Source organism: Serratia oryzae, assembly GCF_001976145.1.
GTDB classification, from domain to species: Bacteria; Pseudomonadota; Gammaproteobacteria; order Enterobacterales; family Enterobacteriaceae; genus Chania; species Chania oryzae.
The window spans coordinates 24,316-81,986 of sequence record NZ_MOXD01000011.1 but is presented as its reverse complement, the minus strand read 5'-3'; the positions used below and the strand labels follow the sequence as shown (position 1 = coordinate 81,986).

Sequence of the window (57,671 nt, the reverse complement as noted above, 5' to 3'; positions counted from 1 at the left end):
TACCACCAGTTCCAGGCTTGGGATCTGCCGCAGCAGCTCCAGCGTGTAGGCAGTCCACCCCATCTTTTCCATATGGCACGGCGTATGGTAAGCCACGCGCAGCGGTGTGTGCTTCAGCGGTAACCGACGACCTTGGCTGAGCAGGCGATAAAGGTAGCGCGTTGCCAGTTCCACCCGCTCGCGCACCGCCGAGGTATCGACCTCCAGCAGATGCGGATATTCATCGCGCAGGGTAAAGGTGCAGCTCGAAGAGGTGGCTACCACCGGAATACCGCGTTCCAGCACCGCATCACGCAAGGATTCGGCGTTCACCTTGGCCTGTTTCTTGGCCTGTTCCATAAAGCCATTAGCGATCAGCGGTACGCCGCAGCATTTCTCGCGCTTCAGCAGTTGCACGCCAATCTCCATGGCGTTGAAAACCTTGATCAGATCTTTGCCAAGCTGCGGGTGGTTGTAATTAACAAAGCAACCGTGGAAAAACGCCACCTGTTCACTATAACGCTGCTGCTGTTGCGCCTGTTGACGATACCAACGGCGGAAGGTGCCGAAAGAGTATTTTGGCAGTTCGCGCCGATGATCGATCTTCAGCGCCTTATCCAGCAGCATTCGCACCGGTTTCAGCCCGGTGGTGGCATTGACGATCGGCGCAAACGGCGTCGACAGCGAGCCCATGATATCGGTATGGCTGAGAATGGCGTCACGCAGCGTCGGCTTTTTCTGGCTAAAATTGGCTCGGGCGCGCTGGATAATGTCACCGATTTTCACGTCGGATGGGCACGCCACTTCGCAACGTTTGCAGTTGGTGCAATATTTAAGCGCTTCATCATACAGCGCCGGATCCTTCAGCCGCAGGCGCTCACCGTCCGGCCCGGCCTGCTTCGGCCCCGGATAGAGCGGGTTGACCTTGGCCACCGGGCAATAGGTGGTACACACCGTGCATTTAATGCAGCTCTCAAAGCTGTTGTCTTTTAACAGGCTCATGCCGAAACCTCCTGCATAGCAATCTGTTGCGCCACGTGCAGCGCCCCCACCAGCGACACCCCGGCTCCACAGCCTTGCTGCAGCGGATCGTAACCGCCGACCACGGCACCGATGGCGTACAGATTGACGATCGCCTGCCCTTGCTTCAGCGCGCGCAGGCTGGCATCGGTCTGCACGCCAAATTGCAGGTAAGGCTGCGGCGCGAACAAATCGCGGCGGCTCCAGTCTTCACGCTGCGGTTGACTATACACGTCGAGGCCAAACACCGGCTCACGGATACCATCAAATTCCGCGACCAACCCATTGCTGAAGAAACTGCCGCTGGCCAACACTACCTGCTGCGCGCGCAGCGGAATATCGGTATGGTTACGGGTATACAGGCCGCTGATACGTTGCCCGTCAAAATCCGCCCGCAGCACGGTATCCCCCGGCATAAACACCCCGCCCAACTGCTGCAAACGCTGGCGCAACGCCTGGTGCAGCCGCATACCGAGCACTGAAGGGGGCAACGTCGGCAACAGGAATACCGGTTTACCGAGCGCCTCACGCAACGCAGCCAGCGGCTGATCGCTTTCCAGCCCGAGGCAAGCTGGCAAGAAAACGGCTTCTGCCTCACCCGCCTGGCGTCGTATCTCTTCCGTCAGCACCGCCAGGTTCTCTGGCACGTCCAGCACGCGGGCAATATTCACCGCACGAAATTCGCTAGGGTTATTACGCAACCGATCCAGCAGCGGTAAATGCAGCGAAGCGACCTTGGCCATCACGCCTTGTTCCTCCGCTAACGAACTGGCCGCCATCTGCGGTTGAAAATCCAGGAAACCTTCGATGCCCAGCACCGCAAGCTTGCGCCACGGCAAAACGCCGCCAAGCTCAGTGGTCGGAATAGCCTGCGGGCTGAGCCAGGTGGCACGGCGCGTGCCGAGCGGCGTAACGCGCAGATGATTATGCTCGCTGCTGCCCTGCATCTGCATGCCACAACGCGCCAGCAACTGCACCGTTTCTGCTGCCAGCGTAGCGACACGTGCTGCACCCAGTAGGCTGTAAGGGTGTTGCGGAGCCTGCTGGGCTAGCGCCGGTAAGGCCGCCAGCGGTGACTCCACCGCCGTGCCATCGGGCAGTTGCGCCAGCAGATCGAGCGAGCCGGAAGAAAAATAGAGCGCGCTCTGGCCAGAACTGACCACTGCGCAACGCTTGCCCTGCTCGGCCAAACGGATGGCACAGCTCAGCCCGGCCAGCCCGCCGCCAATCACCACTACATCAAATTGCATCATCCGCCTCCTGCTGCTGGTCACCGCGCGCATCAAGCCCGCACAACCCCTGGTAAACCCAACTGGTGAACTCACTGGCCCGCAGCGCATCACCCCAGGCGATCGGGCGCACGCCCTTCCAGCGTTCATTCAGAAAGTGAGAAAGCTGTGCGATGGATTGCTGCGGCGTGGTGACGTTAAAGTGCGAGAGTAACCCGGCGGCGCGGCAGGCACACAGCTCGCCTTGGCAGGTGCCCATGCCAACGCGGGTGCGACGACGCAAATCGACCAGGTTATTAACGGTCAGGGAATTTACCGCATAGCGCACTTCACCGGCGGTCACCGCCTCACACTCACACACCAGGCTATTGTCCAGCCGATCGCCGGCCGGCACCAGGCTGGCACGATCGCCGTGGCGATAGATTGCCGATCCCCGAATGCTCGCTGGCAGCGACACCACGCTGCGCACCGTTTCTTCCGCCGACTGACGGGAGCCCGGCAACGCCACTTCAGCCGTCGTACAAGGCGTGTTGATCCCCAGTTTGGCGCACACCTTGTCGGTCGCCCATTCCGCCATCAGCCGGTAAGTCATCAGCTTGCCGCCGGTAATGGTGATGAAGCCTTCCAGCCCGTCACGTTCTGCGTGATCGAGCAACACAATGCCGCGGCTAACGTTACGCCCGGAAGGATCGTCATCACGCGCCACCAGCGGCCGTACGCCGGCATAGGCACGCAGAATGCGGGTGTGCGCAAGAGTGGGGGCAAGCAGCGAACCCTCACGGATCAGCACGTCCACTTCCTGCGGGGTGACGACCATATCGTCGATCTGGTCATAATCAATGCGGGTCGAAGTCGTGCCAATCAGCGAGATGGTATCTCCTGGCACCAGAATATCGGCATCTGCCGGTTTACGGCAGCGGTTAATCACCATGTTGTTAATACGATGGCCAAGGATCAACAACGCCCCTTTAGCCGGGAACATGCGTACTCGCAGATCGGCATATTCCGCAATCTGTTGCCCCCAAATCCCGGCGGCATTCACCACCACCTGCGCATGAATATCGTATTGTTGAGCGCTTTTATGGTCGAAAACGCGCACGCCGGTGATGCGATCGTTTGCACGCAGCAAACCGCTCACCTGATGGTAGGTGAGCACCTGCGCACCGTGCTCACGCGCATCCAACATATTGGCGGCGGTCAGCCGGAACGGATCGACGGTGCCGTCCGGCACCCGCACGGCACCGATCAGCGCAGGATTGGCTGCGGGTTCTAAGCGCAGTGCCTGTTGGGGGTCGATCGCTTCGGCATTAATTCCAGCATCCAGGCAGGCAGTAATAAACTGTTGCTGATACGCCAACGAATCCTGCGGCAGGGTAATAAACAGGCCATCGCTAGGTTCAATGCAATGGTGGGCAATGCGTTTCAGTATGCGGTTTTCTTCAATACACTCGCGGGCCGATTCACCGTCGGTTACCGCATAGCGCGCTCCGCTGTGCAACAGCCCATGATTGCGGCCGGTCGCTCCGGTGGCAATGTCATGCCGCTCCAGCAAAATGCAGCGCAACCCGCGCCGTGCGCAGTCACGGGCAATCCCTGCACCGGTGGCACCGCCGCCAATAATGATCACATCCGTTTCTGTTACTGGTGAGTTATTGCTCATCACGCCCCCTGAGCCCGTGGTTATCCTCCTATTGATGCACACTTACTAAGGATTTTGTTTGATAAGGAACAATAACGAACAAATATCGAAAATAAAATGTCCTTAAAAACCCATGATTGTGATCATGATCACGTGACTCCTGTGTTTTCTCATTTCAAAATGTTAACTAATCGCGCAGAATTCGCCGTCGTTTCATAAAAATGTAACAAATGCGCCATCCATCACAAAGGCACACACGCGTTTTGACTAGGATGACGCTCGTTATGGAACAATTTGACAACACTGATTTCTGCTACGCCCAAAATAATTCGAGTTGCCTGTAGGCAGCAAGTGCTGGCCAGCAAAGTGAGCCACCCAAGGGCTCATAAGCCCCACGAACTTACTCAAGATCGTTACTAGGGCAAGTGATAAATCTGCTTGGCAGATTTGAACGCTACTTGCCGCGGCCCCGAAGGGGCAAGGCCCATTATGAGCCGAGTAATGCAGCCAACACGCAAGCAACTTGAAGTATGACGGGTATATTTGTTCGATCATCTTCAGGACATCCGTTTCCTGCTGATGCAATAACTGATAAAGCCATCGGAGGCGCTCATGTTGAGTATTTTTAAGCCAGCCGCACACATTTCCCGTGTGCCGGTCGACAAGGTAGACCCGCTCTACCGTAAGCTGCGCTGGCAAATTTTTATGGGGATCTTCTTCGGTTACGCCGCCTACTATCTGGTGCGTAAAAACTTCACCCTGGCGATGCCGTATCTGATCGATCAGGGTTTCAGCCGTGGTGACCTGGGCTTTGCGCTATCAGGGATCTCTATCGCTTATGGCTTCTCCAAATTCATCATGGGTTCGGTTTCCGACCGTTCCAACCCGCGCGTCTTCCTGCCTGCGGGCCTGATCCTCGCGGCAGCAGTGATGCTGTTTATGGGCTTTGTGCCTTGGGCCACCTCCAGTATTGCAGTGATGTTTGTGCTGCTGTTCCTGTGCGGCTGGTTCCAGGGTATGGGTTGGCCGCCGTGTGGCCGTACTATGGTGCATTGGTGGTCGCAGAAAGAGCGCGGCGGCATCGTTTCGGTGTGGAACTGTGCGCATAACGTGGGGGGGGGTCTGCCACCGCTGCTGTTCCTGTTAGGCATGGCGTGGTTCAACGACTGGAAAGCCGCGCTGTATATGCCGGCCTTCGGGGCAATCCTGGTGGCGCTGATCGCCTTCGCTCTGATGCGTGATACCCCACAATCTGTTGGCCTGCCACCGATTGAAGAATACAAAAACGATTACCCAGACGACTACAGCGATAAAGCAGAAGAAGAGCTGACCGCCAAGCAGATCTTCATGCAGTACGTTTTCCCTAACAAACTGCTGTGGTATATCGCCATCGCCAACGTTTTCGTCTATCTGCTGCGTTACGGCATCCTGGACTGGTCACCAACCTACCTGAAAGAAGTCAAACACTTCGCGCTGGATAAATCGTCCTGGGCCTACTTCCTGTACGAATACGCCGGTATCCCTGGCACCCTGCTGTGTGGTTGGATGTCGGATAAGGTGTTCAAAGGCAACCGTGGTGCCACCGGGGTGTTCTTTATGACGCTGGTCACCATCGCCACCATCGTTTACTGGCTGAACCCGGTGGGCAATCCAGGCATTGATATGGCCTGTATGATCATTATCGGCTTCCTGATTTACGGCCCGGTCATGCTGATCGGCCTGCACGCACTGGAACTGGCACCGAAAAAAGCAGCGGGTACAGCGGCGGGCTTCACCGGCCTGTTCGGCTACCTGGGTGGCTCCGTCGCCGCCAGCGCCATTGTCGGTTACACCGTTGACTATTTCGGTTGGGACGGCGGCTTTATGGTGATGATCGGCGGCAGCATCGGCGCAGTTATTCTGTTGTTGCTGACCATGATCAGCGAAAAGAAACATCACGCTGACATCGCAGCCAAGCGCGGCTAACGATCACAATACTTTTGCATAATTTAAAGGCCGCTCTCTGCATAATGCCGGTCAGTTAAGGCTAACCAGTTCCCTCTCCTCTCCCTTGGGGATAGGGTTAGGGTGAGGGGATGAACACCGCACTACAAGCCCCTCTCCCCGGCCCTCTCCCACGGGGAGAGGGGGCGACTCCTCTAGCCATTGCGCATGATTATGCAGTTTTGCGTTTAACTGACCGGCATTACGCTCTCTGCGGTCTTTTTACTTACCTCTGCCTATAAAATGGAGATTACAGAATGCGGACTCAAATCAAAGCTCTGCTAACAGGGATCATTCTCGCCACTTCAATGCTCAGCGTTGCGCAGGCTGAGGATAAACTGGTCATCGCCCACCGCGGTGCCAGCGGCTACCTGCCGGAACACACGCTGCCAGCCAAAGCGATGGCCTACGCCCAAGGCGCGGACTATCTGGAACAGGACGTGGTGATGACCAAGGACGACAAACTGATCGTTTTGCACGATCACTTCCTTGATCGCGTGACCGACGTGGCGAAGAAGTTCCCCGATCGCCACCGTAAAGATGGCCGCTATTACGCCATTGATTTCACCCTGCCCGAGATCCAGTCGCTAAAATTCACCGAAGAGTTTTTGGTCAAGGACGGTGTCCAGCAGCAGAAATTCCCTAACCGTTTCCCCATGTGGAAATCTGACTTCCGTATCCACACGCTGCAGGATGAGATTGAGATGATTCAGGGGATGAATCACTCAACCGGCAAGGATGTTGGCATCTATGTAGAAACCAAGGCTCCTTGGTTCCACAAAATCGAAGGCAAAGATATCTCCAAAGCCGTGCTGGAAGTGCTGAAATCCTACGGTTACACCAAAAAAGACGACAAAGCTTACCTGCAGAGCTTTGATGCGCCGGATTTAGAGCGGGTGAAGAAAGAGCTGCTGCCCGCGATGAACATGGACATCAAACTGGTGCAGTTGATCACCAATACCGGCGATCAGAAAGTCAGCGAAACGATGGTGATCCACCCGGATGGCAGCCTGACGCCGTACAGCTACGACTGGATGTATGAACCCGGTGCGGCTGCCAAGCTGGCTAAATATGCCGATGGCATTGGCCCGTGGTATCCCATGATTGTGAAAAGCACCTCAACCCCAGGCCACATTGAGCTGACGACCTTGGCGAAAGAGGCTAAGCAACAGGGCCTGCAGATCCACCCTTACACCTTCCGTGCCGATCCAGGCCAGGTTCCTGCCTACGCTAAGGATTTCAACGATATGCTGAAAATTTTCTACATTGATGCAGACGTTGACGGCCTGTTCACCGACTTCCCGGACAAAGGCGTACAGTTCCTGCAGCAGCATAAGTTGCATAAATAAGCGCGACTCAGCCCCTCCCGCTCGGGTGGGGCTTTCCAGCACCTCTGCCAGTAGCAGCTCCCCTGAACCTTGAAAGACATCAGGTATGATGGAAGGATAGGGATAATAGTCGCTAATGGGGGGAGGGTTCATGGAACGCTCGGTATTATTGCAACATCTTAAAACGTCATGCTATGCCTTATCGGCTATCGTGCTCACCGGCTGGGTCACCGATGCACTGAATGAAGGGCTGATTTTCAAGATGGTGCTGCGTTTTTTCCGCCCGGATGATGTTGAACGCTATTCCCATCCGTTCAATGATTTGGTCAGCTTTTTCATCTGGTTTATCCCGTTAATTTTTACGACGCTGTTACTGTTATTTGCTTCGGTAATGACATTACATCATGTCAAAAAGCCGCACCTTTACCGGATCGCCAAAAGAAAACCGCTACTCTACTGCCCGCAGGTGGTGGGCTCCCCTCTGCTGGAGCACCTGCCCCTATTTTTGCAAACTTACCGTGCGGCGGAAAAATTATCACTGCTGATCCCGGAAGCGTTGCAGCAGGAATATAAAAATACGCTGGCGAGTATGATGGGGAGCAGAAATTATGATATCTATCTGCTCAAAGAAAACGACGATCTGCAAAAGATAACGCTCGAGATGGAGCAATGGATAAAAAAAACGCTGAAAAATCAGCAGCCCGACAACCCTACGCCACTGTTCTTTGATATTACCTATGCCTCAGCGGCTCACAGCAGTGCTGCCTTATTTTGCAGCCTGGATCAGGATATGGAACTCATTCAGGCGACGCCTGAAGGCACCTTATATTCCTATGATCTGGTCTGCAAAGTTCAGGAATAAACGCTGTTACCATTGGCCATGCAGCCGGGCACGGAACGAAGGTGCCAGCAGGTAATCCATGCACCAACGGCCAACTTTGCCCATGCCATCAGAACGGGCCGCCAAAAAGATCTGCGTGGCGTGTTTATGTTCCTGCATCGGTTTTTTGACTAACGAACCGCCGTTCAACAACGGCAAAGCCAGATGGTGCGGCACATAACCAATGCCCACATTGCGCTGGATAAGCTCAATGGCGGTGGCAAAATCAGGCACAAACATCGGTTTTTGCCCCTCCAGTAACCAGGCCTGCTGCGGCACAAAGTTGACCGCGGTGTCGCGGATGCACAGCGCCGGATAGTGCCGCAGCTCGTTGTTGTGTAACGGCAATACCTGGGTCGCCAACGGATGCTCTGGCCCGACGACGAAATCCCATTCCAGGTGGCCTATCGACTCGCTGATAATCCCCTCGGTGCTGGGCACCGCATGCGGAGCACCAATCACCAGATTGGCTCTTTTGCCGTATAGCGCATCCCAGCAGCCGTTATACACTTCGGTATCAATGGTCAGCCGGGTAGAGGGAAACATTGCTTCAAAATCGCAGACAAACTCCACAATCGCTGAACGAGGGATGATGTTGTTCACCGCGATCGTCAGTTCCTGCTCCACACCGCTGTGGATCAAGGCCGTGTTGCGCTGTAGCGCATCCAAATCATTAAGAATGGTTTTGCTGTGTTCGACGAAATACTCGCCCGCTGGGGTGAGTTCAATATAGCGGCCTTTGCGCAGAAAGAGCTCAACGCCAAAGCTCTCCTCAAGCTTTTTCACCGTATAGCTGATCGCGGAAGGGACTTTGTTCAGGTGTTCGGCAGCGGTAGTAATGCTCTGGTATTTGGCAACCAGATGGATGACCCGCAATGTTTCGTCGGAGATAAACATAATGATTCCCTGAGGCTGCCTGAGAGGAGACTGCCAGCTTACATGCTGGCAGCATATTCACTATGTTCGATTATACCTGAGTATTATTTTTGCGTACCGATCCGGCTTAACAGCACATAACCCACGCAGGCTACCAGGATCGAGTCCACCGAAGGAATGGTGGTCAGGGTAAACATCCCTTTCACCGTCATAAAACCCACCGCCGAGCCCGCAGCCCAAGCGACAAACGTCAGCAGCTTGATCTGTGGCTCCGCCGCCAGCACGCCTTCCTGATAGCCATTGCGGCGATAGAGGAAGAAGTCGGCGATATAGATACCGGCCACCGGTGGGGTAGCAATGCCAAGGAACAGCAAGAACGGAATAAACCAGCCCATGATGTCCATACTGCCGACAATCGCCGACAGCACGCCAAGCGCCAGAGTGATCTGCCATTTCGGGAAACGGGTTAACAGCGTAGACACCACCAGCGTTCCCTGGAACATATTACCGGCGTTGCCGGTGATGCAGGCAAACACCAACAGCAAGGCCGCCGGTAATACCGAACCGAATGCCGCCATCGCCGCCAGCAGCGATCCCTGCCCGCTCAGTGCGCTAGGCGTCGCCCCCACCCAATACAGCAATGGGTAAGCAATCAGAAAGGTGCTAAATGCGCCGATCAACGCATGCTTGCGGTTATGCACGAAGCTGCCGAAGTCGGGCAAAGTGGCAACCAGTACAATGATCGTCCCCACCACGGTAGAAACCGCCACCCCGGTATCCATACTGCCCACGCTTTGTACCAGTTCAACCTGGCCGTTCATCGCCACATACAGGATGTAGCACAGCACCAGTGCGATAATCGGCACCGCGATCTGCGCCACTTTACCCAGCACGGCAAAGCCAAACGCGGTAGATGCGACAAAAATACAGCACCCAATCGCCACCAGCAGCGGCGTTGGCAGATCCATGCCACGCTGCGCCAGCAGATCGTGCACCGAATGGCCGAACATGTTGGCGGTTACCGCAATCCAACCAAACAGGCTGATCGCCATCAGAATGTTAATGGCCACCGCACCGCGTTCACCGAAGGGATACTTCACAATGCCGTAGGTCGGCAGACGCGCTTTTTCACCCACGCTGATGGTGATGGCGGCCAACACCGCCAGAATAATTCCCCCCAATCCCACCACGGTGATCAGCTCTGAACGGGAGAGCTGGTTGCCAAGGCTGGAGGAAGAGAGCAACACCGGGGTAACCGCAATCCCCAGCAAGATCATCGCAATATGGAAGCCGGACGCGGTACTGACGCTTTCATCCGTTTTACGCATTGATTACTCCTATGGAGTCTTGTGTCAGGTGGTCCCGCCAGCGCACATCAGTGCTGCTGGCGGTGTATAACCTGAAGGTTTAGCCACTCATTCGGTGAAGGTTTCACCGGTATACTGGCGCCAGCCGCCGCACTCGGTAATTTCTTTCTGCCCTGCCACCAGCCAAGGCTCTGCCAGCACGCCCAGCACTTCGCTGCCGTCCTGCAGTTTCACCTTGCCGATCGACAGCCCAGCCGGTTCGCTCAGCAACAGCGTCGCGAACGACGCCATCGGCAGTTCCCAGATCTCCAGCGCTACCGAAACGCCGCCTTCCATCACCCGGATCATGCCTGGATGGCGATCGTTAATGCTCCACAGCCGATAATGGGCATCGGTCTGGTCTTCACGAACGAAAACGCCGCCTGCTCCGGTCATGTTGCCGTTCAGTTCCAGGCCGCGCATCAGGGTGCCGTTCACGGCCACCAAAGTAGTCTGACTCATTGTGTTAATTCCTTAATGGTTATGGCTTAATCCAAGTGCCGGTCTGGTGATTCAGGGCTGCCTTAATGGCTTGCGGGCTGGTGATCAGCCCTTGGCCGTTCTTGCCCTGCTGCTGGCTACGGGTGACAAAGCCCAAGATAGCTTCAACTTTCGGCTGCATGCTGCCAGCACCAAATTGCCCCTGTTGCAGTAATTCCTGCGCCTGTTCAATGCTCAACGTATCCAGCCACTGTTGCTGCGGTGTACCAAAATTGATGGCAACCTGTTCAACCCCGGTCGGGATCATCAACAGGTCCGCACCGAGTTGTTCTGCCAGCAATGCCGAAGCAAGATCTTTGTCGATCACCGCTTCCACACCTTGCAGTTGCTGATGCTCATCGCGGATCACCGGGATCCCGCCGCCGCCGCAGGCGATGACGATGCAGCCTTGCGCCAGCAGTTGGCTAATCACATCACGCTCGATGATCTCCAGCGGCGCAGGTGAAGGCACCGTGCGGCGCCAGCCGCGGCCTGCGTCTTCCATGACCGTCCAGCCCAGCGTTTGCTGGCGCGCTAACGCTGTCTCACGATCAAAGAATGCCCCTACCGGCTTGCTCGGATGCTGGAATGCCGCATCATCGGCGCTGACCAGAGTTTGCGTCACCAGAGCGACCACTGGGCGCTGGATCCCACGGCGCTGCAGTTCATTACGCAGCGCCTTCTGGAACATGTAGCCAATCGCGCCTTGAGTATCACCCACCGCATAATCCAGCGGCACCGGCGCCACTTCTTCTGCCGCCAGCTCGGAGCGGCGCAGGATAAACCCGACCTGCGGCCCGTTGCCGTGGGTCAGCACCAGATCCCAACCGGCTTCGATCATCTCAACAACGTGCCCAACGGTTTCCATCACCGCCTGGTACTGATCGGGAATACTGTTTTGCCGATCGTTCTGAATCAACGCGTTACCACCTACGGCAACCACGGCTAAAGGTTTGCTCATGCTTTTTCTCCTGCAGGCAGTGACTGAGCCAATGCCTGGATGGCATCGACGAAACAAGGCATCGGCGCGGTAGTAATACCGGCACCAATCTGCCCGACGCCCGCCTGTTTGTGGGCGATACCGGTATTGATCACCGGCAGGATCTGGCGATCGGCCACTTTACGCGCATCGATCCCCGCCGCAGTCGGCGCAAAGTTAAGCGCAGGCAGGGTGAAGGCCGGGTTAGCACCGACGGTGATCTCCTGCATACGACGGCTGTTATTGGTGGCATCGGCCGGCGTACCGCCGACAAACTTGACGATGGCCGGGGAAGAGGCCATGGCAAAACCGCCCACGCCAGCGGTTTCAGTGATCGCGCTGTCGCCGAGATCGGCTGCCGCATCGTCCACACCATAACCAGGGAAGAACAACCCTTCCACCGCGTTGGCCGGAGCCTGGAACCAGCGATCGCCCGTACCGGACAGGCGGATACCGAAGTTGACGCCGTTACGCGCCATCACGGTGACCATTGAGCTGTAGGGCACATCGGCGGCAGCGTCCATCATCGCTTTACAGGCGGCCATCGACAGGTTGAGGAAGAAGTGATCGTTGCCGGTAATAAAGGCCACCACGCTCTGCAGCGTTGCCACCGGCAGATCGCAGGCCAACAACGCCGGTACCAGACGCTTGATCAGCAACCCGGTCGCCGCAGAGTTACGGTTGTGAACCTCATCCCCCATGTGCAGCGCCTGTGCCATCAGCGGTTTCAGTTCCAACTCGCCAATCTGGCGCACGGCGGCTTTCAATGCCGGTGCCAGTTCTTGCTGCATCCAGCGCAGGCGCTGCAGCACTTCTTCATTGTTGGCACCAAAGCGCAGCACTTTGCCCAGGCCTTCGTTGAAGTTGCTGAACGCACGCTGGCCGTTGGTTTTGTTTTCAATCACCCACAGCGGCATCGACGGGCTGATGATGCCAGCCATTGGCCCAACCGCCTGATGATGATGGCAAGGCTCCAGGTCCACTGCGCCTTCAACGATCAGTTGCTCGGCGGCCTGATGATCCGTAGCCCAGCCTTCAAACAGGATCGCCCCAACGATCGCCCCTTTCACCGGGCCACACATGTCTGGCCAGGCAATCGGCGGGCCGGAATGCAGGATCAGCTTGCGCTGGGCCATGGCAGGAATCGCCTCAGCCGCGCTCATCACGTCAATCAGTACCGGTTGAGCACTCAGGTAGCGTTCGAAGGCGATCTGGTTGGCCTGCTCCACTAGCGGGTGGCGAATCAACTCGGCCAGATCCAGCCCTGCTTGCACGTCGCCCAGGGCAGGGGGTTGCCAGCTCAAGGCAACCACGTCGCCATTGGCCTGTTTCAGGTTATCGGCAAAACCGGTCAGCCCGGCATTCACCACTTTCAGTGGCTGCTGGAATAATGGATTCATGATTTTTCTCCGTTTTTCTCTGCCTGAATGCGGGCAATCTGGCTGGCCCACATGGCCGCCTGGGCATTACAGCCCGCAATCAGTACGCCAGCCTGGCGTAAGGCAGCTATCTGACGTGAACGTTGTTGAGGATCGGTTTCGGTGCCGCAGACATGGGCAATCAGCAACGGCCTGGACTGGCTAGAGTTTTGATTCAACAGGGCCAGCAGTTCGGTTGCCGGCTCGGCAGCCGCGCCATAACCCAGCACCAGATCAAACAGCACCACGGCGGTCTCGGCGTCATTCAACTCAGCCACAATGCGCTGGTTGCGCAGGGTGGGGTCGATCATCGGGTGCGGTCGGCCACGGGTAAAGTCATCATCGCCCATGTCGATCAACGTATGGCCCTGGCTGCGCCAGATATCCGCCAACCTGCTGTTGCCCTTGACCGGCGTATTCGACGCCGCGCTGAACCCTTGCTGTTGGCACAGCAGTTGGCCTTCATAGCAGAAGGTGCCACCGGCAAACACACCGCGAATGTAGCGGCGAGTCGCTGGCAAGCTGGCGCTGGCGTTTTGCAGGATTTGCCGATCTTCCGCTGATATTGTGGTGACCGTGGCCGGTGCTGGTGTGCAGTTCGCCAGCGCCACCGCAAGCCCGGCAGCATCTGCCAGCGTAGCCGCCGCGGTGATCCCAGGACGAGTGACCTCTTCCGGCGCAGCGCCCAGGAAGTTAACTACCACCGGTTTTCCGCAGGCTTGTGCCTGCTCCAGAATACGTTCGGCAACCGGGCGTGCCGGTGGCTTGGAGATCAAAACAATCACCTGCGTTGCCGGATCGGCGGCCAGCGCCTGTAACCCGTGCAGCATGGAGATACCGCCGATCTCTTCATGCAGATCGTGGCCGCCGGTGCCAATCGCCTGAGAAATACCTGCTCCCAGTTGGTCGATGCGGCAGGTCACTTCCTGCACACCCGTGCCCGAAGCGCCAACGATGCCGATTGCACCGGGTTTCACCACGTTGGCAAAGCCCAACGGCAGGCCGTTGATAATCGCGGTGCCGCAATCTGGCCCCATCACCAAGCGATTCTTGCTCTGGGCCAGCAGTTTGATCTGCTTTTCCTGCTCCAGGCTGACGTTATCGCTGAACAGCATCACGTTCATATCCAGATGCAGAGCTTTAATCGCCTCGGCTGCCGCGTAATCACCGGGTACGGAGATCAGCGCCAGATTAATATCGGGCTGTTGCTCGGCGGCCATTTCCAGGCTCACCAATGGCGGTGCCTGTATGCCCCCATTATTGCTTTCTGCAGGCTTGCTGTTCAGGCGTTGATGTGCCAGTTCCAGCGCAGCGGCACAGGCCGCTTCTTCGCCACGTACGGCGATGATCAGATCGTTCGGCCCAGCCTGGCAGCCGTTATCCAAACCGGCATCGCGCAGTTGGCTGAGGTTAGTGGCGGTTCCCATCACCACCGAGGCCTGTTCAATACCAGGAAGTTGGCTGATTTGCGCCGAAATCTGCATCAGCGATACGGAATCCTGATAGAGATTGGCAAAAACTTTATGCATTACACTCATAGCGGTTACCTGTGCGAGATCTGCAAGCCGGTAGACAGCTGGCAGAAGGGTTCCCTGCTGAAAAGGGCTTTCAGCATGTTGAAATTAATCGGTTTATCTGGCTGGGCTCAGAGCGCTGCTTAACGTCCTCAGGCCGTGCAGCAACCCAGCCAAACAATCCACACCGGAAGAAGCACCAAACTGCATCACCTGCTGGGCCGCCGCCTCAATCTGGGGGGCCGTAGCCTCGGTGCCCAACAGCAGCATCAGATCACAGATCGGCTGTGAAACGTGGCCTTCCAACGCACGTGCCAGGTAATGACGGCTGATGTCGTTGGTGCGTGATAGCTGGCTGCTAATGATGCTGCGCAGCGTGGCATCGTGCGTCGCGATGGCCGGGTGTTGCCGCCACGGCCACAGTGCCGTCAGATACCCCAAGAGGTAGTCATCACCGTCCGGCGTCAGCCCGCGCCCGAAGCCGATCAGCGCGCTGACTTCTGCCGTCAGTTGCGCGGGGGTGTCGGTCATTGCCAACGTGACCGCCCGCGCGCCTTGCCCTATACCGGGTAACAGTTGCAGCTCGCTTGCACTCTGGTGCTGTTGGCAATATTGGCCCAGTTGTTGGGCCAACGGGGCGTAATGACGCAGTACACTCTGGAACTGAGGGGCAAACTCTCCCGACAACCACGCCTGCGGGCACCAACGTATGCTGTGACTCAGCACCATGCCCCAGTGCTCACTCTGCAAGGTAGCGTTAGCAAACCGGACGGCTTGCCCTGCCTGCAGGTGATAACGCCAGTCCCAATTACCGGGAGGCGCGATACGGATCGCATCCGGCAGATTCTGGTTATCGCGGCTCAGGATTGAGAGCAGATAACCATCGGGGTGACGCAGGTTCAGCGAACGTTGAAAAGCGCTGTGTACCTGGAGTTGATCCCCTTCCGCCAAGCGGTTGGCAGCCAGGTAGCCCACTGAAAGCACTGGCAAAAACATTGGCTGCCCCATGCCGATCAGCCTTGCAGACCTGCCACAATCGCGGAAGAGTCGCTAACCCAGCCAAAAATAGCGCCCTGCGCTTTGATCATCTCCAAAGCGTACTTCTGGAATTCCGGGAAGTAAGAACCCACGCAGTCCTGCGGAATAATGCACTCGTAGCCACGGTCATTGGCTTCGCGCACGGTGGTATTCACGCAAACCTCGGTGGTGACGCCGCATACGATCAGCGTTTTGATGCCGTGGTTTTGCAGGATCAGATGCAGATCGGTCTGGTAAAACGCGCCTTTACCTGGCTTATCGATCACCGGTTCACCGGCCTGCGGGTACAGTTCAGGAATAATGTCGTGGCCCGCTTCGCCGCGCACCAGAATGCGCCCCATCGGCCCATGCGTACCGATAAAGGTTTGCCCGCCGCGCGTCAGTTTGGCAGGAGGGCAATCGCTCAGATCGGCACGGTGGCCTTCGCGGGTATGGATCACCAACACCCCTTGGCGGCGAGCGGCATCCAGCACTCGTTTGCAAGGCTCAATGGCGCTGCGGACGAAAGAAACATCATTGCCCAGCGCTTCACCAAAGCCGCCCGGCTCAACAAAGTCTCTTTGCATGTCGATCATCACCAGCGCGGTACTGCCGATTTCAAACGGCAGATCAAAAGGTTCGGCGTGGAAAGTTTTCTGTGTCATATGCCATCTCCTGGTTCGTTACGTTTCGGCCTGATGGCCGCAATCTTGGGAGTCAGATCCAAGTATAGATAGTGTAGAGAGGCACAACAGATAAACGATTTCGCGGGCAGCGACGAAAATTTTGCAGCAGGCTAAATACCCGCACAATAAGTGTGAGATAACCAGAGGGCTGGCTTTCAGTTGCAATTAGATTGATGCAGCGGTGAGGTTTGAATCGAAAAAATCGTTGATGGAATGTGAGCTGAGTCGCTGAGGCAGCGAGAGTGGGCGCAGCAGGCTGCGCCCCGGTGCTTTACGACAGGAACATCTTGCGCAGGTAACGTGGCACGGCGTCATCGGCGTTAGAACCGATCACCTCCAGATCCGGCAAGGTATCCTTCAGGCGCTGATGAGCATCGCGCATGATGCAACCCTTGCCCGCCATCGACAGCATTTCCAGATCGTTCATGCCGTCGCCGAAGGCAATACACTCTTTCAACGAATAGCCGATAATCTTGGCCACTTCTTCCAGTGCATGGCCTTTCGACACTCCACCCGCCATCACTTCCAGGCAGGTCGGCAGGGAGAAACTGACGTTGACCCGATCGCCCCAGCGCGCGTTGATGGCATCTTCCAATGGCTGCAGCAAGGCGTGATCGTCGCAGGTGAAATACACCTTGCACACCCCGTCGGTTTCCAGCAGGCCCGGTTCAAATAGCTGATATTTAAAGATCGATTCCTGGAAGAATTTTTCCTGCTCCGGGCTCTCACGGTTCATGAACCAGTCGTCGTTGCGGTAGACGTTGGTCAGGATCTCCTGATTATCATGCATCATGGTGTAGAGATCGTGAGCGATATCTTCGTCCAGATTGTGGCTGAAGATCAGCTCACCTGCGGTGTTGTGCACCCGCGCACCGTTCGAGGTGATCATAAAAGCGCTGATGCCGAGATTATCGCGAATCTGGGAAACGTCGATATGGTGGCGGCCAGTGGCGAAAACAAAGTGTACGCCGCGCTGTGTCAGCAACTGCAGCGTCTCTTTGGCATAGGGCGTCAGGGTATGGTCAGGAGACAGCAGTGTGCCATCTAAATCGGAAGCGACAACGTGATACATAGCGATATGTTCTAACCTCTAATGGTGTTTTCGGCAGCAGCAGCGCCGCCTAAGTGCTGGGCAAAGAAATGCAGGATTGCGTTCAGTGCCTCGGCGCGCATCGCGTCCCGTTCAAACAGGATCTCATGGCGTGCGCCTTTGATAACCCGCGGATTACCCCCTTCACAAGGATGCCCCGCGTCTGACATTGCCTGACAAAAAGCCCAATGAGAACGGTTGTCGACCACCCGATCCTCACCGGCCTGCAATAATAAAATCGGTGTGGTTATTTTAGCTGCCTGAGCAATGATTTGCCGCCCGGCCAGCATACTTTCCCGTACCCAGTGATAGGTTGGCCCCCCCACCTGAAGTTCCGGATAATCGGCATAATAGCGCAAACTACGGTGATAACGCTCGCGGCTGTGGGTCAAGGCATTCACGATGTACGGCAATGGCCGCCACTGCCCGGTGCCAACGGCGTAATAATCACGCAGCATCGGGTGCTTTTCCGCCCAGTTCAGAATACGCTTGGCCATCCAACCCGGCATCGGCAGATAAATACCGAACATCGGGGCGCATAATGCCGCCGCCGTAAAAGCCTGGGGGTCACGTGCCAGGAACTGCGCCAGTATCGCGCCGCCCATCGAGTGCGCCAAGGCCAGATGCTGCTGATAACCGTGCGGTAGCACTTCCTGTTGATAAAACCGGGCAAAATCGTCAACGTAATCGGCGAAGTTTACCACATGCCCACGGTGTGAATCAGCCAGCATACGCCCGGAACGCCCCTGACCACGGTGATCGATAATCATCACGTCATAGCCGCTGTGAAACAGATCGTAAGCCACTTCCGGGTATTTTATATAGCTCTCGATGCGCCCGGGGCTCACCACCACCACCTGCTGGTGCTGCGCTGAGCTGAAACGCACGAAACGGATCGGTACATCGCCCACGCCGAGAAACTCCCCCTCTTCACGCCGCCGCCAGAAATCCAGCAACGGCCCGGTGGCGAAAGCAGAGAACTGTTTTTCGCGGCTAAGCCATTGAGCGGAATTGAAAGTGGATAACGTCATCGAATGCCTTTTCACGGGGTATTTTGCGGTACCAACATACAAGGAATAGTACTATACCCAAAATAATTCGAGTTGCTTGTAGGCGGCAATTCCGAGAGTCGCCAGGAGCATAGATAACTATGTGACTGGTGCGAGCGGATGCAGCCAACACCCAAGCAACTTGAAGTATGAAGGGTATATACCTATGGATTTCGAGTTACAGCTAGGCGGCAAGCGTAGGAATCCCTGGTCACTTACTCGAGTAAGTGACCAGATTGACTACGTGAAGCCAACAACGCTGCAGCTTGAAAGACGACGGGTATAGCGTATTGTGGCACACATTGGCGTATTCAGGGAGCATCGCAATGACCTTAGACTGGTGGTTAACCTATCTGCTGACAACCTTTATCCTTAGCCTCTCCCCCGGTTCAGGGGCGATTAACACCATGAGCACCGGCATCAGCCACGGTTACCGTGGTGCCATGGCGTCGATCGCTGGGTTACAGGTCGGGCTCAGCCTGCATATCGTGCTGGTGGGCATTGGCCTCGGTGCAGTGCTTTCCCAATCGCTGCTGGCGTTTGAACTGCTGAAATGGTTTGGTGCCGCCTATCTGGTGTGGTTAGGCATTCAACAATGGCGCGCCGCCGGAGCGCTGGACTTGCATACCTTGGCGGGCACCATGCCACGCCGCCGCCTGTTTCGCCGTGCGGTCTTGGTGAATCTGACCAACCCGAAAAGCATCGTGTTCCTCGCTGCGCTGTTCCCACAGTTTATCGTGCCCAATCAGCCGCAGGCCGAGCAATACGTGATACTGGGCGTCACCACGGTGGTGGTGGATATCTTTGTGATGATTGGCTACGCCACGCTGGCCACACGCATTGCCAACTGGCTGAAGACCCCGCGCCAGATGCGGCTGCTGAACCGTATTTTTGGCTCACTGTTTATTCTGGTAGCAGGCTTGTTGGCAACGGCCAGAAAGGCCTGAGGATGCAATACTAGGCGTTATTGTCGCAGGCAGGTTGGGCACGGCCAGTGCGCAGGACCCAGAGCGTACACGAGTACGTGAGGACTCCGAGCACTGCCCAGGCTCAAACTGGCAAGTAAAATAGCCTAGCGGGTAAAAATCAGATGCAGGCCAAAACCGGTGAATAACACGCCTGCCACGCCGTCGATCCACTTGGCGAGACGCTGATAGCCCCGGCGCATAGCGGGCAGCGCAAACACCACTGCCACCAGGCTGAACCAGACCAAGGTTTCACCGGTGATCAGTATGAATAAGCCCCAGCGCGCCCCGGCACCGACATCCTCACCGACAAACAGCGAGAACACGCTGCCGAAGTAAATCACCGCCTTCGGGTTGGAAAGATTGGTCAGCAAGCCACGGATGAAGCTGCGGCCAGCCTTCGGTAACACCACTGCCACGTCCTCTGCGGGAGCGGATTGAGCATTCTGCGCGCGGGCGGAACGCAACAGTTGCCAGCCCATCCAGCACAGGTACAGGCCACCGGCCACCATAATGATTTGATGCAGCCAGGCCATTTTCTGCAGGATCAGGTTCAGCCCCAGCAGCGCCACCCCAGCCCAGACCATCACGCCCAGCGAGATCCCGATGACACCCATCATCGCCTCGCGGCGCGAGCGGCTGACGGCGGTCTGCGAAACAAAAAAGAAGTCCGGCCCCGGGCTCATCAGCGCAATCAAGTGCACCATCGCCACGGTCAAAAATAATATCAGCATGATTGTTCGTCCTTATTCGTCGTCATCGTCAAGATGATCGCGGATCATCGCCATAAATGGCGCACCAAAACGCTCCAGTTTACGCTGGCCGACGCCGTTCACGCTCAGCAGTTCGCTGGCCTTGATCGGCATCTGTTCTGCCATCTCCAGCAGCGTGGCATCGTTGAAGACCACGTAGGGGGGGATGTTCTCTTCATCGGCGATCGATTTACGCAGCTTGCGCAACTTGGCAAACAGCTTGCGATCGTAATTGCCGCCGTAGGATTTCTGATTGGCGCTGCTGCGCACCTTCAGGCTCTGAATACGCGGCACCGCCAAGGGAAGTTCCACTTCACCGCGCAGCACCGGGCGCGCGGCCTCGGTCAGTTGCAACGCTGAATACATCGCAATGTTCTGGCTGATAAAACCCAGGTGAATCAACTGGCGCAGCACGCTGGTCCAGTGTTCGGTGGTTTTATCGCGGCCAATGCCGTACACCGGCAGTTTTTCATGACCAAATTCGCGGATGCGCTGGTTATTGGCCCCACGCAATATTTCTACCACATAGCCAATACCGAAGCGTTGCCCGACACGGCCAATCGCCGACAGCGCCTTGCGGGCATCCTCCAGCCCATCGTAACGCTTGGGGGGATCGAGGCAGATATCGCAGTTGCCACAGGATTGCTGTTTGCCTTCGCCAAAGTAGTTCAGCAACACCAGGCGGCGGCAGGTTTGCGCTTCGGCAAACGCGCCCATGGCATTCAGCTTATGGCGTTCGATATCCAGTTGCTGTCCCGCCGGTTTTTCTTCCAAACAGCGGCGCAGCCAGGCCATATCGGCCGGATCGTACAGCAAGATCGCCTCCGCCGGCAGGCCATCACGCCCGGCGCGGCCGGTTTCCTGATAGTAAGATTCGATATTGCGCGGAATATCAAAGTGCACCACAAAACGCACGTTGGGTTTGTTGATGCCCATGCCAAAGGCGACGGTGGCGACCACCACCTGCAGATCGTCACGCTGGAACGCTTCCTGCACCTGGGCACGGCGTTCGTTTTCCAACCCGGCGTGGTAAGCCGCCACGCTCAGCCCACGGCTTTGCAGACGAGCGGTGGTGTCTTCCACCTTGGCGCGGCTGTTGCAGTAAATAATACCGCTCTTACCGCGCTGATCCTGCACAAAACGCCACAGCTGATCGAGCGGTTTGAATTTCTCCACCAGCGTATAACGGATATTCGGGCGATCAAAGCTGCTGATCTGGATCAGCGGATCCTGCAAGGCCAGCAGGCGCACGATGTCATTACGCGTGGCTTCATCGGCCGTGGCCGTCAGCGCCAGCACCGGCATGGCCGGGAAGCGTTGCTTCAACTGGCCCAGGGCACGATATTCCGGGCGGAAATCATGGCCCCACTGGGAAATACAGTGCGCTTCGTCCACTGCCAACAGCGCCGGTGGGCATTGCTCCAGCAGATCGAAGAAGCTGTCCATCATCAAACGCTCGGGGGCGATGTACAGCAGCTTGATCTTGCCGCTGCGGCAACCGGCCATCACCTCCAGTTGCTGTTCGCGCGTTTGCGTCGAGTTGTAGCAGGCGGCAGAAACGCCATAAGCGAGAAGCTGATCGACCTGATCTTTCATCAGCGAGATCAGCGGGGAGACCACCAGCGTCAAGCCATCCATCACCAGCGCCGGGATTTGATAGCACAACGATTTACCCCCGCCGGTCGGCATCACCACCAGGCAGTCCTGCCCGCCGATAGCGGCGTTGATAATCGTTTGTTGGCCCGGACGGAACTGCTGGTAGCCGAAGGTATCGCGCAATACCTGCTCTGCCAGCAACTCTCTGTTTATCACTGCTGCGGTTGACACACACTACCCCATTTTTACGCTACGACGGTGCCTGCAGGGCACCGCTGTCTGAACGGCAAAATTACATAATATCGTTAAGCATGACACCAACGCCAAGCCGTGTCTGCTGGAAGTTGTAATCAATCATCGATTCGCCGTAGCCGCTGAACAACTGGGTATAGAAACGCACGTGGCTGGTGATTGGATAACTCCACCCCAGCTTTGCGCCACCGTACCCGGTGTTCCAGTTGTAGAAACCGTCGACGCTGAATACGCTTTCCCGCCAGGCATAGCCGACTTTCAGACGGTAATAGCCCATGTATTTGGTGATGTCCGGGTTGTCGTCATTACTGTCGCTTTCTGCAAAACGGAACCAGGGTTTAACTTCCACCTGCCAGTCACCGTTTTGCGCCATTAAACGAGCATAGCCACGGTTCCAACTGCGAGAGGTCGGGTCCTCGCGCCCGTTGGATTCATGGTTGATACCCACTTCAATATCACGCAGCGTCCAGCCAGCAAACTGGTAATCCGTTGCCCAACCGAGGAAAATCTGCGGTTCGTAGTTGGTTTCGCGGAAGGGAGCCGATTCTTCATGGTTGGAGAGCTGCCACCAGGAACGTTGGGTATAGGAAGCGCCAAGCAACGAATTCTCACCAAGAATGCCTTTCCAGATAGGGAATGCCAGGCTGATCTGGAATTTCACTTCATCCTTATTGGCATTCTTCGCCCAGCTATATGATTCAATGGCTTCTTTATTGAGATCGCTGGTTTCGGTATAGATCAGATAGTTGGGCTCATAGGCATAGAAGGTGAATGGCCCGTCATAATTTTGCAGCATACCGGAAATGATGCTGCCTCGTACTGGCCCCGCTTGCTTCTTGGCCTCATCAGCCTGCACTACCGTTGGCGCTAACAGCATCGCCATCACAACCCCAGACAGAACGCGCATGATTTTGCTCACTCCAGAAAGATTAGGAAAAGACCTGAAATAAAAACAGGCCATTTTACACACAAAGAATCATTTACCGCACTAGGAATACGCCAACGGGATAAACCTGGAAAGCAACAAAAAATAAGCATAAAATCTACAAATGATTAACCTGGACTGACCAGTTAGCCCAATCACAACAGTCAAGAAGAAAGGAACTATGTCGCATACATTACTCACCCTGGAAGCCGCACGCCAGAAGATAGGCGAGATCTTTGTCTACCATATGCCGTTTAACCGTGAGCTGGGGCTGGAACTGCGCCGCTTCGACGACGACGTTGTCGAACTCACCTTTACCAACCAGCCTAAGCTGGTGGGCAATGCCGCGCAGAATATCCTGCATGGCGGTGTGATTGCCTCTGTTCTAGACGTGGCCGCCGGATTGGTTTGCGTCGGCAGCGTGCTGATGCGCCAGGATCCGCTGATCGAAGAAGAACTGGCCTCACGCCTCTCGCGCATGGGTACCATTGATTTGCGCGTCGACTATCTGCGCCCCGGCCGGGGTGAGCATTTTACGGCTACCGCCAGCGTGCTGCGCAGCGGCAATAAAGTCGCCGTCGCCCGCGTTGAACTGCATAACCATGATGGTTTGCATATCGCCAGTGCTACCGCCACGTATCTGGTGGGATAAGCTAATAACCTACCCCATTAGGGCTATTTCACTTGCCATTTTGGCCCTGGGCAGTGCTCAAAATCCTCACGTACTACGTGTACGCTCCGGTTTCTGCGCGCTGTCCGTGTCCAAACTGGCTGCGCCAATTACGCCTACTGGGATAGGTTCTAAATTGTGTCCCGTAATGACGGGACACAACCTACCCTCTTCAAGTAAAATCATCGCATCTTTTTTTCCCGGTAACTGTCATGGATGCGAAACAAACGCGGCAGGGCATTCTCTTTGCTCTGGCCGCTTATTTTATTTGGGGCATCGCCCCGGCTTATTTCAAACTGATCCAGCAGGTGCCTGCCGACGAGATCCTCACCCATCGCGTGATCTGGTCGTTCTTCTTCATGCTGTTATTGGTGTCACTGGGGCATCACTGGCCACAGGTGCGCGCCGCCTGTCGTAATCGCAAACGGCTGTTGTTATTGGCAGTGACTGCACTGCTGGTGGGGGGTAATTGGCTGCTGTTTATCTGGGCGGTGAATAACCATCATATGCTGGAAGCCAGCCTGGGCTATTTTATCAACCCGCTGGTTAACGTGTTGCTGGGAATGCTGTTTCTGGGTGAGCGTTTCCGCCGCATGCAATGGGTGGCCGTCACGCTGGCATTTACCGGGGTGCTGATCCAGCTATGGCAATTCGGTTCCCTGCCGATCATCGCGCTGGGGTTGGCCTTCAGTTTTGCCTTCTACGGCCTGCTGCGCAAGAAAATTGCGATCGACGCGCAAACCGGCATGCTGATTGAAACCCTGTGGTTGTTACCGCTGGCGGCAATCTACCTGTTCCTGATCGCCGATAGCCCAACCAGCAACCTGAGCGCCAACCCTTGGTCACTGAACCTGCTGCTGGCCGCCGCCGGTGTGGTCACCACGGTGCCGCTGCTGTTCTTTACCGCTGCGGCCACCCGCCTGCGCCTTTCCACGCTCGGGTTCTTTCAATATTTGGGACCTACGCTGATGTTCCTGCTGGCCATCACCTTCTACGATGAAACCATCGGCCAAGACAAGCTGGTGACCTTTGGCTTTATCTGGGCTGCGTTGCTGCTGTTTACGCTGGATGCGCTGTACCAGCAGCGTAAACAGCGTTAACTCAGCGTAGCCAGGCTTACTGCTGGTTTGTGACGCTATTCTGCTCAAGAGCAGGCGATAGGCGAGTAATAAACCGCGCCATCGCCGGGCCAGTGAGCAGGATGGTAAACAAACGCAGCGTCTGTATTGCCATCACAAATGACATATCCACCCGGCTACCAGCGGCAATGATGGCAACGGTATCCAGCCCGCCAGGGCTGGTTGCCAGATAGGCGGTCAGCAGATCGACCGGCAAGAACTGAGTCAGCAGCCAGGCCAGCCCGCCACAAAACAACATCAACCCAAGGATAGACACCACCATTTGCGGCAGCGTGCGCAACGCCAGCAGGAATATCGATTGGGTGAAGCGCAGGCCAACGCTCCAGCCAATCAAGGCATAAGCCAGCGCCAATAACCATTCAGGCACCTGCAACGTCATGGTACCGGTAGCATGAAACGCCGCGCCGACGATCATCGGCAGCATCAGCGAACCGGAAGGAATACGTAAGCGGGGCCCCAACCAAGCGCCACCAACAGCAATCGCCAGGGTGCCGAGAAAATGCCAATCCAGCGGCGGGAACCACACCTGCACGACACTGCCGTGCCCTGCCTCATCCCCCAGACCGATGCGTACCACCATCGCTGCTGCGGTGGCAACAAACAATACGCGCAGATACTGCATAAACGCTACCAGCCGAACATCCGCCCCGTAGTCCCCCGCCATCGCCACCATCGCCGATGCACCACCGGGAGAAGATCCCCAGGCACCGGTCGAACCGGGCAAATTACTGAAGCGCACCAGACACCAGCCCGAAACACCGCTGGCCATCAGCGTCGCAGCCAACACCAACAACACCAGCGGCCAGTCAGCCAACAAAGGGGTAACAATCGAGGGCGAAAGGCTTTGGGCGATCATGCAGCCCAGCACCGCCTGCGAGGCAACAAAGAATGGAACGGGAATGCGCACTGAAGCCCCGAGCAGCCCCATGGCGACACCGACAATCATCGGCCCTAGCAATAATGCGGCGGGAATATGGAATATCTGCAAACCAAAGCCCAGCACCAGCGAAGCCAGTAACAGGATCAGCCATTGGACCAACGGGGGGAAACGCTCCATCAAAACGTATGCCTTACGGACAACCAACTATGGGCGCTATTCTACTCCTATTTAGCCAGCCAAGCAGGGATGAAATAGGCGATTTTAGCTATCAAGGGCCCGAATCAGGCCCCTGCGTTTCACTTACAGCCAGTTCTTACGCTTGAAGTAGAGGTACGGAGCCAAGCCCGCCAGCAGCATCAGAAGAATGGCGCCAGGGTAGCCAAACGACCACTTCAGTTCCGGCATAAATTCAAAGTTCATCCCATAACTCGAGGCCACCAGCGTTGGCGGCAGGAACACCACCGATACCACCGAGAAGATCTTGATGATGCGGCTCTGTTCGATGTTGATGAACCCCATCGCTGCCTGCATCAGGAAGTTCACCTTCTGGAACAGCGATTCGTTATGTGGCAGCAGAGATTCGATGTCGCGCAACACTTCACGCGCCTGTTCCAGTTGACCGGTTGGCAAACGCGCCTTACGCACCAGGAAATTCAACGCCCGCTGGGTATCCATCAAACATAGCCGCACCTTCCAGCCAACGTCCTCCAGTTCTGCTAACGTTGACAGCGCTTCATCATACCCCTCGCCCGGATGGCCTTCCATGATCACGCGGCTGAGTTTTTCCAGATCGCTGTAGACGTTTTCGATCTCATCAGCCAGTTGTTCAATTTTGGTTTCAAACAGATCCAGCAACAGTTCGTAAGCGTTACCCTCCATCATTCTCTGATTACGGGCTCGCATACGGTAAAGCCGGAATGCGGGCAGCTCACGCTCACGCAGGGTATAAAGGCGACCGTCGCGGATAGTAAAGGCCACCGTGGAGTTACCCGCGTGATCTTCGGCATCTTCAAAATAGAAAAAGGAGTGAATATGCAAACCGTCTTCATCTTCAAAGAAACGGGCGGAGGCTTCGATGTCATCCAATTCAGGGCGTGTCGCCAGGCTCTGGCCCAGCTCGGTTTGCACGCGCTCACGCTCGCCTTCCTCCGGCTCAACCAGGTCAACCCACAACGACATGGTCAGATCGTCTGAGTCATCCAACTCCAGACGGGATAAGCGGCTGTTGTCTAATTTAAAAGCGCTTAGCATGTGCCAAAACTCCCCTATAGTGACGGGTAGAGACAACGCGTTGAAGCACAGAGATCGAGAAAGGTGGGAAAATGTATCACCAGTTCGTTCCAGACCATGAAGAGATCCGACTCAGAGCGACACAAAAAGGTCGCCGACAACCACGAAGGGTATCAGCGCGATGGGATAGCCTTAGAAGTTGTACCTGTTGTTGTCCAGGTCATTGAGCCAGTATCTACTGGGTGTGTCCAAGGCATATGTCCTCATTGATAATAGTGCGCGCATGTTACGCCGAGAGGAAAAAGCCTGTCAACACGTTAGACAGTATAATTGCGCAACAATTCATCAGGCTGGCTGAGGTTCTGTAACAACTCGCTAACCGCGGCCAAACGCTGCAGAAAAACACGCGCCGATCTCTGACCGCAACCCGGAAAATTGCTAAGATTAGGGCACAAAACCCTTGCGGAATAACCTTATGAAACAGATTACCGCCCACGACCTGACGACCATGAGCGAACAGGCCGCCAAAGTTCAACGCCTGCGCGCGCACCGCAATTTGCATGAAGAGCTGAGCGATCCGGTGCAACGCTTGGCGATCGCCATGGAGCCGGGTACCTATATCCGTCCACACCGCCACCCGCAAACCTGGGAGTTACTCACCGCGTTGCGCGGCCGTTTCGTAGTGTTGCAGTTCAATGACGACGGCGTCGTTACCCAACGCACCCTGCTGGGCGAAGAAACCAAAGTGCTGGAGATGCCAGCATCGACCTGGCACGCCGTGCTGTCTGTTGACCCAGGTGGCGTAGTGTTCGAAGTGAAACAAGGCCCGTATCGGGCACTGGCAGAAGAAGACTGTATGGCCTGGGCACCGCAGGAGGGGGGTGAAGGTATTGCCGCCGTTATGCGTTGGTATGCTACCGCGAAAGTGGGCGATCGCTTTTAGCCGTCGTTTTTCAAGCCGTAGCGTTGTTGGCTGCACTCGTTATCCCCCATCACTGACTCCAGTAAGCTCCAGGGGATAACGAGCTGGTGGCCTAGCTACAACACATTAAGCCGTTTCCAGCTTGGCGTATGCCGCCACCAGCCATTTGATCCCTTCCCCCTGAAACGCAATCTGCAACCGGCTGTGTTCGCCGCTGCCTTCCAGGTTGACGATCGTACCTTCACCAAACTTCGGATGGCGCACGCGCTGGCCCAGTTTGTAGCCGGTGTCGTTCTCGCCGATCGGCGTTCCCATGCGGCGATGATTCACCGGGCGCGAAACGCTGGCGCGCAGGCGCACTTCCTCCACACACTCCTCCGGGATTTCACCAATAAAGCGCGATGGGCGGTGATACACCTCTTTACCGTACAGGCGGCGGGTTTCCGCGTAGGTCAGCGTCAGTTTCTGCATAGCACGGGTCACACCGACATAAGCCAAGCGACGTTCTTCTTCCAGCCGACCGCCTTCATCCAGCGACATCTGGCTCGGGAACATGCCCTCTTCCATGCCGACGATAAATACCTGGCGGAATTCCAACCCTTTGGCCGAGTGCAGAGTCATCAGTTGCACAGCATCCTGGTAGGCATCCGCCTGGCCTTCGCCCGCCTCCAGCGCGGCATGGGAGAGAAACGCCTGCAATGGCATCAGGTCCTGATCTTCATCCTGATAGCTGTATTGGCGGGTGGCCGTGACCAGTTCTTCCAAGTTTTCGATGCGCGCCTGACCCTTCTCGCCTTTTTCCTGCTCATACATGATGAACAAGCCGGAATCACGGATCACCCGGTCAGTTTGCACATGCAGCGGCATATCCGCAGTTTCGTGCGCCAGTGAATCCACCAGTTCGAGAAAACGCTGCAGCGAAGAGGCTGCGCGGCCCGCCAGCACCTTATCCTGCAACAAGGCGCGCGTTGCCTGCCACAGCGTCAGTTGCCGATCGCGCGCCGTTTGCCGCACTACGTCAAGCGTACGATCGCCAATGCCGCGCGTTGGGGTATTCACCACACGTTCAAAAGCGGCATCGTCATTACGGTTGGCAATCAAGCGCAGGTAGGCCAGCGCGTCTTTAATTTCCTGGCGTTCAAAGAAGCGCATACCGCCATAGATACGGTAAGGCATTGCGGTTTGCAGCAACGCCTCTTCCAGTACGCGCGACTGGGCGTTACTGCGGTAGAGGATCGCACAATCGTTCAGCGCCCCGCCGTTGTCCTGCCAAGACTTGATGCGGTTGACCACAAAGCGCGCTTCGTCCAGCTCATTGAAGGCACAATAGATCGAGATCGGCTCACCTTCAGCCCCTTCGGTCCACAGGTTTTTGCCCAGGCGCCCGTCGTTGTTGGCAATCAGGGTATTAGCCGCTTTCAGGATATTGCTGGTGGAGCGATAGTTCTGCTCCAGGCGCACCGTTGCTGCACCGGGGAAATCTTGCAGAAAACGCTGGATGTTCTCCACCTGGGCACCGCGCCAGCCATAAATTGACTGATCGTCATCGCCCACGATCATCACCTTGGCCTGATCCCCCGCCAGCAGGCGGATCCAGGCATATTGAATCCGGTTGGTATCCTGGAATTCGTCCACCAGAATGTTAGTGAAGCGCTCACGGTAATGATTGAGGATATGCGGCTTGTTCAGCCACAGCTCATGGGCACGCAGCAACAGTTCGGCAAAATCCACCAGCCCCGCCCGATCGCAGGCTTCCTGGTAGGCCTGGTAGATGCGCAGCCAGGTGGCCTCCACCGGATTGCCGTAGCTTTCGATATGCTGTGGGCGTAAACCATCGTCTTTTTTACCGTTGATGTACCACATCGCCTGACGCGGTGCCCATTGCTTCTCGTCAATGTTCAGCGCACGCACGATGCGTTTGATCAACCGCAGTTGGTCTTCGCTGTCGAGGATCTGGAAATCCTGCGGCAGGTTGGCATCCATATGGTGGGCACGCAGCAGGCGGTGCGCCAGCCCGTGGAAGGTGCCGATCCACATGCCGCCCTGGCTGGTACCAATCAAATGCTCAATACGGTGACGCATCTCCGCCGCCGCCTTGTTGGTGAAGGTCACCGCCATAATTGAGTAGGGTGAACAGTTCTCCACCGCCAGCAGCCAGGCGATGCGATGCACCAGCACACGGGTTTTTCCGCTGCCTGCGCCCGCCAGCACCAACAGGTTGCTGCGTGGCGCAGCCACGGCTTCACGTTGTTTATCATTCATGCTGTCGAGCAGATCGGAAACGTCCATAGGCACCATTTAATAGGTAAAGGGAAAGTGTGCGCTCCGCGTGCTTTCCACTGGGGATTTATACAGATTCAAACTGGGATTATACCCGAAATAATTGAAGTTGCAGCAAGGCGGCAAGTGCGTTAATCCTCAGGAACTTACTCAAGTAAGTGACTGAAGTGAGCGCACGTAGCCAACACAGTTGCGGCTTCAAGTATGAAGGGGAGATAACAATGCTGTCAGCGATGCCAACTGAGTGATCTCAATATGTGGCAGCAAACGGCTATCTTCGGCCTGCATCAGGCTGCGCTGGCGATCGTTGATCCAACAGGCTTGCAGGCCCGAGCGCAGTGCGCCAGCCACGTCGGTGGTCAGATCGTCGCCAACGTGCAGGATCTGCCCTGGCGCGACGCCCAGCCTGGCCGCTGCCAAGCGGTACATATCCTGATAGGGCTTGGCACGGCCATCCGGCCCCGAGCGCAGCACAAACTGAAAATACCCATCTAGCCCGCATAGCGCCGGATCGGCATTGCCGTTAGTGATCGCCACCAACGGATAACGCTGCGCCAGAGCCTGCAACGTCATATGGGTCGCTTCCGGTATATCGATCCGGCTACGCCACAGGGCAAAATTCTGCATGGCTGCGTCTGCACCCAGCGCGGCTTCTGCATCGCGCAACCCTTGGCGGCTCAGCGCCAAGTGGACCGCTCGCCAGCGCCATTGAGTGACATCGTGGTAAATCTCTGGATCCTGCTCGCGCAGTTCCTGGCGCAAACGGTGAAAATCTGCCGACTGAAACTGGCTCAAGCCCGGATGGTAGCTCTGCAAAAAGGCCACCGACTGCTGCTCGGTTTGAGTAATTACCGGGCGATTGTCGTATAGCGTATCGTCAAGATCGAAGGTCAGCGCCGCCAGCGGGCGCAGCGGACGGTAAAAGTGCATCAGGATTTCCCCCGTTTTGCTCGTGGATGCGCGGCATCATACACTTTCGCCAGATGTTGAAAGTCGAGGTGGGTATAAATTTGCGTGGTGGTCAGGTTGGCGTGGCCCAATAATTCCTGCACCGCGCGCAGATCGCCGCTCGACTCCAGCATATGGGTAGCAAAAGAGTGGCGCAGCTTGTGCGGGTGAATATGGCTGTTAATGCCCTGCTTGACGCCCCACTCGGCAAAACGCTTCTGCACGTTGCGGGCCGAAATGCGTTTACCTTGGCTAGAGAGGAACATCGCATCGTCGGCCGGTGCAAACAGATCGCGCAGCGCCAGCCAGTGTTGCAACCAAACGATCGCCATACGGCCAAGCGGCAGTTTGCGCTCTTTGCTGCCTTTGCCCATCACCCAGAGTTCACCGGCTGCCAGATCGACATAACGGCAATCCAGCCCCACCAGTTCGGCAAGACGCAGCCCGGCACCGTACATCACCTCCAGCATGGCGCGATCGCGCACCGCCAGCGGATCGTTGAGATCAATGTTCAGCAGTTGATTCATTTCATCAACGTCGATGTTTTTCGGCAGATGGCGACCACTGCGTGGCGTACGGATCCCTTTCGCCGGGTTGGCGCTCAGCACGCCCTGGCTGACCAGCCAATCCAGAAAGCTGCGCAGCGCCGAAAGACGCAACGCCAGGCTAGAAGATTGCAGCCCAGCACGTTTGCTGCGTGCCGCCAGTTGGCGCACTTTTGCCGCATCCAGCATCGGCCATGCACTGACGCCAAGATCGGCCGCCAACGCCATGAGCGCCTGCAGTTGGCGCGCATAGCTGATTTGAGTGAGTGGGCTGAGCTGGCGCTCGACCTTCAGATAACGCAGGAAAGCGTCCACCGGCGGTTGCAGGTTGGCCGCTGAGAGGCTCATACGCGTTCGATCCAGCGTTCCAGCAGTTTCGGCAGCATAAGCGCCAGTTGGCTAAGCATCACCGTACCCATGCCCTGCTGATAATGTTGCGTGTCACGGCTGCTGAAAATCACCATTCCCAGCTCGCCATGTTCCCCCAGCAATGATAGAGCCACCGAACCGACCTGCTTCGCCTGCGGTAACAGCAGCAACAGTTCGGGGCCATTAAGGTTGCCGAGATAATGCAATTGATTCCCCAGACGCTGAATGCGCAAGGGTTCAAACGCCGAGCGCGCCAGGCCAAGATGGGTAAAATCGGATGGCGCACCGATGTTCCAGCGATCGTTAAACAGACGGATATTGGCCCCTGCTAGGCCCAAGCCACGTGCCCAGCGCTGCAAACGGTTCAGCATCTCCTGCAGGCTGCTGGCAGTGGCCAGATCGGCCTGCAAATGCAGCAAACGGGCGAACAGCGTTTCGTTGGCGCTGGCCTGCTCCATCAGCAAAGTGATCTCTTCTTCCAACTGAGTGATGTGGTTGCGCTGCCGCGCCAAATGCCACTCCACCAACGACACCGTGCCACGTACCGGGTGCGGCACGCGCATCTGTTCAACCTGACGCGCATTGCGGATAAAGAAATCAGGATTCTGTAGCAGATACTGCATGATGACATCGTCCTCAAGCTCAATACCCGTCACTGCCTGGTCCTCTACACTCTTCATAGATGAATAAATCCGTCATAGACATGGGTTGCAGGACCGGTCATAAACAAAGGATTACCCGGCCCTTTCCAGCGGATATGCAGGCTGCCGCCCGGCAGTTCCACATGGACTTCTTCTGACAGCAACTCTTGTTGGATACCGATCGCCACCGCCGCGCAGGCGCCGCTGCCGCAGGCCTGCGTTTCGCCCGCTCCGCGTTCATACACCCGCAGCTTGATGTGTTCACGGCTGACCACCTGCATAAAGCCGATGTTGGCGCGCTCAGGGAAACGCTCGTGCCCTTCCAGCACCGGGCCGAGGAATTCGACCTTGGCGGTTTTAACATCATCCACCTGTAAAACACAGTGTGGGTTACCCATTGAGACAACGCCACACAGTACAGTATGCTCCGCCGCGCGCATGATGTAGGTTTTTTCTGCCTTGGTGGCGCGAAACGGCACCACCTGTGGATCGAAATTCGGCTCGCCCATGTTGACGCAGACCTGATCGTCATCGGTCACGCTCAATACCATACGCCCAGTTTGCGTGCTGACGCGGATATCCCGCTTGTTGGTCAGCCCTTTCAGCCGTACAAAGCGGGCAAAGCAGCGGGCGCCGTTGCCACACTGCGCCACTTCGCTGCCATCAGCATTGAAAATGCGATAATGGAAATCAAGTTCTGGATCGTAAGGCGGTTCTACGATCAGCATTTGGTCAAAGCCAACACCTAAATGCCGATCGGCCAAGCGGCGGATCAGCTCAGGTGAAAAGTAGACATTCTGTGTTACGGCATCGACCACCATAAAGTCGTTGCCCAGACCGTGCATTTTGGAGAACTGCATATCATACTCCGCTATCTGGACGCGCTATCCGTCGGACATCCACGCTGGCCCAGCCACCACAAGTGGATGGTGACAGGCTGCTCATCGACGGTTATTGCTGAGTGCCAGCGGGTTGTTGTTGATTTTTGCCTACATTATCAGCATTTTTCGTCGGCTGCGCCGCCGGTTTGTCCTGCGGTGGGAAATAAAGCGGGCCTTTCAAGCCACAGCCAGCAAGCCCAGCCAGCAGAACGGCCATCAGCGCATAGCGTAGTTGTTTTTTCATTTGCATTAATGCCTGTAATTCATGCGTCCAAGCTCACTATAATCGCAGGTGGATCATGAAAAGCAATAGGAATCGAATATGAACGACAGCGAGTTTCACCAGTTAGCCGACCAACTGATGCTTGATATTGAACAGACACTGGATGATTTTGACGGCGATGCAGACATCGATTACGAAACCAACGGCGGCGTTATGACGCTGAGCTTCGAAAACGGCAGCAAAATTGTCATCAACCGCCAGGAACCGCTGCACCAGGTGTGGTTGGCCACCAAGACCGGGGGTTATCACTTTAACTACCGTGACGGCACCTGGTGCTGCGATCGCAGCGATCGTGAGTTCTATGCATTGCTCAGCGAAGCCGCCAGCGCGCAGGCGGGTGAAACGGTTCGTTTTGCTTGAGTGCTGTTACCAGGGGGGCGCAAATTATCGCGCCCAGGTCAGTGCAGTTGGAAGTGCTGTTTCAGGGGCTGAACGGGATTACCGTCAGAAATAGCGACGCACAGACTCGACAGCGTATTACTGCGGAATGGGATCACCTGAGTGCGGCCATCAAGCTGCACAATCTGGTAAAACTGCGGCAGGTTGAAGTTGATAAAGCTGGAACCGTAGGTAAAACGATCGTGTGATGACGAGTAGAAGCGGCTGACGTCTCGCACCAACTCCTCTTTGCTGCCTTCGCAGTGGTGATACACCTCAATGCGGTTCGATTCATCCAGAATATAGATATTGAAGCCTTTCTGATCCTTGGTGTCTTCAAAGAAGAACTGGATAATCCCTTCGCTGGCAAAGCCATCCACCACTGCCGGCAGATGCACCTGGTCGGCTTCTACCTTGATCGACAGGCCATGCAGCTTGTTGTGAGAGATGGCACCGTAAAACTCCACCGCGTTCTCCAGCTTTTGCACCGACACGCTCAGGCGCTCAAAGAACAATCCCCAGGTTTGCCCGGCTACGCGCACCGCTTTAAAACGGCCCGGTTCGAGACGGGTACTGGAAAGACGCAGCTCAATACATTCGGAAACCAACTGCTGAATGCGGGTACGGATCAGCCCGCGCAGATGCTGACTGTAGCAGAACACCTCTACAGACTCCGGTGGCGCGGCATCCTGGTGCATTTTGCCCAGAATGGTTTTCAATGCCTCGAGCACCGATTGTTCACCGCTGAAATGCAAAGTACGCACTTCGTTCCACGAGTTGCGGTACAACAGATCGATACTGCCTACCAGACATTGCTGTTGCTGGCCGAAGCTGAACACGTCCAGTTTGCGGAAATCAAAATGCACCACCTGATTGCGGAAGGCGGCTGTCGGATCGTTTTCCAGGTTGACGATAATCGCCAGATGGCGGATTTCACAAGGGCTGTAAAGCGCCTTGGGCGTCGGGGCAGGCAAACGCAGCGGGAAATGATGTGACACGTCAGCAACCAGCTCCTGCAATTTGGCAGAGTCGCAGATATCCGCACTTTTGATATGCAAACGGGTCTGCGGCGTCAGCAGGCCATTGAAATAGGCCCAGGCCACCAGCTTGTTCAAGTAACGGTTATATTCCAGCGGCTGATGGCTGACGATGGTGCTCATGGCCGGAGCCTGGTTATACAGATACCAGCCGGTGCGGTTGGCGCGGCCAGGCGGCACATGAATAAAGGTTAAATCATTTTCCGACAGATCCGGCGAAATCTGCGGGTTCACCAACGTCACTTTACCCGGCAACGCTTCAAATGCGGCGTACAGTTTGCGGGTCAACACGCCGATATCCTGTGGGCTGGCGCTGACGCTGAGGTTGTTGCGGCGCGCAAAGCGGATCAGATTACGGTAGCTCTGCATCATCGCATCCAGCAGTTCGTTGTGAGCTTCGCGGACGCGTTCGATCTTCCAGTTAGCGCGATTATCCAGAATAGCCAGGCGCTCTTCGCTCCAGCCCCAGTCGCTGACCAGTTGGCCAAGAATTTCACGCCGCCAGCCGACGCAGGCTTTGGACAGCGACAGCTTTTCGCAAACTTTCAGGTAGAAACAGCGGCGGACCAGATCGAGGCGGGTGGTATCGTTAATTTGTGTCAGGTAATGAGTCACGCGCTCCAGCATCATGCAGTAGGCATCAAGGCCAAAACAGACGATCTCCCCTGCGTGCAGGCGCTGTTTGATGTCCATCGCCAACAGCTGCGTATTAGGGTATTCCCACGAATACGCCTCAAGCAGCAGCGTTTTCAGCACCGCTTTGTACGGTGAATCGATACTCTTATACAGCTGCCACAGGCTGGCACCAAAGTATTCTTCCGCTGACAGCGTGCTCAACCCGCCGAGATCCAGCCATTCATTCGGCGTTAATACCCCCTGTGCGTACAGCGACAGGACATATTCATCATAATGCGCTTCTTCTTCGCCCGGCACCATGTTCCACAGGATACGTTTCCCTGCCAGACGCACCGCCGAGCGGTAGAACTCATCCAGCAACAGAATGTGTTGGGTAGAACCGCAGTCCTCACCGCCCAGGCTGCCGCTTTCATTATGGCGAAAACGGTTTTCATCAATCAGGAAGAAGCTGACTTCTGCCCCCATTGAGGCCGCCCATTTCTCCAGCAGGTTGCATTTCTGCTGCAGACGATTGCGCTCTTCGTTATCAAGCCAGGATTGGTGACACACCCAGATATCCAGATCCGAGGTGCAGCTCTGGCCGATCGATGAGGTGCTGCCCATGCTGTACACGCCAGTAATTGGCAGTTCACCACAGGCCATTTGCTCAAAGGGGCTGCCCCACTTTTCTTCTAAATCAGTAAGATAGTCTTTCTGAGTTTCATCGGGGGTGTAGAGACAGACACCGTGGGGAACGTTACCAGTGAGATAGCCCGGCAACAGTGGATGGTGATAGTGCAATAACGTAGGCAGCAGACCATACACCCGCTGGAACGCGGGCTTCATCGCCGCCAGGGCGCGATCAACGCGTAATTGGTTAATCGCATCCAGTCTCTGTTTAAGTGTCTCGATGTAGAGGTACAAGACGTCTCGCCTGATTATCCCGGTACTTGAAAAAAATCCGTATTCCGTCAGCGTCTTTAGTTTAGAAGAATATTTGACGACTTATTGCTGGAAACGTGATCAATCTAACACCTTGCTGATTGACCGTAAAGGAGGTAAAGCGACACACTTATTCTCACGTCTCTATAAACGATTTTCCCGATCACGCCGCTTCCTCACCTCCCCTTTGATTCCGTTGTCCTTTCTCCTCCTGTGGCTTCTTGCACTGACAGTTTTCGTACTCAGTGGTAGGATGGACGGCGAATTATAAAAACGGTAACCCGCATGTTAGACAAAACGATTCGAATTGCCACCCGGCAAAGCCCACTGGCACTGTGGCAAGCGCATTATGTGCAACAATGCCTGATGGCAAACCATCCAGGCCTGCAGGTAGAACTGGTGCCAATGGTGACCCGCGGCGACGTTATTCTGGACACACCGCTGGCTAAAGTCGGTGGTAAAGGCCTGTTCGTGAAAGAACTTGAGCTGGCTTTGCTGGAAGGCCGGGCGGATATCGCCGTGCATTCCATGAAAGATGTGCCGGTCGCTTTTCCTGAAGGCCTGGGGTTGGTCACCATTTGTGAACGCGACGATCCGCGTGATGCCTTTGTCTCCAACCGTTTCGCCTCCCTCAGCCAGCTGCCGCTCGGTAGCGTGGTGGGCACCTCCAGCCTGCGCCGCCAGTGCCAGTTGCGTGAACGCCGCCCGGATCTGATCGTGCGCGATCTGCGTGGCAACGTAGGCACTCGCTTGGCCAAGCTGGATAACGGCGATTACGACGCCATTATTCTGGCCGTCGCCGGGTTGAAGCGCCTGGGGCTGGAACAGCGCATCCGTTGCCCGCTAAGCGCAGAAGAATCGCTGCCCGCCGTCGGCCAAGGTGCGGTAGGTATTGAATGCCGCCTTGATGACGAAGTGACCCGCGCCCTGCTCGCCCCGCTCAACCACCGCGCGACAGAAATCCGCGTTAGCGCTGAGCGAGCAATGAATACCCGGCTGGAAGGCGGTTGCCAGGTGCCCATCGGCAGCTACGCCGAACTGGAAGGCGAGCAACTGTGGCTGCGTGCGCTGGTCGGTGCACCAGACGGCAGCCAGATCGTGCGTGGAGAACGTCGTGGCCCTGCCGCTATGGCGGAGCAGATGGGCGTTGAACTGGCAGAAGAACTGCTGGCCGCAGGCGCTCGCGAGATCTTGCATGACGTTTATCAGGGAAATCCTCCGGCATGACCATTCTGGTAACCCGCCCTTCTCCGGCAGGAGAAGAACTGGTGGGCCGCCTGCGCGCCCTCGGCCGGGTTGCCTACCACGCGCCGCTGATTGATTTTGCTCCTGGTGCAGACCTGATTAAACTGCCCCAAGCGTTGTCACAGCTAAATGAGGGCGATCTGGTGTTCGTACTGTCGCAGCACGCGGTCAGCTATGCCAACTCCGTGATCAACCGTGCCGGGCTTCAATGGCCAACCCGCTTGTCTTATTATGCGATCGGTCGTACTACCGCGCTGGCAATGCATCGTATCAGCAGCCTGCCGGTAGAGTATCCGCGCGAGCGTGAAATCAGCGAAACGCTGCTGCTGCTGCCTGCATTGCAGAAACTGGCGGGCAAACAGGCGTTGATCATGCGCGGTAACGGCGGGCGCGAGTTGTTGGGAGAAACCCTGAGCACGCGCGGTGCCGCTGTCCGCTATTATGAATGCTACCAGCGCAGCCCGGTTCACTATGATGGCACCGAACAAAGTGCCCACTGGCAGCGGGCCGGTGTCGATACGCTGGTCGTGACCAGCGGTGAAATGTTACAACAGCTCTATAATTTAGTTCCTGATTACTATCGTTCTTCATGGCTGTTATGTTGCCGTTTGATCGTAGTCAGTGAACGCTTGGCTACCCTCGCCCAAGAATTGGGCTGGAGCACGATTCGGGTAGCTGATAACGCCGATAATGACGCGCTGATGCGCGCGCTACAATAACCTGACTATGGGATGTGCCACTATGACGGAACAAAACACTCCATCCGCCCCGGTTGAGGAGCCAACCCCTGCGGTCAAGAGCCTCCAACAGCCAGATGCTGACCACCGTAAAGGTAAAAATACCGGCCCGGTACTGGGTGCGATCGCCATCGTACTGGTCATCGCACTGGGAGTGGGTGGCTATTACCACACGCACAAGCAGGCACAAGCACTCATTGCCGCCAATCAGGCCCTGGTGCAACAGCTCAGCGAGCTGCGACAAAGCCAGTTACAAGGGAAAAATGCGCTGGAAGCATTATTGCAACAGCAGGCTAAAACGCTGGATGCTACGGATCACGAGCAAACCACTCTGGCCCGTCAGTTGAATGAATTGCAGGAGAAAGTTTCTACCATTTCCGGCAGCGATGCCAAAACCTGGCTGCTTGCTCAGGCCGACTTCCTGGTGAAAATGGCTGGCCGTAAGCTGTGGAACGATCAGGATGTCACTACCGCGGCAACCCTGCTCAAAAGCGCCGATGCCAGCCTGGCAGAGATGAACGATCCCAGCTTAATCGATATTCGCCGCGCCATCACTGAGGACATCGGCTCGCTCTCTGCCGTGGCCCAGGTGGATTTTGACGGTATTATCCTGAAGGTGAATCAGCTTTCCAATCAGGTAGATAACTTGCGCCTGGCAGATAACAACAAAGATGAAACGCCGATGGATCAAGACAGCAGCGAGCTTTCCAGCTCACTGAGCGAATGGCGCCAGAATCTGACCAAAAGCTGGCACAATTTTATGGCTGACTTCATCACTATCCGCCGCCGTGATAGCCATGCAGAACCACTGCTGGCACCGAATCAGGATATCTACCTGCGTGAGAATATTCGTTCGCGCTTGCTGGTGGCGGCACAGGCGATCCCTCGTCATCAGAACGAAGTGTACAAACAGTCGCTGGAAACCGTGTCCACCTGGGTACGCGCCTACTTCGATACTACCGATCCTGCCACCAAAGCCTTCCTGGATGAGTTGGACAATTTGATCCAACAACCGATTTCAATGGATGTGCCACAACAGTTGAAGAGCCAGCCACTGTTGGAAAAACTGATGCAGAGCCGGGTACGCAATCTGTTAACCCAGACACCTGCCACCCACCAGGAGGGATAAACCATGTTACGCGTGTTATTCCTGTTCCTGGTGCTGATCGCCAGCGTTGTGGTGGGCCCCATGCTGGCTGGCCATCAGGGCTATGTGCTGATTCAGACCGATAGCTACAACGTTGAAACCAGCGTCACCGGCCTGGTGATCATGATGATCCTGCTGTTCCTGGTGCTGTTTGTGATCGAATGGATCCTGCGCCGTGTCTTCCGTACCGGTGCCCGTACCCGTGGCTGGCTTCTTGGCCGCAAACGCAACCGGGCACGCAAGCAGACTAAAGCCGCGCTGATCAAACTGGCTGAAGGTGATTACAAGCAGGTTGAAAAGCTGCTGACACGTAATGCCGATCATGCGGAGCAGCCGGTGGTGAACTATCTGCTGGCGGCAGAAGCGGCGCAGCAGCGCGGTGACGACTTCAGAACCAACCAGTATCTGGAGCGTGCGGCCGAAGTGGCTGATACCGATCAGTTGCCGGTTGACATTACCCGCGTGCGTATCCGGTTGGCACAGGGTGAGGCCCATGCAGCACGTCACGGCGTCGATCGGCTGCTAAACCAGGCTCCTCGTCACCCGGAAGTGCTACGGTTGGCTGAGCAGGCTTATCTACAGACCGGTGCTTACACATCGCTGCTGGAAATTCTGCCGTCGATGAGCAAAATCAACCTGCATACTGAGGAAGAACTTCAGGCACTGCAGCAGCAAGCCTATATCGGCCTGATGAATCAGGCGATGGCAGACGAAGGGAGTGATGGCCTGAAACTCTGGTGGAAAGATCAGAGCCGCAAAACCCGCCATGAAGTGCCGTTGCAGGTAGCCATGGTAGAACATCTGATTGAATGTGATGACCATGAACTGGCGCAGGATATCGTGCTCAATAGCCTGAAACGCCAATACGATGAACGCCTGATCTTACTGATCCCGCGCCTCAAATCGGGTAACCCGGAACAGTTGGAAAAAGCATTGCGCCAGCAGATCAAACAGCACGGGGCAACTCCATTGCTGAACAGTACGCTAGGGCAGTTGCTGATGAAGCATGGTGAATGGCAACAGGCCAGTGATGCCTTCCATGAAGCGCTGAAGCAACGCCCTGATGCCTATGACTACGCCTGGCTGGCCGATGCGTTGGAGAAGCTACACCGCTCTGATGAAGCAGCACAGATGCGCCACGAAGGGCTGATGCTCACGCTGAAGCAAAACGGCGAATAAGCTAAGCTTTCTCTTCTACCATATGAAAACGCGGCCACGGCATGGGTCGCGTTTTTTTTCGACTGAACGTTACCCCTTGCTATGTATCCATTAATTCAGAGGGTATAGGCAAAAAAAAACACTTGCCGTATAGGCAAGTGTACAAGAAGCAATCAGGTCTAGAACAACAGGGGTGGTGCCTCACTCAACGTTATGCCCGGAGTGTGATGAAGCTATTGCTTTCATCGTTCTCGTGGACAATAGGCACCCTAAAATTGGCTCTGCATCATTCCTGGGTTTATGAAGCCGGAGGCGAACATAAGAGATGGAATGAGCATCTACGGATTAGATAATGCACTTCGCGTGCCAATTTACGCCATTCATACCATAAAGATCAGAAAAATAATTATCATATTGAATTTAAAGGATTTAAATTTAACCCCTCTTCAGCTCATTCTTCACTGCTCCGACAGGTGTTTTTTAGCCCTGGTTTCAACCTGTCGCTTTAACACGACGCCATAAGCAGAAAAGATTTTTATCAAAAAAAATCAAACAGTTAAATGTCTCAAGCTGACGACAGTGACAAGCACCGCTGTCGTTGAAAAACAACATCCCAAAAAGCAGTGCTGAAATCGAGGGAGGGCAGAAAGTGAGAGGGCGCAAGTGCGGGAAAGTTTAAAACAGAAAGCAAAAAGCCCGTTCATTACTGAACGGGCTTTTCTGAAATTGGTCGGCGAGAGAGGATTCGAACCTCCGACCCACTGGTCCCAAACCAGTTGCGCTACCAAGCTGCGCTACTCGCCGATTTCTTGTTGCTGATATTACTGAATTTTTAAGCTTATGTCTATGTAAATATTAAAATTTATCAGACATTTTGTGTGGTGCGAAGAGAGGGACTTGAACCCTCACGTCCGTAAGAACACTAACACCTGAAGCTAGCGCGTCTACCAATTCCGCCACCTTCGCACAGTCACAAAACAGCTTTTAGTTCTTTACTTTACGCTGAGGTAAAGTGGGGTGGCTAATGGGACTCGAACCCACGACAACTGGAATCACAATCCAGGGCTCTACCAACTGAGCTATAGCCACCATTACTACTTTATTCACGCGGTAATCATACCACCGCAGCTCCTGCGCACAAAATTAATGGCGCGCCCGACAGGATTCGAACCTGAGACCTCTGCCTCCGGAGGGCAGCGCTCTATCCAGCTGAGCTACGGGCGCGTAGCGCCGTTGCGGGTGGGGATACTACGGTTTTAAACCCATCCTGTCTAGTGCTTTTTCGCAGAAATGTTGTGTTTGCTTACGCTTTGCTCACTCCTACACCGGAAAGGATTCTCTGTTGCCCTTTTCCAACGGTTATCGCCGACTTTTCAGCCGTTTTTCAGGTTGATGCCGTATTTAGCCTGTGGGTAAACACACTGCAGATTACATCTTGCCGGTATAGTAATAAACGACGAATTTGAGCAACTTCAGCTGACGGCCAATACGGCTCGGCTGGCTTAGCAAGCGATAAAGCCACTCCAGGCCAAGATTTTGCCAGACCTTAGGTGCACGCTTTACATGGCCAGTAAATACGTCGTAGGTGCCGCCTACGCCCATATACAGCGCTTGTGGATGCACTTTGCGGCAATCCCGCATCAGGATCTCCTGCTTCGGCGAGCCCATAGCTACCGTCACAATCGCCGCGCCACTGGCATGAATACGCTCGAAGAGCGCTTCACGCTGCTCTGGCGTGAAGTAACCATCTTGGGAGCCAACCAGGTTAACATTCCACTGGCTGCGTAGCTTCTGCTCGGTTTCTGCCAACACCTCAGGCTTGCCGCCGATCAGGAACACCGGCGTACCTTCCTGCCCGGCTCGTTGCATCAAGGCTTCCCACAGATCGGCCCCGGCCACGCGCGAAACCTCTGCCCCTGGGTATTTACGGCGGATCGAACGCACCATACTGATGCCGTCGGCATATTTATACTCTGCCGCATCCAGCAACGCATGCAGCGCAGGATCAGTTTCCGCCTTAAGGATTTTCTCCGCATTCATCGCGACCAGCGTGCCTTGTTTTACCCGACCAGCGTCGAACAGAAAATCCATGCACTGCGCCATATCACGGAAACCCCATAGGCTAAAGCCGCGTAACTCATACTTGGGAACCGAAATCTTTGCTTCCATTGTTTTATTACCTTTACTGAACGCGGCCCGCAGAGGGCAGCGTTGCGCGCTTACGTATTATCCGTGCCTTGATCAGGCCAGCGATATCAAACAACCAGTACAGCAATTTTGCCAGTATCAGGCAGACACCAAATATGATGCAGAAGAACACGACGCGTGAAACGAAAGAATCGACTCCTTCACGCGCCAACACGATGATATTGAACACCGCGCCGAAGCAAAAACCCTGCAAAATAGCCGCTTTAAAACGATTCTGCTCGTTTTTGCCCATTTCATACAGCCAGTCAAACCATTTGATGATCAACCCCACCACAATGGCACCTAGAGGGATAAACAGCACGCCCCCCATCACCACCAGCGAGCCGATCAAGGTAGGGGAAATGGCCAGCCCGGAATGGTTATCCAACACTTCCCAGGTAAAATAGTTGGCGCTATTCAGCACCAGATCGGGCCGCCCTGGCCACAACCAAGTAGGGATAAACACATAGAAATCACGCACGATCGGTGCCAGCCCCTGGAAATCGATCTTGTCGTAATTTTGCAGCAGTAACCCCAGGTTTTCCCACGGAGAGAAGGTATCGCGCGTCAGATACAAGAAAGTATAAAACGCTTCGGGGCCGCTCACGTCCAAGCTATAGCGTTTCAACGCCAGCCAGAACATGCCGACAATACCGAACACCCCAGCGGCCACCAGCATCCACAACGAAATCCAGCCGCGCACGATGCCGATAAACAGGAACAGCGAGAAAGCGATGATGATATTGGCACGGGTGCCACCGACGATCACATAGGTCAGAATGCCAAAGGCCACCGTCGCCGCCAGGAAGAAGAACCAGGCGCGCACGTCCTGCTTGAGAAAATAAACCACCAACATCGCCGGGATGAAGAAGTAGAAAAAGCGCTTGAGCGCCACCCCGGATACATCGCTGGAGAAGATCTGGCTATAGGAGTTCAGCTTGAACAACAAGAAACCGTTCTGCATAAAGAAAATGCCGACGGTGCCAATCGCCACCAGCGCCAGTAGCATCCAGGTAAGATGGGTTTCCACCCGATTCATGGTAAATATCGGCTTATGCTGCTGGTTGCTGCGCTTACGCAACCGCGTTTTGTAGCTGACATAGTAAATGGCGTAGAAACAGGTCGCAGAAAGAATGGCATACAGCAGGAATTCAACCGGCACCACCTGAACGTCAAACTGGAAGACCAGCAGACAAGTCAACGGAAAACCGAAATAAAACGTCAGTAAATAGAGCAGAGAAAAGAACACGTTAAAATTGAAACGGACACGCCGGAATTCCTGATAGGTCAGCGTCAACACAAACAGTGCCCCAATCAGGTAAACGACGAACAACCCGCCAAACTGAGCCAACGTCATGGATTCTCTCCCGCCACTTGCGCCAAGGCCTGCTGCCAGCCATCCACGTAGTTCGGATTAAAGAAGGCTATCGCATGTTTGTTCACCAAAGCCAACTGACGCTGTGACTCGCGGACAATGGCTTCATCCAGCGAATCGCCATAAAACAGGACCGGCAGGTGCTGCTCCGCCAAGTCCTGCCAGAAGGGGTTTTTGCGGCTGAGCACAAACGGCACGCCAAACTGTATCAACAGGCACAGAGTGCCGATACCCTGCTGTCGATCAAAGATAAAGTAACCGAGATCGCATTCGCGCAAGATATTCAGGTAATCATCAAACGCCACCTGCTGCGTCAACAGCTGCAGATGGTTTTCGCCAAACAGCGCCAGCCCGGCAGCACGCACCTGCTCAATGTAAGGCTCATTGTTGGCAGGATAACCCATAGGTACAATCACCCGCACATCGCGGCCAAACCGCTGATGAATCGCCTTCAGCGCCTCTATATGGCGGTTAGTACGATCCCCTGAATTCCCCACCAGAATGGTCAGCAGCCCGGTGCTGTTTTTCTGCACCTCGATGCCGGTCAGTTGAGGGTCCATGCGCGTCGGGAAGTATAGCAATGAGGCCGGAACACGCGGATGGCGCTGCTGGTAGTGAATCAGATCGCCACGCGTCGCAAATACGTGGCTTACCCGCCCCTGCGCGATGCGGCGCAGGATATAGAACAACCGGAACTTCCAACTGGTAGCATTCTCATACAGATCGGCCCCCCAGATATGCCAACTCACCTGATGGGCTTTGATTTTACCGCTCAGCAACGCCAGCCACAGCGCCGCGTTAAACTGACCATGCAGGAAAAAGCGGGTATGGCGATCGGCCTGAGCGCGAGCAATCACCGCCTCCGCCAGGCTTTTCTTGCCCGGAAAGGTTTCCACTTTCAGTGCAGAAAACTGGCCCAACGCCGCAGTATCCTTGGCGGCCACCATAAAATGGCACACCTGTTCAGCAGGCAAACGCTCTGCCAGCACGTCATTAAAGAAGCGCAGCACCGTATGATTATGATGCGGGATATCAGATCCCAGTACGTGAATCAGTGTGGTCATACTCGTCTACGATAGAGGATAAATACGCAGCTACAGAGCGCGAAATACACGATGTAGGTTGCCATATAGGCCTGTGCCGCCCCCAGCGCGCCATGCTGCGGGATCAGCCAGTGCGAGAACAGCGTCAGCAAGGCAAACTGGCTGACTTCCGTCAGAATATAAAAACGCAGGGATGCTTTGGCAATCACCAGGTAACCGAAAACGTAAGAGCCGACTTTCAGCACATCGCCAACCAGTTGCCAGGCAAACAGATCGCGCATCGCGACAAATTTTTCGGAGAACAGCAGCCAAATAGCGAAATCACGCAGCAACCACACGGTCAAACTGGCGGCAGCCACCGCGGGTAATACAAACTTCAGCGACCGCACAATCTCTTGCGAGATGGCGCTTTTTTCCTTCAGGCGCGACAGCGTTGGCAGCAAGTAAACGGTGAACGACGCAGTAATAAACTGCAGATAAGCATCGGAAATACTGCTTACCCCCTGCCAGATACCCACCTCATCCCAGCTGTAATGCGCTGCCAGCAGGTTACGCATCATCACATAGGCGACTGGCAGAGTCACTGAGGTGATCAGTGCCATAAGGGTGAACTTGCCTAAATGGCTGGCCAGCGCCTTATCCCACGCCAGCGCCAGATAGCGCAATGGCAGCATCTTGCGCCGCCACAGCAAGAAGCCGGCTGGCAGCACCACCAACGCAGGAACCAGGGCCAGACCGGCCAACGCCCCCTCATAGCCACCCAGCTTGAAACATAGGGTATAGGCCACCACGCCGATCAGGCTACCGCCGATCACCGCCAGTGCATTCCCCATGGCATCACGGTAGCCTTTCAGAATGGCCAGGAACAGGTTGGCGTAAGCAATCCCCATTTGGATAAACGCCACTGCCCGCACGACATTGATATAATCGGTATGGCCGAACAGCCCCATGCTTATCGGCTCGGCGGCGAACAGAAATACCAACGCTAATAGGGTGGAAAACCCCAGCACGATGCTGGAAGCAGTGCCCACCGCCATGCGCAACCGCTGAGGATCCTGATGATATTCCGCCACATACTTGGTAATACCGTTAAAAATCCCGGCGCCGGACAGCACGCCAAGAACGGTAATCAATTGGCGGAAATTACCCGCTTGCCCGACACCGCTGGGGCCAAAAGCCACCGCCAGCATTTTGACTACCAACAGCCCCACGCCAATTTTTATCAGCGTGGAGCCGGCCGTCCAAATCGATGCTTTTGCCAGCGACATATCAGGCCAGGTAGCTCAGGATGGTGGTAATCACCGTGCGTTGGTTAACATCAGACATGTTATAGAACAGCGGCAGGCGCACCAGACGCTCACTTTCTTTGGTAGTGAAACGGTCTTCACCAGCAAAGCGGCCAAACTTCTCACCCGCCGGGCAAGCGTGTAGTGGGATGTAATGGAATACCGTCATGATTTCGGCTTCTTTCAGGTAATCGATAAACGCCGTGCGATCCTGAACATCCTTGAGCTTAACGTAGAACATATGAGCATTATGCACACACCCCTCTGGGATTACCGGCAAGCTGATACGGCCTGCGTCAGCCAGCGGTTTGAATGCATCGTAGTAGTTCTGCCACAGCTTCAGGCGACGCTGGTTAATCTCTTCCGCAGCTTCCAATTGTGCCCACAGATAAGCCGCCTGCAGATCAGACATCAGATAGCTGGAACCGATATCGCGCCAGGTGTACTTATCAACCTGACCACGGAAGAACTGGCTGCGGTTGGTACCTTTCTCGCGGATCACTTCTGCACGATCGATCAGCGCCGGATCGTTAATCAGCGTTGCGCCACCCTCACCACCCGCGGTGTAGTTTTTAGTTTCATGGAAGCTGTAACAACCGATATGGCCGATAGTTCCCAACGCCCTACCTTTGTAAGTCGACATAACGCCCTGCGCGGCATCTTCAACCACGAACAGATTGTATTTTTTCGCCAGCGCCATGATGGTATCCATCTCGCAGGCTACGCCAGCATAGTGCACCGGCACAATCGCGCGGGTTTTATCGGTAATCGCCGCTTCGATTTTGCTTTCATCGATATTCATGGTGTCTGGACGTACATCAACAAACACCACTACCGCGCCACGCAGCACGAAGGCGTTGGCGGTAGATACGAAGGTGAAGCTCGGCATGATCACTTCATCACCCGGCTGAATATCCAGCAGGATAGCGGCCATTTCCAATGAAGCGGTGCAGGAAGGCGTCAGCAGCACTTTCGGGCTGCCGAAATGCTGTTCCATCCATTGCTGGCAGCGACGCGTAAAGCCACCGTCACCACAGAGTTTGCCGCTACCCATGGCAGCCTGCATGTAATCGAGTTCGGTACCAACAACCGGTGGGGCGTTAAATGGAATCATGTAAACCTCTGTAGAACCAATACGCGGTGCTTTCTATGATGGCACCGTGCCGTTGATAGAGCCGTAACGCGGCGATATTACTCATCTGGGTCGCAACCCACAGGCGTTGCAGCTCACGCTGCTGACACCAGGCGATCGCGGCAGCCATCAGCCGTGAACCAGCACCCTTTCCTTGTGCGCCCGGGAAGACTGCCAGCAGGCCGATACGAGCTTCGTGCTGGCCGATATCACGCAGGCTGACAAAACCTTCTGGCTGCCCATCGCTTCCCAGTACCAATAGACACTGATGATCGAAGGTTCCCAGCACCGCTTTTTCAATCCAAGTAGCGTAAAATCGCCCACTGTCCTGCGGCCCATACCAAGGAGCACGAAAACGGCTGGCGGCGAATACGCTGGCTGCGACACCACGTAATAGCGGGATATCTTCAGGTACCGCCGGGCGCAATGCCGTTAATGAAGCACTTTCCGTGCCAATCACCAGGGCTAAATCAACTTCACCTTCCACCAGCCGAAAACCTTGCCCAGCCAATGCGTCAGCTAAATCCAGTCGCTGTGCCGGTATTTTGGCCTGCACCAGCGCAAAAGCATCTAATTCCGCATCACCGAGCGGTGGCGCGGCGTCGTCAAACTGCAGCTTGGCGCTGGAGATATGGAAAAACTCGCTTTCCCAGCCCAAAGACTCAATATTGGCGTGGACGGACATGCAGTAAATCCAATAAATATTTACCATAGCCGGTTTTAGCCAGCGCCAGTGCCGCACGTCTTACGCCTTCATCGTCCAGCCAGCCGTTACGCCAGGCAATCTCTTCCAAGCAGGCAATTTTGAACCCTTGCCGTTTCTCTACCGTTTGGACAAAGGTACTGGCCTCAATCAGGCTGTCGTGAGTACCGGTATCAAGCCAGGCAAAACCGCGGCCCAGCAGCTCAACGCTCAGTTCACCACGCTCCAGATACATCTGGTTAATGCTGGTGATTTCCAGTTCGCCGCGCGGCGAAGGCTTCACCTGCTTGGCAAAATCCACCACCTGGTTGTCGTAGAAATAAAGCCCCGTAACCGCCCAGTTGGACTTTGGCTTAGCCGGCTTTTCTTCGATCGACAACGCACGGAAATTATCATCAAACTCCACAACGCCGAAACGCTCTGGATCCATCACCTGATAACCGAATACTGTCGCCCCTTTCAGGCCCGCGACCACATTTTTCAGTTTTGGGCTAAAGCTCTGCCCGAAATAGATGTTGTCGCCCAGCACCAAACAGGTCGGCTCGCCGGCAATAAACTCTTCGCCGATCAGGAATGCCTGTGCCAGCCCATCTGGGCTTGGCTGCTCTGCATAGCTGAGGTTGATACCAAACTCTTCACCGCTGCCAAGTAAGCGGCGGAATGACGGTAGATCTTCCGGCGTAGAGATAATCAAAACGTCACGGATCCCGGCCAGCATCAGCACCGAAAGCGGATAGTAGATCATCGGCTTATCGTAGATAGGGAGCAGCTGTTTCGAAACACCACGGGTAATCGGGTGCAAACGCGTCCCTGAACCGCCGGCAAGAATGATGCCTTTCATAATAACTCCTGAACTTACTGTAACAACGCGGCGCCTAAGCACTGCGCGTTCATCTGGATGGTGTTAATTCAGCCCTAAACGCTCACCCGCATAGGAACCATCTTGCACACGGCGCCACCAGGTTTCGTTACTCAGGTACCAAGAGACCGTTTTGCGGATACCGCTTTCAAAGCTTTCCTGCGGGCGCCAGCCCAGCTCACGCTCGATTTTCCCCGCATCAATGGCATAGCGCATATCATGGCCGGGACGATCTTTAACATAGGTGATCAGATCGCGGTAGTTTGCCACGCCTTGCGGTTTGTTCGGTGCCAGCTCTTCCAGCAGATCGCAGATCGCGTGTACCACTTCGATGTTCTTACGCTCGTTGTGTCCACCGATGTTATAGGTTTCCCCTATCACTCCTTCGGTCACGACCTGATACAGCGCACGGGCGTGATCTTCCACATACAACCAGTCACGCACCTGCGCGCCATTGCCGTAGACCGGCAGCGGTTTACCGGAAATAGCGTTCAGGATCACCAGTGGAATCAGTTTTTCTGGGAAGTGGTATGGGCCATAGTTGTTGGAACAGTTGGTCACCACCGTCGGGAAACCGTAAGTACGCAACCAGGCGCGCACCAGATGATCGCTCGACGCCTTAGACGCTGAATATGGGCTGCTCGGCGCATAAGGTGTGGTTTCAGTAAACAGGTCGTCAGTCCCGTGCAGATCGCCGTACACTTCATCGGTAGAGATATGGTGGAAGCGGAAGCCCTGCTTTTTCTCTTCTGCAAGCGCTTGCCAGTAATGGCGGGCAGCTTCCAGCATGGTGTAGGTTCCCACCACGTTGGTTTCAATAAATGCCGCCGGGCCGTCAATAGAGCGGTCAACATGGCTTTCTGCTGCCAGATGCATCACAAAATCAGGCTGGTACTGGGAAAATACCCGATCCAGCGCGGGGCGATCGCAGATATCAACCTGTTCGAACGCATAGCGCTCGCTGTCAGCCACGCTAGCCAACGACTCAAGATTGCCCGCATAGGTCAGCTTGTCCACCACCACCACGCTATCGGCAGTGCTGCTGATGATGTGCCTTACGACAGCGGAACCAATAAAACCGGCACCGCCGGTGACTAAAATACGTTTCAACGCCAGACCCCTTTGGTGTCGACAATCCAGGATTGCTTGATCTCTTCCGGCTTAATCGCCTTAAACTCTTTGTGATCGACCAACATCACGATCACATCAGCCTGTTGCAATGCGCTGGCAATATCCTTCAGCGTCACATGGCCCGCCAAGGACTTCGGCAACTGCTCAACGTTCGGCTCTACCGCCAGCGTTTCACCTACGTGCCAATCAGCAATCAGGTGTGCCACTTCTACGGCTGGGCTTTCACGCAAATCATCAATATTGGGCTTGAACGCCAAGCCAAAGCAGGCGATTTTCACTTCGGAAGCACGTTTATTGGTTGCTGCGAGGCAGTCGGCCACTGCGGCCTTCACACGTTCAACCACCCACAACGGTTTGCCATCGTTAACCAGACGCGCGGTATGGATCAGGCGTGCCTGCTGTGGGTTTTGCGCCACGATAAACCACGGATCAACGGCGATACAGTGCCCGCCAACGCCAGGGCCCGGCTGCAAAATATTGACGCGCGGATGGCGGTTGGCCAGGCGGATCAGTTCCCACACGTTGATCCCTTGATCGGCACAAATCAGCGACAATTCGTTAGCAAACGCGATGTTGACATCACGGAAGCTGTTTTCCGTCAGTTTGCACATCTCAGCGGTGCGTGAGTTGGTGATAACACATTCACCTTCAAGGAAAATCTTATACAGTGCGCTGGCGCGCGCGGAACATTTTGGCGTCATGCCACCGATCACGCGGTCATTCTGGATCAGCTCAACCATCACCTGGCCCGGCAATACGCGCTCAGGGCAATAGGCAATATTAACGTCAGCCTGCTCACCGGCATTCTGTGGGAAACTGAGATCGCTGCGCGCTTCGGCCAGCCATTGCGCCATCTGTTCGGTCGCGCCCACCGGTGAGGTGGATTCCAGAATCACCAGATCGCCTTTTTTCAGTACCGGTGCCAATGACTTAGCCGCCGCTTCAACATAGGCCAGATCGGGCTCGTGATCCCCTTTGAACGGGGTTGGTACTGCAATCAGGAAAGCATCTGCTGCCAGCGGTTTGGTCACCGCCTGCAGGAATCCCCCTTCAACCGCTTCCTTCACCACGCGATCCAGGTCGGGTTCCACAATATGAATCTGACCACGATTGATGGTATCTACCGCATGCTGATTAACATCTACGCCCACCACTTTTTTCTTGCGGGAAGCAAACGCCGCCGCCGTTGGCAAACCAATGTAACCCAGGCCAATAACTGAAATAGTGTTAAAACTCATAGTGTCACCTGATGATTCTTTAAAGCTTCGAGGATACGCTGGCAGGCATGCCCGTCACCGTAGGGGTTATGCGCCCGGCTCATGGCGTGATATTCGTTTTCGTCCGTCAACAGCCGAGTCACTTCGTCGACAATTTTAGCCACATCCGTTCCCACCAACCGCACCGTTCCGGCATCAACCGCTTCTGGTCGCTCCGTGGTATCGCGCATCACTAGCACCGGTTTACCCAGTGACGGAGCCTCTTCCTGAATACCGCCTGAGTCGGTCAGAATCAGGTAAGAGTGGGTCATCAGATAAACGAAGGGCAAGTAGTCCTGCGGATCGATCAGCATGATGTTGTCGATACCTTTCAAGATGCGATTGACCGGTTCGCTGACGTTAGGATTAAGGTGTACAGGGTAAACCACCTGCACGTCTGGATGCTGGCGGGCAATTTCTGCCAGTGCGCTGCAAATGCGCTCGAACCCACCGCCGAAGCTTTCGCGACGGTGGCCGGTCACCAGGATCAACTTCTTGCTGGCATCCAGGAAGGGGTAACGCTGATCGAGGCTATTACGTAATACTTCGTCACTCAGGACGCGATCGCGCACCCATAACAAGGCATCTATCACCGTATTGCCAGTGACGAAAATATGGTCATCACGCAGCGATTCCCGCAGCAGATTCAGCCGCGAGTTTTCGGTCGGTGCGAAATGGTACATCGCCAGATGGCCCGTCAGTTTGCGGTTTGCCTCTTCAGGCCATGGAGAGTAGAGATTACCGGTACGCAGGCCGGCTTCCACATGCCCAACCGGAATACGCTGATAAAACGCTGCCAAACTGGTCGCCATAGTCGTGGTGGTATCACCGTGAACCAGCACCACATCGGGTTTGAAATCTTCCAGAACACCCTTCAGTCCTTCCAGGATGCGGCAAGTGATTTCACTCAGCCCCTGCCCAGGTTTCATGATATTCAGGTCGTAATCCGGTACAATTTCAAACAAACGCAATACCTGATCCAACATCTCACGATGCTGTGCCGTAACGCAGACTCTTGATTCAAAGGCTGCATCCTGAGCCAGAGCATGTACCAGAGGAGCCATTTTGATGGCTTCCGGCCTGGTGCCAAAAACAGTCAACACTTTCACAGCGAATCTCTTTTGGTCGGTGAACCGCAGGCGAACCTGCAAACTGGGCGCTTAAGCGCCCATCAGCAAAATAATGATCTTTTTTAATTGCGTGGCCGACGAGCCAAAGCAACACCAGCGCCAACCAGAGCACCAATTGCGCCCCACATAATCAGCCAGAATACGCGGCGTGGGCTATCACGTTTAACCGGCTCTTCCGGCGTACGCAGATAGCGATAGGTCTGGAACTTGGCATCCAGCGTAGGGCCAACGTTCAACGTTGCCAGCATGGCGCGGTTCTGATCGTAATCCAGATCGTACGTTGGGCCAGAAGCCTGTAACCCTTCAAGACGAGCCTGAAGCATTGGCTTGCCCAATAGGAACAAATCGGAGTCAGGTAATTGTTCTGCTGGCGTATCAGTCTGGCTACGGCTAATTCCCTGTTGTTCAGCGATTTTCAGCGCCTGCTGCACGGTTTTAAGCTCGCGTTGGTAAACCGCATCTGCAACCGCTTCCTGGCGTTTGACCTGTGCATTCATCGACGTAGTACGCGCCGCCCAAGCCCCCTGGATTTCCTCATTCAGATGCTGTGCTGCCCGGTGACTGGCAAATGCTACATACTGCCGCAACAGGCGGTTGGAATCCGGCGCTGTTTCTGCCGTCAGCTTCACGCTGTCGTTAAGCACTTTTTTGTCGTCACGCGGAGTGAACAGAATATTGTTAATCAGATCGTCGAGCAATGCCGCATCTGCGCGCGCATCCCCTTCCTGACGCTGCTTGTAGTAATCGCTTTGCAGCCAGAAGTCGCGGCGCGTGTCGTAAGCCGCTAGCTGCATAATGAATTCATTATAGGCTTCATCGGCAATTCCCGGCTTATCGCCTGCCACTGCCGGCACGGTGCGCATGTCGAGGTTACGCAGGAACTGCTGCTGGGAGTAATAGCCCCCCAACGCATTCACCGTAGGTTTGTCGGTGATCGCCGTCGCACTCCATTCTTGCTTAACCAGATAAGAGACGATCAGTGCCACAGCGGCAAACAACACCGCAAAACCGATAATCCATTTCTTACCGCGCCACAGCGTGCAACACAAACCACGAATGTCGAGTTCATTATCGACTACCGGGGTATTTTTTTCAGACGTTGTCTCAGGATTCATCACTGCCCAAAAGCCTCAGGTTAAGGTACTTGCTTATTGTTCGTTGCATTTCGAATACGGCGCTTCATACGTTTGATATAACGCGCGACGCGCCATGCACGTTTGATGCAATAGCCATACAAGAAAAAGGCAAGCAAAAATAGTGCCAACATTACCCATTCAGGGATAAACGTCAGACGTTCGCCAAGTACGCCAATCGCCGCCAGAATCGCGGCAGCCAGCGTAATCAGAACAAAAGCCTGGCGGGACGTAAAGCCTGCACGCATGATCAAATGATGGATATGCTGGCGATCGGGAGAAAACGGGCTCATCCCTTTGCGCAGACGACGATACATGATAGCGATCATATCCATCAATGGTATGGCAATAATCCACAGCGCCGTTACCGGCCTGATAGGATGATTTGCCCCTTGGGAACTTTGCAGCAACACCCAGATCGCCGTAAAGCCAATCAGCGTACTGCCTGCATCTCCCATAAATACTTTGTATCGGCGGCCCAATAAGCCAAGGTTAAGCAAAATGTAGGGGATGATCGCTGCCAGCATGGCAAAGCACCAGAAAGCGAGCGCAGTATGGCCACTCAAATATAGCAGCGACCCCAATGCCCCAAACGAAACGCAGGAAAGGCCGCCAAGCAGCCCGTCGATACCATCAACCATGTTGAACGCATTGATCGCTGCCCACACCGCAAATAGAGTAACCAGATAGCCAAACGGCCCCAACAGCATTTCCCAGCCGCCAAACACATAACCGAAGCTTCGCAGGTAGAGGCCAGCAAACACCATCATGGCAATGCCGACCAGAGCCTGGATAGTGGCGCGTATTTTAACGCTAATGTCGAAACGATCGTCCAGCGCCCCGACAAACACCAAGACTCCCGCACAAGCGAGATACAGTTTAGCGTGAGCAATCGGTTGATCGGAAATCAGGAAGGCAAAACAGAGACCTGCATAAACAGAAATACCGCCAACAAGAGGGATTAAACCCTGGTGACGTTTGCGATAGTTAGGTTTATCAACCAAACCTATCTTTTTTGCTACCTTGCGGGCAACAAATAGAAAAGCCAGAGAAAACAGGAAAACAAAAAGAATTTCAGTACTCATAGTGAGTAAGTTCACAGTTAACAAATCTCTGAAGAAGATGAGGCAGCTTAACATGGGTAAAAACAGCACCATAGGCAAAAGCTACCTTTCAGTCATTTCTTATGACAACCACCAATCAAAACTATATCCCTTTCACACAAAACAGCAGAGACGTTAGCCGCAGTTCCAAGCATTTGGGGATATCTATGTCTAGGTCAATACTTCAACGCATGAACAACCTAGACAGACATAAATAAGACAAATTCTCAATAAGCCACAAGAAAAACCCACTTTCCCTTTACCGCTACTTATCGTATCCGCCAAAAGCGAAAAACGCCACGACTAGGCGTGGCGTTCCCCAAATTTTTTACTGAATTACGAACGTTTCATCATGTCAAAGAATTCATCATTAGTCTTGGTCATTGCCAACTTATTAATGAGGAATTCCATCGCGTCGATCTCACCCATCGGGTGAATAATCTTGCGCAGGATCCACATTTTCTGCAGCTCTTCAGACGTGGTGAGCAACTCTTCTTTACGAGTACCGGAACGGTTGTAGTCAATAGCAGGGAACACGCGCTTCTCGGCGATTTTACGCGCCAAGTGCAATTCCATGTTGCCGGTACCTTTAAATTCTTCGTAGATCACTTCGTCCATTTTGGAACCGGTATCTACCAGCGCGGTGGCGATGATGGTCAGGCTACCGCCTTCCTCCACGTTACGTGCCGCACCGAAGAAACGCTTCGGACGGTGCAGGGCGTTGGCATCCACACCACCGGTCAGCACTTTACCTGAAGCCGGTACCACGGTGTTGTAGGCACGCGCCAGACGGGTGATCGAATCCAGCAGGATGATAACGTCTTTCTTATGCTCAACCAGACGTTTGGCCTTCTCGATGACCATTTCTGCCACCTGCACGTGGCGGGATGCGGGTTCATCAAAAGTGGAAGCGATAACTTCACCTTTTACCAAGCGCTGCATCTCGGTCACTTCTTCCGGACGTTCATCGATCAGCAACACCATCAACACGCAGTCAGGGTGGTTGTAAGCAATGCTCTGCGCAATATTTTGCAGCAGCATGGTTTTACCAGCCTTCGGTGGTGCCACAATCAGGCCACGTTGACCACGGCCAATCGGAGCAGCCAGATCCAGAACGCGCGCCGTCAGATCTTCTGTGGAGCCATTGCCACGCTCCATCCGCAGACGGGAATTGGCGTGCAGCGGCGTGAGGTTTTCGAACAGGATTTTGTTACGGGCGTTTTCCGGCTTGTCGTAGTTGACTTCGTTGACTTTCAACAGAGCAAAATAGCGCTCGCCTTCTTTTGGCGGACGAATCTTACCGGAAATGGTGTCACCTGTGCGGAGGTTGAAGCGGCGAATTTGGCTGGGGGAAACGTAGATATCATCAGGGCCGGCGAGGTAGGAACTGTCTCCAGAGCGGAGGAAACCAAATCCATCCTGCAATATCTCCAACACGCCATCGCCGAAGATATCCTCTCCGCTTTTCGCATGTTGCTTAAGTATAGAGAAGATAATGTCCTGCTTGCGCAGGCGGGCCAGGTTTTCCAGCCCCATATTTTCGCCGAGAGTAATCAGCTCAGAAACCGGCGTATTCTTTAATTCGGTAAGATTCATAGTGGTGGGTTCTTAAACTCGGGGTATGTCTCGAACTAATATCGTGAATGGTATGGCAGCGAGATGCGTGCCTGTTTACTGGACGTTCGATCGCCGGGCCACAGAGCTGTCACGGTAAGAGATGGCTTACAATGGACGCACGCGCTAACGGTCTAGGATCGAAGGTGCCTTAAAACTGATTTTTGCAAAACCGTTTGATTGTCGAAACATGGGCTGAGTTCATACGTAATGGCAACGCCGATGATTCAACATAGAGTAAAGCTTAGATTCAAACTCTTTAGATTTAATACTTAGGGCAAGTTCTATATGCAGTGTGGCTAAACTTAGCACGCTTCTTGGCAGGCGTCTAGCGGTGAATTACACATCCCCTCCAGACGCCCATCGCAGGGCTTCCCGCCCGATTACAGATTCGCGTTCAGAAAATCTTTGAGCTGGCCTTTGGACAACGCCCCCACTTTGGTGGCAGCCACTTCACCATTTTTGAACAGCAACAGCGTAGGAATGCCACGGATACCGTATTTCGGTGCGGTAGCTGGGTTTTGATCGATATTCAGCTTGGTGATGGTCAACTTGCCCTCGAACTCTTCGGCAATCTCATCCAGGATCGGAGCAATCATCTTGCACGGACCGCACCATTCAGCCCAGAAATCAACCAGAATTGGCCCTTCGGCTTTCAGCACATCGGTA

General features: G+C 55.1%; 51 protein-coding genes, 4 tRNA genes and 1 pseudogene (1 of these 56 running past the window's edge). 13 read left to right on the top strand and 43 right to left on the bottom strand.

What is annotated here, in order from left to right; genetic code table 11:
- The 3 genes in view from glpC to glpA are tightly spaced (each overlapping or abutting the next) and all read right to left on the bottom strand, a layout consistent with a single transcriptional unit that may run on beyond the window.
- Positions 1-981, bottom strand: the 5' portion of a protein-coding gene (glpC, locus tag BMI79_RS18365) for an anaerobic glycerol-3-phosphate dehydrogenase subunit GlpC (RefSeq protein ID WP_076943545.1). It extends 219 nt beyond the left edge of the window; 981 of the gene's 1,200 nt are visible here — the first part of the coding sequence; the start codon lies at positions 979-981; the stop codon falls past the left edge of the window.
- On the bottom strand, positions 978-2,249 hold the full coding sequence (gene glpB / locus BMI79_RS18360) for a glycerol-3-phosphate dehydrogenase subunit GlpB (RefSeq protein WP_076943544.1): 1,272 nt from the start codon (positions 2,247-2,249) through the stop codon (positions 978-980). Before glpB ends, glpC begins: the two co-directional genes overlap by 4 nt.
- Entirely contained in the window at positions 2,239-3,888 is a 1,650-nt protein-coding gene (gene glpA, locus BMI79_RS18355; RefSeq protein WP_076943543.1) for an anaerobic glycerol-3-phosphate dehydrogenase subunit A, read from the bottom strand. Before glpA ends, glpB begins: the two co-directional genes overlap by 11 nt.
- Positions 3,889-4,479: 591 nt before the next feature.
- On the opposite strand from glpA, the gene glpT reads away from it, so the two are divergent.
- The 3 genes from glpT to BMI79_RS18340 all read left to right on the top strand — a co-directional run bounded on the left by glpT (position 4,480) and on the right by BMI79_RS18340 (position 8,040).
- Positions 4,480-5,832: a glycerol-3-phosphate transporter gene (glpT, locus tag BMI79_RS18350; protein WP_076943542.1), complete on the top strand. Its 1,353-nt coding sequence runs from the start codon at positions 4,480-4,482 to the stop codon at positions 5,830-5,832.
- Positions 5,833-6,107: 275 nt separating this feature from the next.
- Entirely contained in the window at positions 6,108-7,199 is a 1,092-nt protein-coding gene (glpQ, locus tag BMI79_RS18345; RefSeq protein WP_076943541.1) for a glycerophosphodiester phosphodiesterase, read from the top strand.
- A gap of 130 nt (positions 7,200-7,329) precedes the next feature.
- The gene (locus tag BMI79_RS18340) at positions 7,330-8,040 is read left to right on the top strand and encodes a hypothetical protein (protein ID WP_076943540.1); all 711 of its coding nucleotides are present in this window, start codon (positions 7,330-7,332) and stop codon (positions 8,038-8,040) included.
- Positions 8,041-8,046: 6 nt separating this feature from the next.
- Here the strand turns inward: BMI79_RS18340 and BMI79_RS18335 are convergent, their stop codons facing one another.
- The 10 genes from BMI79_RS18335 to pldB form a co-directional block, all read right to left on the bottom strand.
- The gene (locus BMI79_RS18335; RefSeq protein ID WP_076943539.1) at positions 8,047-8,955 is read right to left on the bottom strand and encodes a LysR substrate-binding domain-containing protein; all 909 of its coding nucleotides are present in this window, start codon (positions 8,953-8,955) and stop codon (positions 8,047-8,049) included.
- Positions 8,956-9,038: 83 nt separating this feature from the next.
- Complete coding sequence (locus tag BMI79_RS18330; protein ID WP_076943538.1) at positions 9,039-10,262, bottom strand: cytosine permease; 1,224 nt, start codon at positions 10,260-10,262, stop codon at positions 9,039-9,041.
- An 87-nt stretch (positions 10,263-10,349) separates the two neighbouring features.
- The gene (locus tag BMI79_RS18325) at positions 10,350-10,742 is read right to left on the bottom strand and encodes an allophanate hydrolase-related protein (protein ID WP_037403674.1); all 393 of its coding nucleotides are present in this window, start codon (positions 10,740-10,742) and stop codon (positions 10,350-10,352) included.
- Positions 10,743-10,761: 19 nt separating this feature from the next.
- The gene (gene arcC / locus BMI79_RS18320; protein WP_076943537.1) at positions 10,762-11,721 is read right to left on the bottom strand and encodes a carbamate kinase; all 960 of its coding nucleotides are present in this window, start codon (positions 11,719-11,721) and stop codon (positions 10,762-10,764) included.
- Entirely contained in the window at positions 11,718-13,139 is a 1,422-nt protein-coding gene (locus tag BMI79_RS18315; protein ID WP_076943536.1) for a YlbE family protein, read from the bottom strand. Before BMI79_RS18315 ends, arcC begins: the two co-directional genes overlap by 4 nt.
- Entirely contained in the window at positions 13,136-14,695 is a 1,560-nt protein-coding gene (gene fdrA / locus BMI79_RS18310; RefSeq protein WP_076943535.1) for an acyl-CoA synthetase FdrA, read from the bottom strand. Before fdrA ends, BMI79_RS18315 begins: the two co-directional genes overlap by 4 nt.
- A 93-nt stretch (positions 14,696-14,788) precedes the next feature.
- Complete coding sequence (locus BMI79_RS24050) at positions 14,789-15,667, bottom strand: oxamate carbamoyltransferase subunit AllH family protein (RefSeq protein ID WP_167370525.1); 879 nt, start codon at positions 15,665-15,667, stop codon at positions 14,789-14,791.
- Positions 15,668-15,684: 17 nt separating this feature from the next.
- On the bottom strand, positions 15,685-16,353 hold the full coding sequence (locus BMI79_RS18300) for a cysteine hydrolase family protein (protein ID WP_076943533.1): 669 nt from the start codon (positions 16,351-16,353) through the stop codon (positions 15,685-15,687).
- 292 nt (positions 16,354-16,645) lie between these two features.
- Positions 16,646-17,446 carry a sugar/pyridoxal phosphate phosphatase YigL gene (yigL, locus tag BMI79_RS18295; protein ID WP_076943532.1) on the bottom strand — a complete coding sequence of 267 codons (801 nt, stop codon included), beginning with the start codon at positions 17,444-17,446 and terminating at the stop codon, positions 16,646-16,648.
- An 11-nt stretch (positions 17,447-17,457) separates the two neighbouring features.
- Positions 17,458-18,495, bottom strand: coding sequence for a lysophospholipase L2 (gene pldB, locus BMI79_RS18290; protein ID WP_076943531.1), 1,038 nt, complete (start codon positions 18,493-18,495; stop codon positions 17,458-17,460).
- Positions 18,496-18,839: 344 nt separating this feature from the next.
- Here pldB and rhtB point away from each other — a divergent pair, with 344 nt between their 5' ends.
- Positions 18,840-19,460 carry a homoserine/homoserine lactone efflux protein gene (gene rhtB / locus BMI79_RS18285; RefSeq protein ID WP_076943530.1) on the top strand — a complete coding sequence of 207 codons (621 nt, stop codon included), beginning with the start codon at positions 18,840-18,842 and terminating at the stop codon, positions 19,458-19,460.
- Between the two features lie 125 nt (positions 19,461-19,585).
- Here rhtB and rhtC read toward each other — a convergent pair whose 3' ends face one another.
- From rhtC to pldA, 3 genes are all read right to left on the bottom strand, one after another.
- Positions 19,586-20,212, bottom strand: coding sequence for a threonine export protein RhtC (rhtC, locus tag BMI79_RS18280; RefSeq protein ID WP_076943529.1), 627 nt, complete (start codon positions 20,210-20,212; stop codon positions 19,586-19,588).
- Between the two features lie 12 nt (positions 20,213-20,224).
- Positions 20,225-22,057: an ATP-dependent DNA helicase RecQ gene (recQ, locus tag BMI79_RS18275; protein ID WP_076943528.1), complete on the bottom strand. Its 1,833-nt coding sequence runs from the start codon at positions 22,055-22,057 to the stop codon at positions 20,225-20,227.
- 61 nt (positions 22,058-22,118) lie between these two features.
- Positions 22,119-22,985: a phospholipase A gene (pldA, locus tag BMI79_RS18270; protein WP_076943527.1), complete on the bottom strand. Its 867-nt coding sequence runs from the start codon at positions 22,983-22,985 to the stop codon at positions 22,119-22,121.
- A 199-nt stretch (positions 22,986-23,184) separates the two neighbouring features.
- Here pldA and BMI79_RS18265 point away from each other — a divergent pair, with 199 nt between their 5' ends.
- Positions 23,185-23,655 carry a thioesterase family protein gene (locus BMI79_RS18265; RefSeq protein ID WP_076943526.1) on the top strand — a complete coding sequence of 157 codons (471 nt, stop codon included), beginning with the start codon at positions 23,185-23,187 and terminating at the stop codon, positions 23,653-23,655.
- A 230-nt stretch (positions 23,656-23,885) separates the two neighbouring features.
- A complete protein-coding gene (gene rarD / locus BMI79_RS18260; protein ID WP_076943525.1) occupies positions 23,886-24,773 on the top strand; it encodes an EamA family transporter RarD in 888 nt (295 codons plus the stop codon).
- Between the two features lie 16 nt (positions 24,774-24,789).
- Here rarD and BMI79_RS18255 read toward each other — a convergent pair whose 3' ends face one another.
- Both BMI79_RS18255 and corA read right to left on the bottom strand, forming a co-directional pair.
- On the bottom strand, positions 24,790-25,869 hold the full coding sequence (locus BMI79_RS18255) for an AbrB family transcriptional regulator (RefSeq protein WP_076943524.1): 1,080 nt from the start codon (positions 25,867-25,869) through the stop codon (positions 24,790-24,792).
- A gap of 123 nt (positions 25,870-25,992) precedes the next feature.
- A complete protein-coding gene (gene corA, locus BMI79_RS18250) occupies positions 25,993-26,943 on the bottom strand; it encodes a magnesium/cobalt transporter CorA (RefSeq protein WP_076943523.1) in 951 nt (316 codons plus the stop codon).
- A 454-nt stretch (positions 26,944-27,397) separates the two neighbouring features.
- On the opposite strand from corA, the gene BMI79_RS18245 reads away from it, so the two are divergent.
- Positions 27,398-27,865, top strand: a complete 468-nt coding sequence (locus BMI79_RS18245; RefSeq protein WP_076943522.1) for a WbuC family cupin fold metalloprotein — start codon at positions 27,398-27,400, stop codon at positions 27,863-27,865.
- Between the two features lie 105 nt (positions 27,866-27,970).
- On the opposite strand, the gene uvrD is transcribed toward BMI79_RS18245, so the two are convergent.
- The 6 genes from uvrD to lptM form a co-directional block, all read right to left on the bottom strand.
- On the bottom strand, positions 27,971-30,133 hold the full coding sequence (gene uvrD / locus BMI79_RS18240) for a DNA helicase II (RefSeq protein ID WP_076943610.1): 2,163 nt from the start codon (positions 30,131-30,133) through the stop codon (positions 27,971-27,973).
- A gap of 189 nt (positions 30,134-30,322) precedes the next feature.
- Positions 30,323-31,054: a 5-amino-6-(5-phospho-D-ribitylamino)uracil phosphatase YigB gene (yigB, locus tag BMI79_RS18235; protein ID WP_076943521.1), complete on the bottom strand. Its 732-nt coding sequence runs from the start codon at positions 31,052-31,054 to the stop codon at positions 30,323-30,325.
- Positions 31,054-31,965, bottom strand: coding sequence for a tyrosine recombinase XerC (xerC, locus tag BMI79_RS18230; RefSeq protein ID WP_076943520.1), 912 nt, complete (start codon positions 31,963-31,965; stop codon positions 31,054-31,056). Before xerC ends, yigB begins: the two co-directional genes overlap by 1 nt.
- Positions 31,962-32,666, bottom strand: a complete 705-nt coding sequence (locus BMI79_RS18225; RefSeq protein ID WP_076943519.1) for a DUF484 domain-containing protein — start codon at positions 32,664-32,666, stop codon at positions 31,962-31,964. Before BMI79_RS18225 ends, xerC begins: the two co-directional genes overlap by 4 nt.
- Positions 32,663-33,487 (bottom strand): diaminopimelate epimerase, encoded by an 825-nt coding sequence (gene dapF / locus BMI79_RS18220; protein WP_076943518.1) that lies wholly within the window; start codon positions 33,485-33,487, stop codon positions 32,663-32,665. The genes BMI79_RS18225 and dapF overlap by 4 nt, the downstream gene beginning before the upstream one ends.
- A gap of 91 nt (positions 33,488-33,578) precedes the next feature.
- The gene (gene lptM, locus BMI79_RS18215) at positions 33,579-33,752 is read right to left on the bottom strand and encodes an LPS translocon maturation chaperone LptM (protein WP_338326056.1); all 174 of its coding nucleotides are present in this window, start codon (positions 33,750-33,752) and stop codon (positions 33,579-33,581) included.
- A gap of 78 nt (positions 33,753-33,830) precedes the next feature.
- Between lptM and cyaY the strand changes: the two genes are divergently transcribed.
- Positions 33,831-34,151 carry an iron donor protein CyaY gene (gene cyaY, locus BMI79_RS18210; protein ID WP_076943516.1) on the top strand — a complete coding sequence of 107 codons (321 nt, stop codon included), beginning with the start codon at positions 33,831-33,833 and terminating at the stop codon, positions 34,149-34,151.
- 38 nt (positions 34,152-34,189) lie between these two features.
- Here the strand turns inward: cyaY and BMI79_RS18205 are convergent, their stop codons facing one another.
- A complete protein-coding gene (locus BMI79_RS18205) occupies positions 34,190-36,745 on the bottom strand; it encodes a class I adenylate cyclase (RefSeq protein ID WP_076943515.1) in 2,556 nt (851 codons plus the stop codon).
- Between the two features lie 16 nt (positions 36,746-36,761).
- On the opposite strand from BMI79_RS18205, the pseudogene BMI79_RS24615 reads away from it, so the two are divergent.
- The 5 genes and pseudogenes from BMI79_RS24615 to hemY form a co-directional block, all read left to right on the top strand.
- Positions 36,762-36,941: pseudogene (locus tag BMI79_RS24615) on the top strand (hypothetical protein); the annotation flags it as partial.
- A 107-nt stretch (positions 36,942-37,048) separates the two neighbouring features.
- Complete coding sequence (gene hemC, locus BMI79_RS18195) at positions 37,049-37,990, top strand: hydroxymethylbilane synthase (RefSeq protein ID WP_076943513.1); 942 nt, start codon at positions 37,049-37,051, stop codon at positions 37,988-37,990.
- Entirely contained in the window at positions 37,987-38,727 is a 741-nt protein-coding gene (hemD, locus tag BMI79_RS18190) for a uroporphyrinogen-III synthase (protein ID WP_076943512.1), read from the top strand. Before hemC ends, hemD begins: the two co-directional genes overlap by 4 nt.
- 22 nt (positions 38,728-38,749) lie before the next feature.
- Positions 38,750-39,874, top strand: a complete 1,125-nt coding sequence (gene hemX / locus BMI79_RS18185; protein ID WP_076943511.1) for a uroporphyrinogen-III C-methyltransferase — start codon at positions 38,750-38,752, stop codon at positions 39,872-39,874.
- A 3-nt stretch (positions 39,875-39,877) separates the two neighbouring features.
- Positions 39,878-41,071, top strand: a complete 1,194-nt coding sequence (gene hemY, locus BMI79_RS18180; RefSeq protein ID WP_076943510.1) for a protoheme IX biogenesis protein HemY — start codon at positions 39,878-39,880, stop codon at positions 41,069-41,071.
- Between the two features lie 706 nt (positions 41,072-41,777).
- Here hemY and BMI79_RS18175 read toward each other — a convergent pair.
- The 18 genes from BMI79_RS18175 to trxA all read right to left on the bottom strand — a co-directional run.
- Positions 41,778-41,854, bottom strand: a tRNA-Pro gene (locus BMI79_RS18175).
- Between the two features lie 75 nt (positions 41,855-41,929).
- A tRNA-Leu gene (locus BMI79_RS18170) sits at positions 41,930-42,016 on the bottom strand.
- 47 nt (positions 42,017-42,063) lie between these two features.
- Positions 42,064-42,139, bottom strand: a tRNA-His gene (locus tag BMI79_RS18165).
- A gap of 58 nt (positions 42,140-42,197) precedes the next feature.
- Positions 42,198-42,274, bottom strand: a tRNA-Arg gene (locus tag BMI79_RS18160).
- Between the two features lie 204 nt (positions 42,275-42,478).
- The gene (wecG, locus tag BMI79_RS18155) at positions 42,479-43,219 is read right to left on the bottom strand and encodes a lipopolysaccharide N-acetylmannosaminouronosyltransferase (RefSeq protein ID WP_076943509.1); all 741 of its coding nucleotides are present in this window, start codon (positions 43,217-43,219) and stop codon (positions 42,479-42,481) included.
- 13 nt (positions 43,220-43,232) lie between these two features.
- The gene (gene wzyE / locus BMI79_RS18150; protein WP_076943508.1) at positions 43,233-44,594 is read right to left on the bottom strand and encodes an ECA oligosaccharide polymerase; all 1,362 of its coding nucleotides are present in this window, start codon (positions 44,592-44,594) and stop codon (positions 43,233-43,235) included.
- Positions 44,591-45,676, bottom strand: coding sequence for a TDP-N-acetylfucosamine:lipid II N-acetylfucosaminyltransferase (locus tag BMI79_RS18145; protein WP_076943507.1), 1,086 nt, complete (start codon positions 45,674-45,676; stop codon positions 44,591-44,593). Before BMI79_RS18145 ends, wzyE begins: the two co-directional genes overlap by 4 nt.
- On the bottom strand, positions 45,673-46,923 hold the full coding sequence (gene wzxE, locus BMI79_RS18140) for a lipid III flippase WzxE (protein WP_076943506.1): 1,251 nt from the start codon (positions 46,921-46,923) through the stop codon (positions 45,673-45,675). Before wzxE ends, BMI79_RS18145 begins: the two co-directional genes overlap by 4 nt.
- Before the next feature lies 1 nt (position 46,924).
- A complete protein-coding gene (gene rffA / locus BMI79_RS18135; protein ID WP_076943505.1) occupies positions 46,925-48,055 on the bottom strand; it encodes a dTDP-4-amino-4,6-dideoxygalactose transaminase in 1,131 nt (376 codons plus the stop codon).
- Positions 48,042-48,758, bottom strand: coding sequence for a dTDP-4-amino-4,6-dideoxy-D-galactose acyltransferase (gene rffC / locus BMI79_RS18130; RefSeq protein WP_076943504.1), 717 nt, complete (start codon positions 48,756-48,758; stop codon positions 48,042-48,044). The genes rffA and rffC overlap by 14 nt, the downstream gene beginning before the upstream one ends.
- Positions 48,736-49,617, bottom strand: coding sequence for a glucose-1-phosphate thymidylyltransferase RfbA (rfbA, locus tag BMI79_RS18125; protein ID WP_076943503.1), 882 nt, complete (start codon positions 49,615-49,617; stop codon positions 48,736-48,738). Before rfbA ends, rffC begins: the two co-directional genes overlap by 23 nt.
- A 63-nt stretch (positions 49,618-49,680) precedes the next feature.
- The gene (gene rffG, locus BMI79_RS18120; protein ID WP_076943502.1) at positions 49,681-50,745 is read right to left on the bottom strand and encodes a dTDP-glucose 4,6-dehydratase; all 1,065 of its coding nucleotides are present in this window, start codon (positions 50,743-50,745) and stop codon (positions 49,681-49,683) included.
- Positions 50,742-52,004: a UDP-N-acetyl-D-mannosamine dehydrogenase gene (gene wecC, locus BMI79_RS18115; RefSeq protein ID WP_076943501.1), complete on the bottom strand. Its 1,263-nt coding sequence runs from the start codon at positions 52,002-52,004 to the stop codon at positions 50,742-50,744. Before wecC ends, rffG begins: the two co-directional genes overlap by 4 nt.
- A complete protein-coding gene (gene wecB / locus BMI79_RS18110) occupies positions 52,001-53,131 on the bottom strand; it encodes a non-hydrolyzing UDP-N-acetylglucosamine 2-epimerase (RefSeq protein WP_076943500.1) in 1,131 nt (376 codons plus the stop codon). The genes wecC and wecB overlap by 4 nt, the downstream gene beginning before the upstream one ends.
- Positions 53,132-53,214: 83 nt before the next feature.
- Positions 53,215-54,267, bottom strand: a complete 1,053-nt coding sequence (gene wzzE, locus BMI79_RS18105) for an ECA polysaccharide chain length modulation protein (RefSeq protein ID WP_076943499.1) — start codon at positions 54,265-54,267, stop codon at positions 53,215-53,217.
- A 20-nt stretch (positions 54,268-54,287) separates the two neighbouring features.
- Complete coding sequence (wecA, locus tag BMI79_RS18100) at positions 54,288-55,385, bottom strand: UDP-N-acetylglucosamine--undecaprenyl-phosphate N-acetylglucosaminephosphotransferase (RefSeq protein WP_076943609.1); 1,098 nt, start codon at positions 55,383-55,385, stop codon at positions 54,288-54,290.
- A 339-nt stretch (positions 55,386-55,724) separates the two neighbouring features.
- The gene (gene rho / locus BMI79_RS18095; RefSeq protein WP_021181558.1) at positions 55,725-56,984 is read right to left on the bottom strand and encodes a transcription termination factor Rho; all 1,260 of its coding nucleotides are present in this window, start codon (positions 56,982-56,984) and stop codon (positions 55,725-55,727) included.
- Between the two features lie 401 nt (positions 56,985-57,385).
- Positions 57,386-57,671 (bottom strand): thioredoxin TrxA (trxA, locus tag BMI79_RS18090; RefSeq protein WP_076943608.1); only part of this gene is annotated, 286 nt, incomplete at its 5' end.

Bases quoted from the DNA above. Each gene is read 5' to 3' on its own strand.
- glpB (WP_076943544.1), bottom strand. From the start codon at position 2,249: ATGCAATTTGATGTAGTGGTGATTGGCGGCGGGCTGGCCGGGCTGAGC.
- glpA (WP_076943543.1), bottom strand. From the start codon at position 3,888: ATGAGCAATAACTCACCAGTAACAGAAACGGATGTGATCATTATTGGC.
- glpT (WP_076943542.1), top strand. From the start codon at position 4,480: ATGTTGAGTATTTTTAAGCCAGCCGCACACATTTCCCGTGTGCCGGTC.
- glpQ (WP_076943541.1), top strand. From the start codon at position 6,108: ATGCGGACTCAAATCAAAGCTCTGCTAACAGGGATCATTCTCGCCACT.
- BMI79_RS18340 (WP_076943540.1), top strand. From the start codon at position 7,330: ATGGAACGCTCGGTATTATTGCAACATCTTAAAACGTCATGCTATGCC.
- BMI79_RS18335 (WP_076943539.1), bottom strand. From the start codon at position 8,955: ATGTTTATCTCCGACGAAACATTGCGGGTCATCCATCTGGTTGCCAAA.
- BMI79_RS18330 (WP_076943538.1), bottom strand. From the start codon at position 10,262: ATGCGTAAAACGGATGAAAGCGTCAGTACCGCGTCCGGCTTCCATATT.
- BMI79_RS18325 (WP_037403674.1), bottom strand. From the start codon at position 10,742: ATGAGTCAGACTACTTTGGTGGCCGTGAACGGCACCCTGATGCGCGGC.
- arcC (WP_076943537.1), bottom strand. From the start codon at position 11,721: ATGAGCAAACCTTTAGCCGTGGTTGCCGTAGGTGGTAACGCGTTGATT.
- BMI79_RS18315 (WP_076943536.1), bottom strand. From the start codon at position 13,139: ATGAATCCATTATTCCAGCAGCCACTGAAAGTGGTGAATGCCGGGCTG.
- fdrA (WP_076943535.1), bottom strand. From the start codon at position 14,695: ATGAGTGTAATGCATAAAGTTTTTGCCAATCTCTATCAGGATTCCGTA.
- BMI79_RS24050 (WP_167370525.1), bottom strand. From the start codon at position 15,667: ATGTTTTTGCCAGTGCTTTCAGTGGGCTACCTGGCTGCCAACCGCTTG.
- BMI79_RS18300 (WP_076943533.1), bottom strand. From the start codon at position 16,353: ATGACACAGAAAACTTTCCACGCCGAACCTTTTGATCTGCCGTTTGAA.
- yigL (WP_076943532.1), bottom strand. From the start codon at position 17,446: ATGTATCACGTTGTCGCTTCCGATTTAGATGGCACACTGCTGTCTCCT.
- pldB (WP_076943531.1), bottom strand. From the start codon at position 18,495: ATGACGTTATCCACTTTCAATTCCGCTCAATGGCTTAGCCGCGAAAAA.
- rhtB (WP_076943530.1), top strand. From the start codon at position 18,840: ATGACCTTAGACTGGTGGTTAACCTATCTGCTGACAACCTTTATCCTT.
- rhtC (WP_076943529.1), bottom strand. From the start codon at position 20,212: ATGCTGATATTATTTTTGACCGTGGCGATGGTGCACTTGATTGCGCTG.
- pldA (WP_076943527.1), bottom strand. From the start codon at position 22,985: ATGCGCGTTCTGTCTGGGGTTGTGATGGCGATGCTGTTAGCGCCAACG.
- BMI79_RS18265 (WP_076943526.1), top strand. From the start codon at position 23,185: ATGTCGCATACATTACTCACCCTGGAAGCCGCACGCCAGAAGATAGGC.
- rarD (WP_076943525.1), top strand. From the start codon at position 23,886: ATGGATGCGAAACAAACGCGGCAGGGCATTCTCTTTGCTCTGGCCGCT.
- BMI79_RS18255 (WP_076943524.1), bottom strand. From the start codon at position 25,869: ATGGAGCGTTTCCCCCCGTTGGTCCAATGGCTGATCCTGTTACTGGCT.
- corA (WP_076943523.1), bottom strand. From the start codon at position 26,943: ATGCTAAGCGCTTTTAAATTAGACAACAGCCGCTTATCCCGTCTGGAG.
- BMI79_RS18245 (WP_076943522.1), top strand. From the start codon at position 27,398: ATGAAACAGATTACCGCCCACGACCTGACGACCATGAGCGAACAGGCC.
- uvrD (WP_076943610.1), bottom strand. From the start codon at position 30,133: ATGGACGTTTCCGATCTGCTCGACAGCATGAATGATAAACAACGTGAA.
- yigB (WP_076943521.1), bottom strand. From the start codon at position 31,054: ATGCACTTTTACCGTCCGCTGCGCCCGCTGGCGGCGCTGACCTTCGAT.
- xerC (WP_076943520.1), bottom strand. From the start codon at position 31,965: ATGAGCCTCTCAGCGGCCAACCTGCAACCGCCGGTGGACGCTTTCCTG.
- BMI79_RS18225 (WP_076943519.1), bottom strand. From the start codon at position 32,666: ATGAAGAGTGTAGAGGACCAGGCAGTGACGGGTATTGAGCTTGAGGAC.
- dapF (WP_076943518.1), bottom strand. From the start codon at position 33,487: ATGCAGTTCTCCAAAATGCACGGTCTGGGCAACGACTTTATGGTGGTC.
- lptM (WP_338326056.1), bottom strand. From the start codon at position 33,752: ATGAAAAAACAACTACGCTATGCGCTGATGGCCGTTCTGCTGGCTGGG.
- cyaY (WP_076943516.1), top strand. From the start codon at position 33,831: ATGAACGACAGCGAGTTTCACCAGTTAGCCGACCAACTGATGCTTGAT.
- hemC (WP_076943513.1), top strand. From the start codon at position 37,049: ATGTTAGACAAAACGATTCGAATTGCCACCCGGCAAAGCCCACTGGCA.
- hemD (WP_076943512.1), top strand. From the start codon at position 37,987: ATGACCATTCTGGTAACCCGCCCTTCTCCGGCAGGAGAAGAACTGGTG.
- hemX (WP_076943511.1), top strand. From the start codon at position 38,750: ATGACGGAACAAAACACTCCATCCGCCCCGGTTGAGGAGCCAACCCCT.
- hemY (WP_076943510.1), top strand. From the start codon at position 39,878: ATGTTACGCGTGTTATTCCTGTTCCTGGTGCTGATCGCCAGCGTTGTG.
- wecG (WP_076943509.1), bottom strand. From the start codon at position 43,219: ATGGAAGCAAAGATTTCGGTTCCCAAGTATGAGTTACGCGGCTTTAGC.
- wzyE (WP_076943508.1), bottom strand. From the start codon at position 44,594: ATGACGTTGGCTCAGTTTGGCGGGTTGTTCGTCGTTTACCTGATTGGG.
- BMI79_RS18145 (WP_076943507.1), bottom strand. From the start codon at position 45,676: ATGACCACACTGATTCACGTACTGGGATCTGATATCCCGCATCATAAT.
- wzxE (WP_076943506.1), bottom strand. From the start codon at position 46,923: ATGTCGCTGGCAAAAGCATCGATTTGGACGGCCGGCTCCACGCTGATA.
- rffA (WP_076943505.1), bottom strand. From the start codon at position 48,055: ATGATTCCATTTAACGCCCCACCGGTTGTTGGTACCGAACTCGATTAC.
- rffC (WP_076943504.1), bottom strand. From the start codon at position 48,758: ATGTCCGTCCACGCCAATATTGAGTCTTTGGGCTGGGAAAGCGAGTTT.
- rfbA (WP_076943503.1), bottom strand. From the start codon at position 49,617: ATGAAAGGCATCATTCTTGCCGGCGGTTCAGGGACGCGTTTGCACCCG.
- wecC (WP_076943501.1), bottom strand. From the start codon at position 52,004: ATGAGTTTTAACACTATTTCAGTTATTGGCCTGGGTTACATTGGTTTG.
- wzzE (WP_076943499.1), bottom strand. From the start codon at position 54,267: ATGAATCCTGAGACAACGTCTGAAAAAAATACCCCGGTAGTCGATAAT.
- rho (WP_021181558.1), bottom strand. From the start codon at position 56,984: ATGAATCTTACCGAATTAAAGAATACGCCGGTTTCTGAGCTGATTACT.